A 57,047-nucleotide genomic window follows, 5' to 3' on the forward strand; every position below is an offset into this window, starting at 1 on the left:
TGCCACTAGGCGAATTTGAGGTCTTAGTGGTGGCTAAGTTTAGGGGGTAGATGAAAAAACTCAAAAGAGGTGCCCTGCACTTTGGACACTTAAGGGGTGGATAGCTCATTCTAGCCACTAAAAAACCAGCGCAAAGACACCTTAGTAAATAATCTCCACCCGCATGTGGGTCTGTGAGTCTTGTGGGAATTGCAACTAGCCTTGCAGACTATAAATGGTTTCTAAGAGGGTTTTAGTGCTATGGAGGTAGATGTAAAGATTAGGGTATTTGAGGGAATATAGGCATGATCTGTATAATTGCCCTTGGCATCTAGGGCATAGAAGCTTTAATTGGATGCAACATATTCCAAAGGTTGTTATTGCGCAGGCTCTCAAAGAAAGTTTGCAAAGAAATAGGGTGTTGGCTTTGGGGGTCGTCCCTACTTTGGCGGTAAAAAATTTGGGTGCGTAGTATTGATGCGTCATAATCCAAATTATAACAACTCCCCCTACAGGTAAGCACTTCTTGGCTATATTGGTGCAAATAAAACCAATGATTAACCAGCTTGAAAGTGAAATAATCCCTATAAGCACGATCACCCGGCTTTAAACGACCGCTCACACGGAGAGTAAAAAAAGCCCCTTTAATGAAAAGTTGCATGCCCACATCAAAGCCCTTTCTATCCGTGCAAAACCCGCGCTCTAGGTGTTTAGCATGCAAAATCCCCATGCAGGTGTAATAATGCGAGCTTCCATAGTTAAAAGCCGCAAAGATAAAGGTGTAAGTCTCTTGGTGGTGTGTCATGGTTTGCATGTTGGCTGTGAATTTCTTGGTGTGCTTGCCCTTTAAATAAGTGGCTAACCATTGTTGCACCCTGTCATGGGCTTTTTTAAGCTCTGGCTTGAGCCATCTGCCTCTTTGATCGATCAAATTATCCTGTGCTACCTGCCCCATGAAAGTATCAGAGTAACCATTATCAGTAGGGTCTTCATTGGCTAATGCCTCTTGGTCTTTACTCACAAAAATGAGTTTGTAGTATTTAGAGGCATCAGGGTAGAAAAATTGCGCAAAAATGGGCGTGTATGTCGGGTTGTTGAAAAGTAGGCGTGTGATCTCTTGAAAAGCACGGGTGTAATTCTCCTCCATGCATCTAATCTCTTCAAAAAGGGGCATGGTGTGTGGATTGGTGCCCTCTTTTTCTGCCAAGCTGTATTGCTCATGCATAATAGCACTGCACTCCTTACCCTCCTTATAAATGTATTTTAAAGAGATTTGGCGCACCTTTTGGCGATCCTCTGGGCGCACGCGTGCACGCACATAGTGGTAATAATCTGCATAAAAGCGATGGAGCATGGTTAGGGCAATGTTGCTAAACTCTGTCATGCCTACATCAGAAACATCACAAATCACCTGATCGTGCAGGGCTTGATCTTTAGCTTTATAGCGATCACAAAACCATTCAGGGTAGGCGGTTTCAAAATTAGACCATCTGCCATCACCCAGCCAAGATACCTCTTGCTCAAAACTAAAGGCATGGGCGATTTGCAAACACAATAATAAAATGACAACCCAACGCATAAAACCCCCTTTAATCAGTGCTATCTAAACAATACCCTGCCGTGTATAGATCATTATTGTCGCACACTTTGTGCAAGGCTTTGAGATTAAGATGCTTACATTTTTGACTCCTAAAACACGCGCTTCTTAGTTTATACAAGAGTGCACCCTTGCCAAAAAAATCCGTGTCATCTCCTCCTACATAATCATCTAGCCCCTCCTTGCCCCAAAAATATAAAAAATCTTGCATAGAGATTCTAAATTTGCCCTGTGGATCGTCCCTAGGTTGGCTGTAATAAAGATGGCTACCCAGCAATTTCATCAGATCGCCTCCCAAATAGTAGAGATAAGTTAGACCCGGATCCGGACATCCATGCGCATTATCTGGATCGTGGCAAGAAAAAACTTGTTTGCTATAAGTGCGTAGATAAAAACGCCCCCGCAACATTTCAAAGGCATATTGGTCGGCGGAGTAATGATCATCGAATCCAACCTCTTGGTATTGTTTTGAGATCACCAAGAGATTATTTTTAACCTCAATGTCTAGGGGCGTGTCGGTGCAAAACCCCTTAGATAATTGCCCCTTATGCAAAATGCCCATGCATGTGTGCAAAGCATCATCGGGATGAGCCCCTATAGGTATAATACAACCTTGATAAAAGATCAGGGTGTAGGCTTTAGACTTGTCGGGTTTGCCTTTGGTTAATGTGCGGGCATCTTCTTGATCATAGATCGTTTCGCTCCACTGCTCGCTAGCATCATTGTGGATACATGACTCCCCTTTTAATATCACATCCGCATTCTGCTTCCAATAGTCATCCACCCATTTTTTCACCACCGCTTGCGCCTCTTTGAGTTCTAAGGCGTGCAGGCTGTGCCAAGAAAGGCACAAACTAAGAATTAAAAATAACGCCCTTGTAAAAATTGCTCGTGTATTTTTCATGGGTTCTAGCATAGTTTGGGTTTTTAAGCCCAGAGTAAATTATTGGGGGGTTTTAGGGTGTTTGATGGCAAAATAAGCATTGATGTCCTCTTCAAAAAGGTCGGGGAAAAACTTGATGGGCTTGCCTTGCGCATAGAGCCAATAACCCCATTTATTCTCCATTTTGACTCTTTGTTTGGGTGTAACCAAATAATTATACTCCTCATCCACAACAATACAAGGGATATGATTAGCCTTGGCATAACGCCTAATTTCATACTGGTCATGATTGACATCATCAGCCATCACATAAAAAGCCTCCTCGCCCATTTCTTTTTTGGTTTGGGCAATCTCTGCATCGCTAAGATTAGCCGTGATAATGCATTTTTGGCAGTGAATCACAAAATCTTTAGCTTCCAGACACATAAAAGCGAACAAAATAAGCGCACATCTGACAAACACAACACGCCCTAACACGCTCCTAGCACTACTCCCCAAAAACATGACAGTTCTCCAGAAAACATCCACAAGCAAAGCGTAACCTCCAAAAGTTAATGCGTTCCACTCCAACCCCACGATAACACCTGTCTAAAGTATTATGTCGTATTTCGATTGTTATCTTTAGCCTCCATTGAGTGGATAAAAGCGCGCTGGAGGCAACAAAATCCCTTGACGATCTTAGCACAGATTTAGGCGTGTTGTGCTACAATAGCGCATGCGTATTGACAAATTTTTAAACGCGACCAATATCACAAAAAGACGCGCGATCGCGCTGGACATGCTTAAAGAGGGCGTGGTGTTTTTAAATGGCGTGAAGATCAAGCCCAGTAAAGAGGTCAAGGTGGGCGATGTGTTAGCCATTAGCTATTTAGATCGCACTAAGTCTTACCGCGTGCTAGCGATCCCCACACTCAAAACCATCCCTAAAGCTCAAAGCCACTTGTATGTGGAAGAGTTGCCATAATCCCAACACAAAGGTTTTTTTATGCAAGATTATAAAGATAGTCTGATTCTCCCCCAAACTTCCTTTCCGATGAAAGCCAACGCTATCGCCAACGCCCCCAAGCTCTACGCACGCTGGCGCGAACAAGAAGTCTATACACACATGCTAGCCCAGCGCCAAAGCGCGCCCCAAAGCTTCATCTTACACGATGGTCCCCCCTATGCCAACGGGCATTTGCATATCGGGCACGCACTCAATAAAATCCTAAAAGATGTCATTGTCAAGCACCAATACTTTTTGGGCAAGAAGGTGGATTATGTCCCCGGATGGGATTGCCATGGTCTGCCTATAGAACAACAGGTAGAAAAGGATTTTAAAGCCGCACAACACAAGTTGCCCCCTGAACAACGCCACTCTCTAAATGCCCTAGAATTTCGCGATCGTTGCTACCAACACGCCCAAAAGTTCATTGATGTGCAACGCGAGGAGTTTTTGCGCTTAGGGGTGGTGGGGGATTATGAAAAACCCTATGAAACCTACAGATATGAATTTGAAGCTAGTATTTATGAAATGCTTTGCATCGCTGCCAAAAAGGGTTTGCTCAAACAACGCTTTAAACCCGTCTATTGGAGTTGGGCGTGCCAGAGCGCGCTAGCCGAAGCGGAGGTAGAATACAAAGACAAGCAGTCCGATTCGATCTTTGTGAGTTTTCCCCTCCAGCCCCAAAGCGCACAAAAGCTCGCACAGCAGGCGCATTTTAGCACGCAAGAGAGCCCTAAGGAATTTGCCCTTGTGATCTGGACAACCACCCCTTGGACACTAGCGGCTAATGTGGGCATCGCGCTCAAACCCAAAACCACCTACGCGATCACCTCCAAGGGGCATATTGCCGCGCTGGATTTAGCCCAAAAATTACTCAACCAAGGCATCTTAAGCGGGGAAATCATCGGGAGTTTTGAGAGTGAATTATTAGACAGAACACTGAGCACCAACCCTTTAAACCAGCGCGATTCGGTGGTTTTACTAGGCGATCATGTCAGTTTAGAAGAGGGAAGTGGCGCGGTGCACACCGCCCCCGGGCACGGGGAAGAGGACTATCGTTTGTGCCTGCAATATGGCTTGGAGGTCTTGGTGCCTGTAGATGATTACGGGCGCTACAACGAGGAAATCTTACAAAAAAAACTATTGCCCCAAGAGTTTTTGGGTCAGCATGTGCTTAAAATCCAACCCCAGATCATCGAGCTACTAGGCGATCATGTGTTGCACCACAGCACTATCACGCACTCCTACCCGCATTGTTGGCGCACCCATGAGCCCATCTTATACCGCGCCACCACGCAGTGGTTTATCATGATGGATACGCCCTTTAAGCAAGAGGATGGGAGTGAAAAAACCTTACGCCAAGTGGCTTTAGAAGCCATTGAAGATGTCGCCTTTTACCCCAAACAAGGCAAAAATCGTCTTAAAACCATGCTAGAGCAACGCCCAGATTGGTGTGTTTCTAGGCAGCGCAATTGGGGCGTGCCCATGGCTTTCTTCCTAGATAAGCGCACCCAAGAACCCTTGCTAGAAGAAGAGGTGTTAAAGCACATCTACAACATTTTCAAAGAGAAGGGCTGTAACGCATGGTGGGAGCAAAGCGTGGAGGAGCTCTTGCCACCCGCGTTCAAACACCTAGCCCCTAATTTAGAAAAAAACACCCACATTTTAGATGTGTGGTTTGATAGCGGGAGCACCTTTAAGGCGGTGTGTGAGGAGCGCTTAGGGGTTTACCCCAGCGATTTAGTGTTAGAGGGGAGCGACCAACACCGCGGGTGGTTCCAAAGCTCTTTACTTCTAAGTTGCATCAAGCACTCGCGCGCGCCCTTTAAAGGGGTGCTTACCCATGGCTTTACCGTGGATTCTAAGGGGCATAAGATGAGCAAGTCTAAGGGCAATGTCTTTTCCCTCAATGATGTATTGGGCACTTATGGGAGCGACATTTTGCGCCTATGGGTGGTGATGAACGACTACCAAGACAATTTGAGCGTTTCCCATGAGTTTTTCGCCCAAACAGCGGAAGGCTACAAAAAAGTGCGTAACACCTTGCGCTTTTTGCTGGCTAACACCGCTGGACTAAAAAGCCTCACCCCCTTGCCAGAATTGGGCTTGATCGATTCGTGGATTTTAGCCCTAAGCTCTAAGGTCTTTATGCAGGTGCAAGAGCATTTCAAGCAATTTGATTTTGTGAAGGGTTTGCAAAAATTATTCACCTTCATCGCTAACGACTTAAGCGGCATTTACATGGACATCTGCAAGGACAGCTTGTATTGCGACGATCAAAATAACCCCGCTAGGCGCGCGATCCAAACCACCATGCTTTATCTAGCCCACCATTTGAGCTTTGCGCTTGCCCCCGTTCTCACCTACACCATTGAGGAGGTGCTAGAACACGCTAGCGATCTCTTTAAAGAGGTGGCTTTGGCTGGGGAGGGAGTCTTTGATCTAAAAATGCCCGTTTTATTTGAGGGGGCACAGGGAGTGTTAAACCAGTTTGAGCGTCCCTTGGAATTGCGCGCGCGTTTTAGTGAAGGCTTGGACGCGCTCAAGAAAAGCAAGCAAGTCAAAACCTCTCTAGAGGTGCAAATCCACTTCAAAGATCCCAAGGATATGGAATTTCCCCATTATGCGGAGTGGTTGATGGTCAGTTGCGCTAGCGCATGGGAGGGGAGTGCTAAAGAGGTGCTATTGGACACTCCCGAGTTCGTGTTAACCAAAGCCTCTTTAGAGAAATGTCCGCGCTGTTGGCGTTTTTTAGCCTCCCATGGTAGCCTGTGTGGGCGTTGCCAAGAAGTCTTGCATGCCTAATTCCCTTAGCCACTTGGGGGGTAAGACCAGCTACGCACAACACTACAGCCCCCACCTGCTAGAGGCTTTTGACAACCCCCACCCCGGGCAGGACATTTTTACCTGCCTAGAAAGTCAAGAGTTCACCAGCCTATGCCCCATCACTGCCCAACCCGATTTTGCGCGCGTGCGTATCGCCTATATCGCGCATTTGAAAATGCTAGAGAGCAAATCGCTCAAGCTCTACTTATTTAGTTTCCGCAATGAGGGGATTTTTGGGGAGGATTGTGTGGGTAAAATTCTAAACGATCTAGTCGCGCTTTTAGCCCCTAAATACCTAGAAGTGCAGGCGTATTTTAGCGCGCGCGGAGGGATCACCATCACCCCCTTTGCCAACTACGCCACACAAGATTACCAACACTTCAAGCAAGAACGCTTGTTGCGCGCCTACAGCGCTACATAATCCACTTCTCTGGGGCGTTGGTGTTGCAACACCAAGTTTTTGGATTTAGCCACCCCCTCAGAAGTCCCAATCACCAACAACTTCGCCTCGCTCGCCACGATGGTATCCCCCTCGGGCATGGGGATGTAACGCCCGTCTTTTTGGATAATCCCGATCACAAAGACTTTAGTAATCTCTCTAAAATGCGCTTCTTTGAGTTTGCGTTGCACCAGCCAACTTTCTTTAGGCACGATCACTTCCTCTAAGTCTAGCAAGGTGTCTTTCTTGTAAATGAATCGTTCTAAAATATTTTCCATATCGGGGCGAATCGCCATCGCGCTCACCCGTTGCGCCATCAATTTTGTGGGTGAAACCACACTATCCGCGCCTAGCTTCTTGAGCTTTTCTAAATCCTCATCATTGTGCGCGCTGGAAATGATGTAATAGGGTTTACGCCCTAATTCTTTTTCTAGTAAGCGCACATTGGCGATCAAAGAGATGTTCACGGAAAAGGTTTTAGAAAAGGTAACCACCCCCTTAGCGCTACTTAAATTGGTTTTGAGCATGCTCAAATTGGTGTGTGGGTCGCCCACGATGTGGTAGGGGTATTTGTATTTGATGGCTTCTTCTTCAAATTCAGGGTTATCGTCCACCACCACAAAGGGGATTTGCGCGCTTCTAAATTGCTTGGCAAGTTCTATGGTGTATTCATTGTGGTAGCAGATCACATAGTGGTTTTTCAAACGCGCGATCTTGTAAATCATCTTTTTCTCCCTAATGAGTTTGGCTAAAACCCCCTTATTGATGATCCCAATCAACACGGCGACCGTGAAAGTCATCAAAGCTTCCCCACAAAACATGATCAGCACGCTTAAGAAGATGCTCCATGTCCCAAACTTGCTTTCATCCAAGGCTCCAAACCCGGTCGCCGTGAAAGTGTAGGAAGTTTGAAAGAAAGCCTGCATTAAAGAGTAATTCTCTAAGCCTAAATAGCCCAAAGTGCCTAAGAGAATGAAGAGCTGGATTAGCACCAGCGGTGGGGCAAAGAGCTTAAGATGGGCGTAAAGCTCCGCGTTGATCTGGTGCGCGGGGTCGTCTTTAGGGGATTTCTTCTTGAATAGCGGCTTAAAATTAAACATCGTCCTTACGGACTAGTGGCTTTTACGCATGGTCCTTAAAGTGGAAGCTGCCACACGGATTTTTTGTTTCGTGCCGTCTTCTAAGGTGATGCGAATCGTGCGCAAATTGGGGAGCAAACGCCTTTTGCTCTTGTTGTTTGCATGACTGACATGGTTGCCTACCATGGGTCCCTTAAGGGTTACATCACATCTACGAGCCATAAACTCTCCTTTAGATTAAAAGCGCACATTATAACCTAATGCGCGCGTCTTTGTGCTTAATTAGGATTTTGCCGGGGTGCTTTTAGCTGGAGCGGGAGTGCTCTTAGCTGGTGCTTTTGCCGGGGTGCTTTTAGCTGGCATATCCTTTTCCATGATCCCCTGTGGTTTAGGGGTGCTGTCTGTAATGGTGGGTAGGTGGGGGTAAGTGATAGTGGGTTTTTTACCCGTAAGCGCGCCAAAGAAAGTAGCGATCTTGGCAGCGTCCGCATCGCTGATATGGATTCCTAGTTGCACCGCGCCCATCGCCTTGATCGCGTCTTTAATATCCCAATACTGCCCGTTGTGGAAATAGGGCATGGTTTCTAAGATATTACGCAAGGTGGGCACTTTGATGAGTCCATCTTTATTCCCCTTGAAATCCCCCACATTGGCAAACTCATAAGGGGCAGCCACTTGGAAAGGTTGCATTGTCCCGCCCAAATTGATCCCATTGTGGCATCCTGTGCACCCTTTTTCCAAAAAGAGGGCAAGACCTTCTTGTTCCTTGAGACTCAACGCCTTGACATTGCCCCGCAAGAAGTCATCAAAGCGGTTAGGGGTGTTAAGAGTGGCTTCAAACATGGCAATGGTATCGGCGATGAGGTTGAGATCGATCTTGATATGATTCCCATAAGCGCGCTTAAAAGCCTTGACATACTCAGGCATGGAATTGATCTTAGCCTCCACGACTTTGGGATCGGCGTTCATCTCCACTGGATTGGTGATGGGACCTTTGGCTTGTTCATCTAGATGTGCGGCACGCCCGTCCCAAAACTGCACGGCATTAAAAACGGAATTATAAACCGTAGGAGAATTTAAAAAATGCGGGTTGGGTTTCCACCCCTCACCCACCGCGCGCGAAACCATATCCACCCCAGCCAGCCCCAAATTATGGCATGTGTTGCAGGAGATGAGATAAGAAGTGGAGATTCTAGGGTCTAAAAACAGCATCTTCCCTAATTCCACTTGGGCTTTTGTGAGCACTGCTCCCTTGTAAGAAATCCCCAAGTTATGCACCTTATCCTTGAGGTATTTGTCCAAAGCCTTGCCTGTTGGCATGGGCATCAAATTAGCCTGTAGGGCTTTTTTGATCAAGTCCTGTGGGTTGATGGGCTTGGGCTTGCCAGCTTGCAAGGACGCGCACAAACCCAAGGATAATAAAGAAACTTTTAACAAACGCTCCACAAACACGAATAACCCCTTACTAAAAAAGTCCCTAGAAGTATACGCCAAAAATCCTAATGGTTCAATGTGTGTCGAAGTAATGCTGGATTTGTTGGCGGTTGGCATGTTGGCTCAAGGCTAGCATCAACAATACTCTAGCCTTTTGGGGATTGAGATTGTCTCCACTCACAAAGCCATATTGCGCATCATCAATCTCCCCGGGATTAGTGATAAACCCGCTCCCCACACGAGAGGAGCGCACCACCACCACACCTCTTTTAGCCGCGTCAGCTAACGCGTCTAGCACGGCTGGGTAGAGATTCCCATTGCCTAATCCTGCGCTCACAATCCCCTTAGCCCCGTGTTTTAGCGCATTTTGCACAAAGTCTGCACTATCGTTGGCATGGCTATAGAGAATATCCACGCGGGGCAAATCGTGGATTTCAGCGATGTCAAACGCGCTTTCCAATGTGTGCTTGCGCAAGGGTTGCATGTAAAAGCGCACATGCCCATAGAGGACTTGTCCTAAAGGACCGCTATTGGGCGACTTGAAAGTAGCCACGCTGGTCGTGTTAGTTTTACTCACCTCTCTGGCGGCATGGATATTCTCATCCATAAGCACCAACACCCCCTTACCCCTAGCTTCTTGGCTACAAGCCAGCGCGATGGCGTTGTAGAGATTGAGCGGACCATCAGCACTTAGAGAATCCGCGTTACGCATCGCGCCCACCATCACGATGGGTTTATGGCTCTTGATCACCAAGTCTAAAAAGTAAGCACTCTCCTCCATCGTGTCCGTGCCATGCGTGATCACCACCCCATCTACGCCTTTTTCAGAGAGTAAAGTCTGCACGCGCCTAGCCAGTTTAAGCCAAATGGTGTTATTCATCTCTTGAGAGCCGATATTGCTCACTTGTTCGGCTTTGAGATGGGCTAATTCTTTAGCCTGTGGAATCGCCCCAATGAGGCTATCTACGCCCAACGAGCCTGACTTATAAGCACTACTGAGCGCGCTTGCAGAACTCCCCGCAATCGTGCCCCCTGTGGCTAAAATGTAAATATTGGGCTTGGCACACATCAAGCACCCCCCTAACGATATTAAGATCAAAAATCTACACAAAGAACCTAGCATGGGGCACACTCTAATACAAGAAGACTAACCAAGCACCAATCCCCTAAAAAGAGTGTGAGAAATACCAATGGGCTAGATCAAAACAAGATAAAAACCTTTAAAAACGCACAGATCCCCACTCCACTTTGAGCATATCACAAGCCCCTTTAAAGCCTAGTGTGCAAGCCTTGAGGAAATACTTCTTAGCTTTTTTGCGATCTTTGGACACGCCTTGAGCAGTCCAATAAATCACCCCTAAGCTATGACAAGCATAAGGATCGCCTAGTTTTGCGCCCCGTTTGTAATATTTGATCGCTTGGTGCATGTCTTTGTGCACCCCTAATAAACCCCGCTCATAAATCCAGCCCAAAGTGTGGTAAGCCTGCATATCCCCCATTTTACCCGCTTGTTGGTAGTCCAAGAGGGCTTGCTTAGGGTTAGTGCTCTCTTCTAGTAGCCCACGAGCCAAATAAGCGCGTGCGATCCCCATTTGTGCCATCTTGTTTAAATAAGCCATAATCTTTGGGCGATCATTAGTATAACCGGCTTGGAGCAAGCCTTCTAAATAGGTGGGTGCTTGGCTCTCAGAGGGGCGTGCCACCAGCGCGCAAGCCTGCTTAGAGCCTAACTTGCACGCTTTTCTAAAAGAAACAACGGCTTTTGTGATGTCTTTGGGCGCGCGCTCCCAGTAAAAAAAGCCCAAATTTTCATACGCCCGTGCGCTACCCAACTCCCCAGCCCTTTGGTAGTCTGCAATGGCTTGTTGGAAGTCTTGGGCATAACGCGCTTTGTTAGCACTCTTTAAATACGCCTGCTTAGCGCACCCACCCAATAACAACGCCCCCAACACTAAAACCCACCCCTGCGCGATTAGGGTGCTGGCGAATCGCTTAGGGCTTTGTGGCATAGAGGGTGGCACTCTTCGTCTAAATCGCTAACCGGCATACACCTAATGGCATTGACGAGCGCAACAGCCGGGCGCGCGCTCTCAATGCCTATCCCCTCCCCTTCTAAAATCTGTTTGTAGCTCTGGGTGTGCAGATCGTCAAAGCCATCGCTAAAGTCAATTTCATTGCCCTCTAGCACTAAGGATCGATAAGCGTTGTCGCGGTGCACGCCTAAATGTTCGGGATTGATAGAGAGAAACCACGAAATCTTGGCGTGTTCTAGGCTCAACACCCCGCCCATGCAATCATTTTGGTGCACATGCACCACATTTTCTACCACGCCCCCAAAAATATCTAGCAAAATGTCAAAGAAGTGGATTCCAATATTGGTCGCCAGCCCCCCACTCTTGTTTTCATCGCCTTTCCAAGAGTTGAGATACCATTTCCCGCGCAAGATCAAATAGGTCAAGGACACCTCATAAATCTTGTCCGGGATTTTGAGTAATTCGGCGCGCACATCCTCTTTTAGTTGGATGATATTGGGGTGCAGGCGTAATTGTAAAATATTGAAAACCCGCCTATTGTATTTTTTTTCCAACGCGGCGATCTCATCAATTTCGCTAGGGTCTAGCACAAGGGGTTTTTCGCAGATCACATGCGCGCCATGCGAGAGGGCAAATTCTATGTGCTCAAAATGCAGGTAGTTAGGGCTACAAATTGCCATGTAGTCCAAATATTTCTCTTGCTCCTTGCAATCTTGCAGGTATTGGTGCAAGTCTTCTAGATCGTTGAAAAATTCACAATCTAGCCCATACTGATCCAAAATGCGCACGCTATCATGGACATCCATCGCGCAATCTAATACATGCCCTAATTCTTGAATCGCCTGTAAATGTTTGGGGGCGATAAACCCGCCCACCCCAATGACACCAAAAAGCATACAAACTCCTTAAAAAAATTTGGAGCGCATGGTAACAAAATTCCATTGAGGGGGTTCTTTAGCGGGCGGGTTTCCCCGCATTAAAATTGGTAAGAAACCTCAAAACGGGCGTTAAACCCGGGTTCGGGCAAAGCCATGCGGATATGCCCGGCTGTGGCGATCATATCTTCATGGGGCGCGTCTGCGCTAGCCTGCCACACCGAAGTTTGGTTAACATACTGCTTGTTGAAGATATTATTGAAAACCGCGCTCAAGAGCAAACCCTTCATGCGTCCAGACGGAGGCGACCAGTTGACAAAGATACTACTCACTCCATAGCCGGGCTTGTGGATATTCATCAAACCATAGCCCGGGTAGTAGATACTATAGCCATTGTAAAACATATTTGTAACAAAACGGCTAAGCCATGTGAAGGTGAGTCCGGCTCTAGGGAAAGTGTAATCCCCCTTTAAGATCACCACATTCCCATAGGTGGCCGCTAGCGCGTAGGTGTCTGCTAGCAAGTAATACCCCTTGGGATACCCAGTGGGGTTAGCTGCTGTAGGCCAAGAGCGCGCAAAGGAGAAAGTGCCCGTGAAATTCTTGTATTTGACATTCCCGCTGATCTCATACCCAAAGATGGCGATGGTTTGGGGTAAATTGCCCGTCAAGTTCTTGGCTGTGGCGTTCCCACCCCCATTTTTGGAAGTGTCCTGCCCATAGGAGTTGACAAAGTTGTTAATGACCTGGTAGAAAGCCGCCCCGCGCACATTGAAATAGGGGTTGTTGTAGTCGATGTTAAATTCTACATTCTGCCCTATAGCTGGTTTCAAATTCTTTTGGTAGATCACGGAAGGATCGCGCATCAAAACCCCATCGCCGGGTAACGCGCCCTTAGTTACATAGGCATAACTGAGTTTCAAGCCCAACGCGTCAATGGGGTTATAAAGAATAGTCGCGCTGGGAGAAAACCCAGAAGTCATATGGGGCTGACCATCCTTATCTTGCAAGAGATAGATGTCATAGCGCGTCCCCGCTCCCACGATGAGATTTTTTAAGAAATTGTAGTTAGCCTGCATGTAGCCCCCGATGATATGCCCGATGGCATAGGAGTTTTGGGGCAACCCGCGGTAGATCGCATTGGGCGAGCTCATGTTTTGTTGGTATTCTGTGCCCGGGTCCACATAGTAGTGGCGATAGGGCAGACCCGGACCAGTGGGGTCATTAGGGTTAATATTGCCCTTGTAAAGCCCATTATTGCCCCTTGGCAGACCAGAGAACACGCTGAGATTTTGGTAAATCCCGCCGTATTCAAAGACATTGCCATAATCCTCGCTAATGGGGTGTTGCACCTTAACATTCACCCCAGAGTTGATCAAGAAAATATCGCGTTGCAGAGTGCCCTCTGCATCCGCGTTGCCCAAGGTCCAGCCATTTGTGCCACTGGTGGGGGGTGCCATGTGGTATTCGGGGTATTTGGGCACCATCTGAGTCCCCGTGCTATTATCTGTCATGCGATAACCCCCTGTGGATAGGGGTGTGATACTCCCTTTGGTGCATTCGCTAGGGTTTTGCGCGCACCATGTTTGCACATTGGCGATGTATTCTGGGTTGGTGGGTTCTACAGAGCTGAGTGCAAAGGGGTTATTGACGGGATTGTAATTCCCATTGCGGACACTCAAAAAAGCGGTAGAAGTGATACGGGGTTGATCGAAACTCTCCCCACCCTCATGGTTGAATTTGAAAGAGAGATTATTGTTAGAGTTGATCGTGTGGGCAAGTTCCTTGCCAAAGTCTATCACAAAGGGCGCAGGCTGGGTGCCCGGATCATTGGCTTTACTCATCGCGCTTGTGGTATTAGGGCGCAATAGACGCGTAGAATTGTAACGCGTCATGTTATAGCTCACCGCCAAGCTGTCCCTGTCGTTAAAATAGGTGTTGATCTTAAAGAGGACATTGTTCTCTTCGCTAGGGCTACCAATCACTTTATCGCTCGCAAAGGGGTCGCTAAGGTCGTAGGTGGGGTTAAAGAGATTTTTCATCAGGTTATTCCCATCGCGGTAATAAAAGATGTTTTGGTGGGTGAAATAGCCCAGTATATCCCACTTTTCAGCCCTATAAGCAGCAATGGTGTTAAAGCGCATCCCAAAATTAGTGTAAAAACTCACCGCAGCACTACCCCCATAATTTTGCCCTTTACGCAAGAAGTCATTAGCCCCGATGGTTTCCATCGCCATTTTCCCCGCGATCGCCCCGGGTCCTGCTGAGGCGTTGGCTGCCCCCTTGATGACTTCTATTTCCTTGAGCATGCCCGGGTCGATCACGGTGTTGGCATCATGGTGAAAAATATTCCCATTTTGGGCTGCCCCATCGATGGTAACCCTGAGTAGACGGCTTTCCATGCCCCTGACATAAATCTTTTGTGCCATCAAGCCTCCCCCGGCCACATTGATGTCAGCCCTAGTTCTAAAGAGATCGTTGACTTGGTTGCTCTGGCGCTGCTGGAGTTCTTTGCGCTCGATATACATCTTGTTGTTGTACTCAAAGGTGCGTTCGCCTAAAGTGGTAACCTTGCCTAGGGTATGGGTTTCTTGCTCGGCATAGAGGCTTGCAACTCCCACTAAACTCAAGGTCAGGAGGGCGCGTGCCAAAGAGGGGAGCGTGTTTGGTGTTTGATTCTTTCCTAAAAGCACACTAGGATTTTGATTAACTTGTTTCATTTATGAATCCTAACTTGTTTAGTAATATATTTTGATTGTATATAATAAAAGCTTAACTCTTATTGAATAAATAAATAATATATTACATCTGTGAAAAAAATAATCGCTGGGAGTTAGGGGTAAACCAGCGCGTCCACGCCGTAATGCTCCAAATCGTGCGCGTCAAAGTTTTTGAGAATGAGGAAGCGTTGGGGGGTGAGTTCTAAAAGGGTAGCAAAATCTTGGCTCAAATAAAGCGCGCTCGCCCTAGCCAAGACGCTCGCCTTCAAATCCGCCTTGCAACGCACTTCTATGATGTCTAATAGCCCTAGACGGCTTGCGTAGGCGCACATGTCCTTGAGCTGTGCGCCCAAGAGTTGTGCGTTTAAGAGCACCCCATCGCTCCCATGCACTAGGCTTTCTAAGAGTTGGTAGGGGGTTAAAAAATAATCTTGGTGGATGAGGGGTTTAGAGCTTAGACGGCGCACATAGCCTAGCAGGTCTAAACTCTCTAGGGGGGGTGTGGGGGTGTAAAGGGGGGTGAAATCCAGCAAGAGGGCGTTGGCTACACACTCCAAACGCTCTAGCAAAACTTCCAGTTCTAGACCCGCATTGAGGCGTACAATCTGCTGGGGATGATCTTGGGCGCGCCGTAAATCCTGAGCCTTGAGTCTGGGCACATAGGGGTTATAAGCTAGAGTGCGCCCCAAAACCTCTAGGGGGGTTAAAGCCTGTTTGTTCTCTAGATAGCGCTTTAGGGTGTCTAAATCTAGTGGCATTTGGCGATTGCATCGGCGTGCTCTTTGAGTTCGGGCTGGGCTTTGACTTCTTGAGAGTCGATCTTAGCAAAGACATCTTTAGCCTGCGTGCACTCGCCTAATTTGTAATACCCCCACGCTAGAGAATCCAAATAGAAAATAGAGTCGGGTTCTAACTCTAGGGCGGTTTTGACATAGGCGATGCCTTTTTTGATGTCTAAATTGTAATCGATGAGAGAATAGCCCAAGAAATTGTAAAAAAACGCGTCTTGGGGATTCATATCCCCCTTAGTGCGTTTGAGATTCTGGGTGCGCTCGGCGATGGCGCGTTCTAGTTTTTGGGTGATTTTCACCACTTCGGATTTCTTGGGGGTGTGCAGGGCGTTGAGATGCTCGTAGGTGTAAATAGCCTCTAGGGCTAAAAAGCTAGGGTCTTTTTTCTCATTGTAGATGAGGCTGGCTTGTTTGGCGGCTAGAGCGAATTTCTTTTGCGCGGTGTAGAGGTCTAAAAGCAAGCGGCGATCAAAGGGGAAATTCTCGGCAATCTTCTGGGCTTTGTCAAATTCTTTGAGCGCCACTAACACAGCGATGTAGAGTTGGGCATTTTGCACGATGGGATCTCTCTCATACAGAGCCCCAAAGACATCCTTAGCCCTGTCCAACTCATTGAGTTGCGAAAAAGTGTTGTAGGCGCGTTGGCACAGATCGGGCGAACAGCCATAATTTTTTAGATGCGAACTGAGCAAACTCACCGCCTCTTGGTGGCTATTTTGCATGAAATAGATGGTGATGAGTTTCTCTAGGCTATCTTCGCTATGGGTTTGGTTGTAAAAGCGGTTGAGTAGAGAAAACGCCTTGTCGTAGCGTTTCTGGCTCAAATACAAAGAACCTAGCACATCATCTAACATCAAGGACTTGTCTTCGCGCCGGATATTTTCCAAGAGCGCGATCGCCTTGTCAGTCTGCCCGGTTTGGATATAGCCATCTACTAAAATCTTATTGATAGAGACATCCTTTTTGTCCTTGGTGATTTTCCTATAGAGCATGGCTAGTTTCACGGCGGTGCCAATGTCGCCCAAACTTGCCGCAGAGATCGCCGCTTCTTTGGCATATAAAATGTTGTTTGTTTCCTTGTAGAGATGCAAATAGCCCCGCTTGGCGGTGGCAAAATCGCCCCGATGGAACGCATCGGAAGTGATGAGAATTTGTTGGTCTTCTGTTAAGTTTTGGGCAAAAAGCATGCTAGCAAGCGTCATGGTTAATAGCGCGCCTTTGCGCCTAAAAGAAGTCGTTTTTTTCATGTTGGCTCCTTTAGTAAAATATAGCATAAATCCTCCACATTTGATTTACTCAAGCACCACCCCCGGGCACTCTAACGCGCGCTCTTGAGGGGTTTTGTCATTGTGCCAAAAAGGGTAGGTGCGGCATTGTTTGGGACGCACGGGGTAGATTTGGCATCGTTGGCTTGGGATGTCTAAGAACACGCAGGCTTTTTGGCTATCTGCGCGCTCTAGCAAACTGTAGGCATGCCCTACACGCCTAAGATAGCGCCTCCCAAATTGATCGAGGGACATCTGCAAGAATGCCGCGATCTCTTGTATCTCCATGACACTCAAAAACACATAACCCGCGCCCTTGCAACAACGCGCCCCGCAAGAAGCGCAAGCCTTTGGGTCAAATTTAAAACTCTGTAACTCTGTATTCAATGTGAATCCTAAACTCTAAAGCCAAATCGTGCTTTTGTTTGGTGATACTGATGGGAAGTGCCACTTGGGCATAATTGCTGATATTGAGCATGTTTTTTAAAAAGGTATATAGATCGTCTAAAGAGTGGGCATGGGCTTTGATGTAGAAAATTTCGTGGATAATGTCGGCTTGGGAGTGTTTGTCCTCAGTGCCCGCTTGGATTTGCACTTGGGTGAAGTGTTGTTTGAGAAGCTGGTTGAGTGTGTTAATACTATCTTGGTAACTAGGGTGGGCGAGTTTGGACGCGATGGAGTGTTTGTAGGCTTGGTAGTTTGCAAAGGTTTCAAAAAAGGCTTTTTGCTTGTGCGCCATGATCATGAGTTTTTGCACTTCATCGCCATGTTGGGAGCGAAACTTCTCTAAATTGTCCCATACCAAAAAACGCACAGAGAGGATCGCCAAGAGGAAAAACATCAGAGTGAATAGGGAGTTTCTAACCAGCCTCTCAAAGGCTACGCTCTCGGTAAAGTGGCTTTCCTGTTTGCTCTCTTGGGCTTCTTTGCTCATTTGGGGTCCTTGTCGATGAAGGGTATGACAGAAGAATTATTGGACACAAACCTAAATGACCCATTCCCCATGGGGTAGAAGCTAACTTGGCTATTTTCAAAAATGGAATTGAGGCGCTGCTGTAAGGACAATTGGAACACTTCTTTAGAGGGCACGATCCCTTTAATGGTGAGGCTGGAATAATCAATGGTGATGGATTGGATCGTGATGGAATCTGGAATGATCTCCAAAATGCCCTTGATTGAATCCCTGACATTGAGAATGTAAACTTTCTTGTGATCCACTTCTTGGACTCTTTTTTCCAATTGCTTGTGTTTGCTGCGCACCCGTTGGCTCTCATGCCCATAGATATTGCTCTCCACTTGGGCGATCTCACTTCTGTGGTTGGCTACACGGCTTTCTTGGTTTAAAAAATGCGCCATCCACACGCTTAAACCCACCGCCAACACCATGTAAAATACCCACACCTTCGTGTGTGGGCTAACCATGTGTTTGGCGTGGGGTTTACTATAACTATAGCGCATCATCGTTCTGTTCTCTGCGGGCAAATAGACTCAATTGTTCCACGACAGAAATGGGGATACAAGACACTTCCAACATCAACTCATCTTGCAATTTCTCCAACATGCGCGATCCTACCTGGTAGGTGTTGAGGATATAGGCTTGCTCCACAAAGTCCTCTAGGGGATAAACAGGGTGCTTGTAAGCCTGCTTGAGGCTGTCTTGCAGAAGCCTGACAATTTCTCCAAGGGTGGCTTTTTCTTCTTCTAAGAGTTTGATCTCTTGGGCTGAAGAGGAGGGCGTGTTTTCACCCGGGATTTGCTCGTGCATTTGGGCGGTATCGCCCATGTGAGTCAAATTGGCTTCCATAGAACTCAATAGGGATTTTAAAAAGACTTCCTCTTGGGCATAGTCCTCTTGTTCCTCCTTAGTGTCCACACTCAAATGTTCGGGGATTTTTAGATTGTAGCATTGCGCGTAGCAAATCTTTTTGTGGTGCGTGATGAGCACACAGAGCCTAGAATACTCCAACATAGCATACAAGGTAGCGCATTCTTGTAAATTAGGGCGGATGCAGCCATACATGAGTAAGAAGGGCGAAAAAATATAGTCTGCCTTGAAGAGCGCGCTTTCAAAGAAGGCGATCTCCTCTTTGAGGGATTTCTTAGGGATGAAAAAGTAATGCTGATCTATTTCTAAAAACACCAACTCTTTCTTAGGCACGGGGGCATAGTGCTCCAAATGTTCCTTGGGGCACACCCCTTGATCCAAACTCTTAGCCATGCCACACAGATAAGAAAAGGGGTAGATTCGCGTGAAATTTCTAGCGTCCTTCAGGGCTTTAATGGGGATCACCCCATTTTTGAGCGCGTAGACTTTATTCACCACTTCTAAGGTTTTGCCCCGTTTGAGATGTTCCACCCGCCCCACTAAAATCTCATGATCCACATTGAAACAGATAAAGACATCAGAAAAGAACAATTCTTTAATGGTGTCATAGAACATCCCCTTAATCGCGCGCCACATCAGCCACACTCCTGCATGCGTGTCGCCACTAACGCCTTAGCCTGCTCTAAAGCCATGTCCTTAGGGATAAAGAAAGGTTCTTGCATGTAGTAGCGCACTTCTGAAAAGGGTTTAGGGAGCTGGAAGCGATCCCAAGTGTTAAAGGTGAAGGCGTTAGCAAAGATCACACGGCACACCACTACGCCCACCCCACTTTTTTGCGCTAAAGCCACCACACCATCGGCGATGCTATGATAAGGTCCCCTAGGACCATCTGGGGTTAACCCCACATCTGCTCCCGCCTTTAGGTGTTTGATCCCCTCCACAAGCACTCTCACCCCCCCTTTTTTGCTAGAACCTCGAATCGCATGGAAGCCAAAGCACTCATAGAGCCTTGCAGCTAAAGAGCCATCAAAATGTTGGCTGGCGATCACATAGAGATTGGGAGTTTTTTTAAGCCGTAGGTAAGCAAAGGGCAACATAGCGATCTCCCCATGCCAAAAACTGGCGATAAAAGAGGTGCGTTGCAGACTCTGCGCTAAAAAAAAGCGGTTTTTACAAGTCTTGAATAACAGCCACAACACCCAATACAATAGCACGGGCAAGGCTTTTAGCACCACTCCATTACGCAAGCGTTTTAACACAAATTAAGCCCCTAAGCGTTGGGCTTGCAAACTCCCCTTGTGGTGCGCCACCACTTGCACGGCCACCAAATCCCCCACACTCACCCCCCGGGCTTCAAAACTCAACAAACGCCCTTGATCGCTTTTGCCCTGCGCGCGCCCTTGTTCTATGTGTTCCACTAAGACTTCATAGACCTTGCCTAATTCCCGCTTGGCTTTTTGGGTCAATAGTTCTTGGTGGCATTGTTGCAAAAGGCGCAAGCGATCTTTGGCAATGGGGGTGGGCACCTTGGGTTCTAAATGGGCTGCCGGGGTCAAGGGGCGGGGGGAATAAACAAAACTATAGAGGGTGTCAAATTGCACGCGTTGCACCACATCTAGGGTGTCTTGAAAATCCGCCTCACTCTCTCCGGGGAAACCCACGATAATATCCGTGCCAATCCCCACTTCGGGCACAAGCGTGCGCAATTTTGCTACACGATTTAAATACCACTCCCTGGTATACCCGCGTTTCATCGCCCTTAAAATCGCATTAGAACCGCTTTGCAGAGGGATGTGGATACTCTTACATACTTTGGGGTGGCGCGCAAAGCACTCCAAAAAAGCATCGTCCATATGCAGGGGGTGGGGAGAAGTGAAACGGATTCGCTCCAAACCCTCAATCGCGCACAGAGCGCATAGCAACGCGCTAAAATCCACCTTAGGGTGCGCGCTAGAAAAACGCGCGCCGTAATTATTGACATTTTGCCCTAACAAGATGATCTCTTTAACCCCTCGCTCTACGCAACGCCTAGCCTCCTTCAAGATCAAGTCTAGGGGAATGGAGATCTCTTTGCCGCGTGTGTGGGGCACAATGCAATAGGTGCAATGTTTATCGCATCCAATGGACACATTGATAAAGGCTTTGAGCGCGCTTTGGGTGCTCTCAAAGAGATAATGGCTATCGTCATGATCTAGGGCTACCTCAACAGCCTTGGGCTGGTGGATGATCTGGCTTATCTTGGAAATGTTGCGCGCTCCTAGCACAAAATCCACGCTGGGGGCTTTTTGTAAAATGCTAGCCCCCATGTGGCTAGCGCTACACCCGCATACCCCGATCTTAGCCCCCCCTTTTTTGATCTTAGCAAAATGCCCAATCTCTGAAAACAATTTGCGCTCAGGCTTTTCGCGCACACTGCAGGTATTTAACAAGATCAAATCGGCTTGTTTGGGGTCATCAATTTGGGTGTAGCCCACTTTGGCTAGCTCACCAGCCAAGTGCTGGCTATCCCGCTCATTCATCGCACAACCCATCGTTTCAATATAAAGGGTCTTTTGCAAATACATCTCCTAAATGATATGTAGGGCGTAAATAAAATCTTTGTCGTCCGCGCTGATCTTCACTTCGTTTAAATACGCCTTATAGCCCTGCTTTTCTAAACAAGCAAGCGCGTTTAACATGTCCTTGTGCGTGTTGGTGGGCGCGAAGTAGAAGACATGTTCGTTATGGTGGTGGTATTTGTTTAGCAAGTCCTCTAGGCGCACCTTGAGACTCTTACTGGTGTGTTTTCTGCTCTGTTTGGCTAGGTGTAATTCCATCAAATCCCTTATTCACAATGTTTTCGAGTGTAGCTGAATTTGGCTTAAAACTAGGGAAAAACGCGCCTTCCTTGGATATAGAGAGCGCGGGCTTTTTTAGCCTGTATGAGGCTTAGGGCGATCTCTAGGGGGGTGTGGGCTTTTTGGCATGTGAAAATGGCTAAATCCGCGTCCTTGCCCGCTTCTAAACTCCCATTATTCAAGCCCAAGGCTTGGCTAGCGCGTGCGCTACAGGCTAACAAGAGTTCTAAGGCGTTGTCTTCTAGATTACCCGGTAGGGCAAAGAGGGCATGGCGCAATTCTTCTAAGAGATTCACATCTAAATTAGAACTTTTCCCATCGGTAGCCAACGCGTAAGGCAAATCCAAAGGGCGCAAACGCGTAGGGTCTAGCAGATGCCCGCTTAGAAGGCGGTTAGACCTAGGGCAGGTGATGATGTGGGCTTGGGTGGCGATCTCTTGGGCGTGTTTGAGATGCTCCAAACGGGCAAAGAGGGCATGCACAAGCAATAGGTGTTTGTTGGTAAACAGGTTTAAAAAATCTAGCACTCCCGTGTAAGAAGGCATGGGTTTAGCCACTCCCAAGACTTCTTGAAAAAAGCGCGCAAACCAACCCCCTTGATTCTCTAACCACTCTAATTCAGCCTGCGATTCTAAAAAATGCGCGCAAACAGGGGTGCGCTTATCTATACCCTCCAACACCCGTTGAGCGAGTTGCTTATGCGCCGAATACGGCGCGTGGATGGCAATAGCCGGGATAAAACGCGCGCTTTTGTGCTTGAGGCTTTGGGCATAGCGCGCTTGGAAGTCTTGAAAACTCTGCTCTAGGGGTGCGCTGGCAAGCAACTCATTGAAAAAGACCACTTTTAAAGGCGAATGGGCTAAAATTTCGCGCTCTAAGCCATAGCTACTAATAGCCCCTACACTCCCCACCCCACTTTGCATTTGGGCGCGCAGGGCGTGGCAGATATGCCTTTGGGCGTGGCGGAACACCAAATCTCTGTGTTGGATCACGCTAGTTAACCAATTCTCAAAACTCCCATAAGTAAAGGTGTTTTTATGGCTGGAAAACTCAAAATGGATATGGGCGTTGGTGAGCGCTGGCATCAATAGACCATGTTTGTAAAAAGCCACGCGTGCGCGCGCATACACGCTTTTCAAACGCGCTAGTGATCCTACCTCTATAATCTGTCCCTTAGAGATCGCCACGCCCCCATGTTCTATCACCCTAAAAGAGGCATCGCAAGTAACCACTACACGCGCCCCAATGATCTCTAGCTCTTGCATAAAGACACCACCTCATCGCCTTGCATGATCCACTCTATGCGCGCGTCTAACACTTGGTTATGGTAAATGCTAGCCGGGTTATCCACTTGGCTTTGGGCTGTTAAATCCACTAGCATTAAGCGCGCCTCTTGACCAACCTCGACTCTCCCACAATTGAGCCCTAAAAAGCGTGCCGGATTCGTGGCGATGAGCTCTATTAATCTTGACAAACTAATACAGCCACTTTTAACCAAGTGCGTGTAGGCTAAGGGGAAAAAAGCGTCAATGCTACTGATCCCAAAGGGCGCGTCCTCGAAGATGTGTAAGTGCAGAGGGTGGGTGTAGTGTAAACTGGTCAAGATGTCAATGTCTGTGGCAAGCAAGGCGCGCAAGCGCATTTGGGTGGCTTTAGTTTTTAAAGGGGGGAGAATTTTGGTGCGCGGATCGTAGTGTTGGTAAACGCTCTCATCTAAAACCAAATGGTGTAGGGGGGTTTGCACCCACAGGGGAGCGCCTAGAGTTTTCAAAGCCCTAATGACATTAAAAGCATCGGGTTCCACCACGCTATCTAACAAAATATCCAACCCTGTGTGCAAAGCCATAGCCCCCACTTTACCCACTTCTTTAACTTGGATGAGCGGACTCACACTAGGCAAACCTAGCTCGTAAGCCAAGGAGGTTTGATCCATTATCCCCATGCTAAAACGCCCCTCATAACCCCGCACCCCGCAAATGAGTTTGAGATCGAGCATACGCGCGTAATCTAACACGGGCAGAAGTTTTTGCCCTTCTAGGTTGTAGAGATACAAGCATGCGCGAATAGAGTCAGGGAGCGCGGCGCGCAATAGAGCTAAATCTTGCAGGCGTTGGTTGGTGTCTAGGGGGTGCAAACAGACGATGTCTTTGTGCGCGATAGCCTGCCTAGTTGCGCCATAATCTAGGGGGCTAAAAGCGTTGTCGCTAAACTCTTGCACGAACTCTAGGGGCTCCATATGCGCTTCTTTAAGAGAGTAGAGCGGAGCTAGAGGCACACCCATTAAAGAGCCCACCCCCCCCATGCACGCTTGCGCTTTAAGATGTGTGTAGGTGGACGCGCTTAGGCTGTGTAAAAACACCCCTAAATCTATCGCGCTAGGTAATAAAGTCTTATGCCCGCACTCTAAAAACATTTCTTGGGCTTGGGGGTTTAAATGCGTGCCTATCTGCGCAATGATCCCATCTAACACACGCACACAACAAGAAACCCCATTGACACACGCATTTTTCAATAACACGCCACACCCCTAGCCCAACCACGCGCCCAAGGATTCCATCTTGCCACTCATAATCAGCACACCCATAAGTAACAAAATCGCCCCAGTGCCTATCTCCACAGCGCGCATGTAAGGTTTGACGCTTTTAAGCAAATTCAAAGCCTTATCCAATGCCAAAGCCACCACTAACCAAGGAATCCCAAACCCGGCGATAAACACCCCTAAAAGCGTCAAGCCATAAGCCTGTTCGCTCCCGCTTAAGAGCACAATGCTCGTGAAAATGGGACCAATGCAAGGAGTCCAACCCAGCGCAAAGCCCATACCTAGCACAATAGGTAATAAGTGGCGCAAAAGGGTATTTTGCGCCCCCATGTTGAGGTTAAGCACCCTAGCGCGGTAGAGAAAACTCCAGCGCAACACCCCTAAAAAATGCAAACCAAAGAGCAAGACAACCCCCCCGGCCAGCACACGCACCCACACATTCGAAAAGAAATTATGCAAAATACGCGCCATAGACGCGCCTAAGAGCCAAAAGACGATCCCAAAGCCTAGCACAAATAACCCCGCCTTGAGCAAAACCCCAAAACGATGCACCCGCCCGTTTTTGATCTCTTCTAGGGAACTTTGGCTAATGTAGGAGAGATAGGCAGGAATCAAGGGCAACACGCAGGGGCTCAAAAAAGCCAAGAGCCCGGCTAAAAAAGAGGCGATCAAGGGAGTTTGATCAAAAACAGATAAGAGACCATTTTCTAGCATGGACGATCCTAAGGTTTTTTAGCTATAATAGCGTGAATTTACTTTAGGATTATCCCCATTAAAATCCCAACAAAGGTTGTTTTTATCCATGCCAACAGAACATTCCAGCGCGCCAGAAACTTCTGTGAGTTTTAAAGATTTGGGTTTGCATCCCAAGATTTTGAAGTCCATTGCGGATGTGGGCTTTGTGCAACCTAGCCCTATTCAAGAAAAGGCTATCCCGTTAATTTTGCAGGGCAAAGATGTGATCGCCCAAGCCCAAACGGGCACGGGCAAGACTGCCGCCTTTGCTCTGCCCATTATCCACAATCTCAAGAACGACCAAAGTGTAGAAGCCCTCATCATCACGCCCACTAGAGAATTGGCGATGCAAATTAGCGATGAGATTTTCCGCTTGGGCAAGAGCGCGCGCACGCGCACTATTTGCGTCTATGGTGGGCAGAGTATCCGCAAGCAATGCGAGCTTTTAGAGAGAAAGCCCCAAGTGATGATCGCCACACCCGGGCGACTCTTAGACCACCTCAAACACAAGAGGTTAAAAAATTTTGCGCCTAAGGTAGTCGTATTAGATGAAAGCGATGAGATGCTAGACATGGGCTTTTTAGATGATATTGAAGAAATCTTTGACTACCTGCCCGAGGACGCGCAAATTTTACTCTTTTCAGCCACCATGCCCCCCCCCATCAAAGAATTAGCCACCAAAATTTTACAAGACCCCGCCTTTATCCACATCGCGCCCAGCCATGTTACCAATGCCGACATCTCACAACGCTTTTATGTGATCAACGAACACGAGCGCAATGAGGCGATCATGCGCTTGCTAGATAAAGAAAACCACAACAAGAGCATCATCTTTATGCGCATGAAGCGCGAAGTGGACGAGTTGCACCAATTTTTAGTGGAGAGAGGTTATAAGACCACACCTTTGCATGGGGACATGGAACAGCGCGCGCGTCAAGAATCCATCAAGGCTTTTAAATCTAAGCGCGCCGATGTGCTGGTGGCTACCGATGTAGCCAGTCGGGGGTTAGATATTAGCGATGTAAGCCATGTCTTTAACTACCACTTGCCCCTCAACACTGAGAGTTATATCCATCGCATCGGACGCACGGGGCGCGCGGGCAAAAAGGGGATTGCCATCACTCTAGTAACCCCCCTAGAGTATAAAGAACTCTTGCGCATGCAAAAAGAGATCGGTTCTAGCATTGAACTGTATGAAATCCCCAACATGGATGAAGATCGCTTGGTGCGCGCGCTCTCTAAGGTAGAGGTCGATGAAGAGGTGGTGAGCGTGTATGAGCGACTCATGGAACAATTTGAACCCGCTCAACTCACCTTAAAACTCTTGAGCCTACAATTTAAAAGCCAAAAGATCGCCCTAGACCCACATGCCCTAGATCGCCCCCCCTCCAAAAAACCCTACCAACACTCCAGATCCCACTCTAAGACTCATAAACCCCCACGACAAGGGTATAGACAAAGGTAGTTTATGACAACAGCCATTTTAGCCCGCGCGCGCAAGGACAGCCATGCCCATTGATCTCAACGAGCATCTCAAAAACAAACAATCCAATCCCCGCCCTGAGGATTCGAAAAATTCCAACCAGCCTAAGAACCCTCCTCCTTTTAAACCCACCCTACCTCCTAATTTCTTGCAATCTAAGAAATTCACCAGCTTTGTGGTTTTTGTGATCGTGTTGGTGTTGTTGGTTTTAGCCAAGCCCTTCACCATCATCCAATCTGGTGAAATTGGCATCAAGATCACCGCCGGGAAATACGATCCCCTGCCTTTACAGCCCGGGATTCACTTTTTCATCCCCCTAGTGCAAGATATTTTGGTGATCGATACGCGCGTGCGCACGATTAATTTTTCCCGCACGGAAGATATGGGGATTGTGGGCAAGAATCAAGGCATTTTTAGAAATGACGCGATCAATGTGATGGATTCTAGGGGTTTGACGGTTTCTATTGAGCTCACCGTGCAATATCGCCTCAATGCCCAAACCACACCCCAAACCATCGCCACTTATGGCTTGAGCTGGGAGCAAAAGATCATCAACCCGGTGGTGCGCGATGTGGTGCGCTCCGTGGTGGGGCGCTACCCTGCAGAAGATCTGCCCATCAAGCGCAATGAAATCGCCACGCTGATCAATACCGACATCAATAAAGAGGTTTCCAAATTGCCCAATGCCCCCGTAGAACTTAGTTCAATCCAGCTTCGAGAGATTGTGTTGCCCCAAAAGATCAAGGAACAGATTGAAAAGGTGCAGATTGCTAGGCAGGAATCTGAAAGAGTGAAGTATGAGGTGGAACGCGCCAAGCAAGAGGCACAGAAGTTAGCAGCCTTAGCTAAGGGGGAAGCAGATGCCAATCGGATCAAAGCCCAAGGGGTGGCTGATGCGATCGTGATTGAAGCCAAGGCTAAATCCGCAGCTAATTTGAGTATCGCCCAAAGCCTGACCGATAAGCTCTTAAGCTTACGCCAAATTGAGGTGCAAGGGCAATTTAATGAAGCGCTTAAAGCCAACCAAAACGCCCAGATTTTACTTACCCCCGGGGGGGCTGTGCCCAATATTTGGCTAGACACCAAGAGTAAACCCAAAGCCCTAGCCACACAAGGGGCGCATAAATAGCCATGAACGCCATTTTGCAACACCTTTTGGAGACATTACAAGCCTTTTGGGCGCAGACCAGCCCCTTAGCTCTATGGGTGTTTGGAGGGCATTATTTTCTCTTTTTATGCTTTTTTTCTATGGGGATTGTCTTTAGGGGGGTGATCTCTGCGCTGTGTTTGGGGCTCTCGTTTGTGGCGCTCTTTGGCGCGCCCTTTGGGGTGCGCTATGTTACCCAAGACCAATTCTTGAAAATCCAAACCAGCATCGAACATGCCGCTGCGCTTGTCTACACGAATGCCTTTGTCGCGCAAGTGAAGATCAAAAATGAAGGGAGATTGGATTTCCAGCAATGTAGCCTGCGCCTGGATGTGTTGAATCCTTTCCACAATAAGTTGCAAGAGATTCTCTCCCATTGGCTCTTTGCCAAAACCTATTTGAAAACCTTTAAAACCCCCCTAGCGCGCCAGCAAGAACGCGTTTTTGAGTGGAGTATCGACCCTTATCCTTACCGCCATAACCCCTTTAAACTCTCTGCGCACTGTTATTGAAGTTCTGCCTAAAAATACGCTACAATCCTCTATCAAACCTAAAGGAAAGTTATGTCTAGGCGTATCACCCTAACGCTGGTAGGCGCGCTCATGCTGGGGGCGTGCGCGATGAGCCCCAAGAAACAAGCTTTTTTGCAAAACATGCCCACTTGGATGATCCAAGATCAAAGCATGCACATCACACAAGGGATCGACAGCTCCCATGTCATCAACGGTCAAGTGGAACGCTCAGAGGGAATCGCTAGGGAGCGCGCTAGATTCCGCGTGGCAATCCACATCGCCAACAGGCTTAAAGATGTCTTCAATGTTACGCAAAATTCTAAGCAAAAGCCCTACGACAACGAAGTCTTTAAAGAAGTGATCCAAGCCATTGCGACTAGTTTGGATAAGGAAGTGCAATTGGGCGAATACATCAACCCCAATAATCACGAGGTGTTTATGCTAGTGCGGGTTAATAGCTATAGCCCAGAGCGTTTAGGCAAGGCGTTATCAGAGATCAGTCTCTTAGACCCAGAAACAATCAAGCAGGTTATGTTAGGTGTCAAAAAAATCTTTGAAGAGGTGGCTTTGGAGAGCGATGCGCAAACCCACCATGATTTCACAAAGGAACGCGGGGGACATTAAGGGGGCTTGATATTTTCTTTAAACTTGGCTACAATGGGGGGAGCACTTGATGCTAAATTTCGCTAAAGGATAGTTATGGCAGTTGGGATTTTTTATGGAACGGATAGCGGGAATTCTGAGACTATCAGCAATAAGCTTTCTGAAAAACTAGGCGGGGCTAAGGTTTTTGATGTGGCTAAAGCCTCTAAGGCGGATTTTGATAGCTTTAGCTCTGTGGTGTTGGTGGCTCCCACAGCAGGAGCTGGGGACTTACAAAGCGATTGGGAGGACTTTTTGGGCACTCTAAGTGAAGCCGATTTTGCCAATAAAACCATCGCGCTAGTGGGGTTGGGCGATCAAGACACCTATTCTGAGACCTTTGCAGAGGGAATTTATCATCTGTATGAAAAAGCTAAGGCGGGTAAAGTTGTAGGTTTCACCTCCACAGATGGCTATACCTTTGAGGCTTCTAAATCTGTAGAGGGGGGTAAGTTCGTGGGGCTAGTCTTAGATGAAGACAACCAAGACGATCTCACCGATGGGCGCATTGAGGCGTGGGTCAATGAAGTCAAGGGTGCTTTGGCGTAGGGGTGTGTAGGTCGATGACTTGGAAAATCAGCACCTTAGCACTGGTAGGAGTCTTTGGGCTAGGTGCGTGCGCACCCCAACACCAAAAACAGGTCTTCTTGCAAAACATGCCTATGTGGATGATCCAAGATAGGAGCATGTTTGTAACCCAAGGGATAGACAGCTCCCATGTCATCAACGGGCAGGTGGAGCGATCCGAAAAGATCGCTAGGGAGCGCGCTAGGTTCCGCGTGGCGATCCACATCGCAGATAAAATCAAGGGGGCTTACACTGTAGCCCAGAACGCAGAACAAAAACCCTTTGATAGCGAGATTTTCAAGATGATCACCCAAGCCATCGCAGCGAGCTTAGGCAAGGAAATCCAGCTAGGCGAATACATCAACCCCAATAACCAAGAGGTGTTTATGTTGGTGCGGGTTAATAGCTACAACCCAGCGCGCCTGCAACAACTATTGACCAATATCGAGGTGCTTGACAACAAGACGATCCAGCAGATCATGCGTGGCGTTAGTAAGGTCTTCGATCAAGCGATCGACTATGACGATGTGCAGGTCCCAAAGAGTATGTGAGCACCCCCCCCTTTTAGGCTTTGAGTTTTTCTAAATACTCCCCGGTTTGGGTATTGACCTTGATCACCTCTCCTTCTAGGGCGTGGAAGGGCACTTGCACCACCGCGCCGGTTTCTAGGGTGGCGGGCTTTTTGCTGCCGCTGGAAGTGTCGCCCTTGAAATTGGGGGGGGTTTGCACGATTTTGAGCGCGACCACTTGGGCGACTTCTACAGAGATCGCCTTTTGGTTGTGGAATAGCACTTGCACCTGCGAGCCCTCTAGCATCCATTTGGGAGCTTCGCCCACCTGATCCTCACTCAAAGCGATCTGTTCATAGGTTTCTGTGTCCATGAATTGGTAGCTTGTGCCATCAAAGTAGAGAAATTGCATGGGTTTTTGCACTAAATTAGGCTCTTCACACTTATCCCCGGCATGAAAAGTCTTCTCAATCACCTTGCCATCTAGGAAAGACTTGATCTTGGCGCGCACAAAAGCTGCCCCCTTGCCCGGCTTGACATGCTGGTATTCCACAATACGGTAAGGCACACCAGCAATCTCAATCTTGAGGTTTTTCTTTAGCTCACTCATCCCAATAGCCATCAAATCCTCCTAGATTTTATCAGCGCTACCCAGTAGGTGCATGCGCTCTACAATGACCTCTTTGACCGCCTCAATGCCCGGGGTAAAAAACTTGCGTAAGTCAAATTCGCTAGGGTGTTCGTTGGCGACTTTGCGCACCTGCGCGATGAAAGCGATGCGCAAATCGGTGTCTATATTGACCTTGTTGATCCCCCCCTTGATGGACTCTTGCAAGAACGCGTAGGGAACGCCCTTGCTTCCCTTTAAATCCCCCCCTGTGGCTAGGAAGGATTGGCTAACTTTCTGGGGGATCGCGCTAGCACCATGCAAGACTAGAGGGATATTGGTGCGCTCTTTGACCTCTACAAGCCTTTCAAAATCTAATTTAGGTTCGCCCTTGAATTTAAAGGCTCCATGGCTTGTGCCTATGGCTGGGGCTAAATAATCCACATGGCTGATTTTGACAAACTCTTCAGCCTCGTCCGGATTGACCAAGACCGCGTCTTTTTCATCTACAGAGATATTGTCTTCAATCCCCATCAAACGCCCTAACTCTGCCTCTACACTTACATTTTTAGAGTGAGCGTAATCGACCACCTGCTTAGTGAGCTCTAGGTTTTCTTTGAAAGGGTGGTGGGAGGCATCAATCATCACAGAGGTAAAGCCCGCATCCACGGCTCTTTTACAGCTCTCAAAAGTCGTCCCATGATCCAAATGCAGGGCTACAGGGATGTGAGGATAACGCTTAACCATTGTTTGCACGAGACTTAAAACCATGTCAATGCCCAGATACTTGATCGCTCCCTCACTGGCTTGCACGATTAAGGGGGATTTTGCACTATCTGCTGCCTCAAAAATGGCGCGTAACATTTCCACATTCACGAAGTTAAACGCGCCCACGCCATAGCCCTCTTGGTGGGCTTTGTTGAGAATCTCACTGCCTTTGACTAACATGGGGTGCTCCTAACAGGGGTTTATTTGATGTCGATCTTGACTTGTTTGCGCAATTTGTCTAACTCGCCCTTGACATACTCTTGGAATTGGTGTTCTTTGATGATCCCAATGATGGTTTGTTTGGCTTGCGCGTAGGTAGGGGTTACAGGTTCGTTCTTTTTCATCAAGTAGATGACATGGTAACCAAACTCTGTTTTAATGGGTTTTTTGGTGTAGGTGCCCGGTCTAAGAGAGAAAACCGCGTTAGAAAATTCGGGTGCCATTTGGTTTTTTTGGAATTTACCTAGATCGCCTCCGTTTTTGGTGTTTTTGGTGTTGGGATCAATGGAGTCGCGGTTGGCAATTTTGATAAACTCGTGCTCCAATTTGTTCTTGGGCACTTTATTGAGCTCAGAGATCACGCGCTTGGCATCGGCTTCCGTCTTAACCAAGATATGCCTAGCCTGTGCCTCTTGTTGCACAAATTTTGACTTGTTGGCTTCGTAATACTTTTTGAGCTGCGCTTCTGGAATTTCCTCTTTGCCAATAACCTCTGCCTTGCGCTTAGCCCAAATCTCTACTAAGAGTTGCTTTTTATAGCTCTCCATGCTGTGCTTAAACTCTGGGGTGTCCTCTAAGTTCTCTTTTTTAGCTTCTCGTTCGATTAAGAGATTGTTAATCGCTTGTTCTAGCAAGCTCATTTGTTGATCTTTTTTGAGCTTGTCAAAGTCAAAATTGGGGTTTCTCTGCTTGATTACATCAAAATCGCTCTCTGTGATGTCCACCACTTCGGGTTGGCTAACCTTTTTGGTCTTTTTATTTGCCTTGCCCGTTTGCGCGCTCGGAAAAGTAACGGTCGCTAGGGTGGTTGCCCCCACCATGCCCACGCCAAGCACACCGGCCAAGACCACACTCAACACGCTTTTTTTAACCATAAAATTCTCCAAAGTATTGTAAAATGAGAGCCTGCTACAGCAAGCGCACATAAGCTTGCATTTTAGCATGCTAAACTTAAATAAATAAGAAAGAGGGAGTCATGAAAGGTCCATTGCGCACCATCCAAGAGAGTTGGAAAGACTTTTTGAGTTGGAAAATGTTGCTTTTAAATTTGGGTCCTGTGCTTGTCGGGCTGTTGTTTTGGGGGATTTTGCTCTTTTACTTTGGGGATAATCTGGTGCGCATTATAGAGGGATTTTTACCCACTAGCTGGTATCGTTACGCGCACAGCGGGGGGTTTATGCCCGCGTTTTTCTTGTTGCTGTTTAAAACCTTTGTTTACATCTTACTGGGCTTGTTTGTGCTGATCTTAAGCTTGGTTGGCAATGTGCTAGTGGCGATCTTTTACACCCCCATCGTGGTTTCTTTCGTGCGCAAGAAAGACTACCCAGACCTCTGCCTAGAGGGCTTTGGAGATTTTAACTTTTGCTTACAACACTTCCTCAAACAGCTGGCTTATTTGTGTATGTTTTTGTTGGTGTGTATCCCGCTTTACTTCATCCCCTTTGTTGGAGTCTTCTTCTCTTTAATCCCCCATTACTTCTTTTTTAAGAACACCCTCTGTTTTGACATCGCCACTTCTCTTTTTAATCAAGAACGCTACACACAAGTGCTAAGGGATCACAAAATCCCCCTCCACAAGGTGGCGATTTTAGCCTATCTCTTCTCTTTAATCCCCGTCTTTAACTTCTTTGCTACCTTATTGCAGACCCTTATCTTAACGCGCTATTTCTTAGAGATCAAGGCGCAAGAAAAGCAGGTGGCTAACCCACCAGCTTAGCCAAGCCCCAGCCCAACGCCACGCACCCTAACCCTAAGAGATTTGTGCCTAGCACATAGGCTAGGGCTTCGCTGACAGCCTGCTTTTGCAAGAGTTTTAGGGTATCTAGCCCAAAAGAAGAAAAGGTGGTAAAGCCTCCCAACACCCCCGTGATGAAAAATACCCCCACGCGATCTCCTAACACCCCCCTTGTGGCTAAATGCCCCGCAAAGCCGATCACAAAGCACCCGATCAAATTCACACTGAAAGTGCCTAGGGGGAAACTCTCCCACATTAAAAAGCGTGTTGGGGCGACTTTACCCACCAAATAGCGCAAAGAACTCCCCAAAGCCCCCCCCAAAGCCGCCCAAACCACCATACCCATGCCACTCTCCTTTTTAGACCAATCTAACACAGCTAGCCAATTCTTTGGCTAACGCCACGCTGGCTTGCAAGCTGGGTTCAGGGCTAATGAGAGCGCGCACATGGGATTCAAAAGCCCGGTAGGTGCTCTCCCCTAGGGCGATGGCGCGGTAACTTGTATCCCAGCCAAAATTAAACACAAAGGCTTTGTAAGCGCTCGGGGCACTAAAAATGAGAATGGAGTGGGGTGGGGGCTTGAGATGGGCGGATAGTTTTAGGGGTTTATTGGTGTAGGCGATGAGTTCTTGCACGCTGACATGGGCTTGTAACCACGCCCCTAAATTGAACGCGCTGTGCTGGGCGCGCACATACAACGCGCTTTTGGTTTGCAAGCACGCCTGTAAGTGGGGCAACACTTCTTGAGCGAATAACGCGCCTTGGGCTCTTTGCCCGACAAAGGCAACTTGGAAGCCTAAATCTTGAGCCCAACGCGCGCTTTGGGGAGCTAGCACAAAGCTAGGCAAGCTCTTCAACACCGCCAAAACATGCGTGTTTTGCAGACTATGTTCTAGGGCTAGGGGGGCATTTTTAGAGGTGAATAGCAACGCGCCGATGCCACTCACATCTAGCACCCCTTGGGGTGTGCTTATATTCACACCTTGCGCACCAAGGGGCAGATACTCTAGGGTGTTGCAAACAAGGCTTTGGACCTGCAAATCGTCCTCATACGGTCTAAGCCCTACCACCACGATACTAGGTTGCAATTAGGCGCGCACCATCTCTAAACCATGCGCTTCAAAATCCTCCACACATGCCTTTAGAAAATAGACATTTTCTAGCCCTGCTTCGTGCAATAGGCTAGCATAATGGGCGGCACTGCGCCCTATGTAGCATTGCAAGAGAATTTTGCTCATGGGGCGTTCTAGGGCAAATTGCCTAATAGCCTCTAGGTCATTGAGGTGGATCGCGTCTTTCAAATGCGCCTCTTGGTAAGCCTGTGCATCTCGAATGTCTATAATACACCAATCCTTAGGGTTGAAATCCTGTAAATCCACGCGGTGGTGGGCGTATTCATGCATCACTATCCTTTATTTTTTCCCAAATTCTAGCACATTTATGTTTGGAATGTAAAAACCCCTACGCACAGACAACTAGAAGTGCTAAAATGCCTTATCTCATTTCAAAGGCTCAATCTCATGCAGGCTAACTACACCGCCTTTTACCAAGAAGCCCAGCAGTTTTTAGGCGATCGAATTTACAAGGATTATTTACGCCGCGTGGTCTATGGCATCGATGCTTCATGTTATCGCTATATCCCAAAGCTTGTGATCAAGGCACAGAGTGAGTCGGAGATCATGCGTATTTATGCCCTAGCGCGTCAATACCATACCCCGCTTACTTTTCGCGCGGCAGGTAGTTCACTCTCTGGACAAGCATGTTCTGAGGGAGTCTTGGTGATGGCTAGTTTGGGTTGGCAAGACATCCAAATCAACCCTGAGGATTCAAGTGTGCGCTTGGGTTGTGGTGTGATCGGCGCACAAGCTAACAATGCCCTAAAACCCTACCTGAGAAAAATAGGACCAGACCCAGCGACCATCGCTACAGCAATGCTGGGGGGGATTTTAGCCAATAATGCCAGTGGGATGTGTTGTGGAGTGGCGCAAAATAGTTATCAAACCCTCAAATCTATCCGCCTGATCTTAGCCGATGGCGCGCTTTTGGACACTAGCGATCCTAGAAGTGTAGCCAACTTCAAGCAAAGCCATGCCCCCCTTTTGCAAACTCTTTTAGATTTGCGCCAAGAAATCCTAGAGGACACAGAATTACACGCCCTCATTGCCAAGAAATATAAGATCAAAAACACCACCGGTTATAGTCTAAACGCCCTCATTGATTTTGAAGACCCCATTGAGATTTTAAGCCATCTCTTCATTGGCTCAGAGGGCACGCTAGGTTTTATCTCTAGCTGTGAGCTCCATTGTGTCCCCGATTTGCCTTTTAAAACTTGCTTTTTACTCTTTTATGAAACTCTTAACGCCGCTTTAGAGGCGGTGCGCATTTTAGCCCAAAATGCGGATAAAATCAGTGCCGCCGAATTGATGGACTATGCCTGTTTAGCCAGTGTGCAGGGCGTGGAGGGGATGCCCAGCGTATTAGCTCAAGTCAAACCCGGGTATGCTTGCATTTTAGCCCAGCTAGAGAGCGCAGACCCCAACACCTTAGAGAAAAATAGCGCCTTTGTGCTAGAAAAATTACAAGCTGTGGGCACAATCCTCCCCCTTGCGCAAAGCTCCAAGCCTCAAGAATACAACACTTGGTGGAAGATCCGCAAAGGGCTTTTCCCCATCGTAGCGGGGCGCAGGCGCATGGGGGCAAGCGTGATCACAGAAGATCTATGTTTTGACATGGCGCATTTGCAAGAGGGGATCGCCCACTTACAAGAGTTGCTAGAAAAGCATGGTTTTAAAGAGCACAGCGTGATCTTTGGGCATGCCCTAAGTGGGAATTTGCACTTTTTGATCACTCCCCTACTAGAAAACCCCCAAGAGAGGGCACAATTTAGCGCGCTGATGGAGAATTTAGCCCACATGGTCGCCTCTTTGCAAGGTTCGATCAAAGCCGAGCATGGCACCGGGCGCATGGTTGCCCCCTTTGTCAAGCTAGAGTGGGGGACAAAGGCTTATAACATTTGCCAGCGCATTAAAGCTCTCTTTGATCCGCAAGGCTTGCTTAATCCCGATGTCATTATTTCAGACGATCCCCACATCCACACCAAAAACTTAAAAGAGAGTGTGCCTATCACCCCTGAGCTAGAACCTTGTATGGAGTGTGGCTTTTGTGAGCGCATTTGTCCGAGTCGTTATCTCTCTTTAACGCCCCGCCAACGCATCGTGCTACAAAGAGAGATCGCCCATTTGACAAAGCGCGCTCAAGAAGGACATGTAAGCGATCAAGCCTTGCTAGAGGAGTTATTAGAGGGGTATGCCTATTTGAGCGATGAAACCTGTGCGGCATGTCATATGTGCTCCACTCTTTGCCCTTTGGGCATTGATAGCGCAACCATCGCGCTTAAAAGCCGTGCTCAAGAAAAAGCCCCCCTGCTTGCCAAAGAGATTTTAAAACATTTGGACAACACCATTAGCGCGCTTAAAGTAGGTTTAAGCGTGGCACAAATAGGGCAAGTGGTTTTAGGTCCTAAGAGATTGCAAGAACTCTCCAAGCAAGCCCATGCCAAACTGGGCACACCAGCCATCTCTGCCTACATGCCCCGCTCCAATGCCTATAAATTGCACAGCAAACCCTCAGCTAAAAATGTCCTCTATTTCTCTACTTGCATCAATCGCGCCTTTGCCCCCTCCAAACGCATGCCCGATTCGCGCAGTTTGCAAGAAGTCTTTGAATCGCTGTGCAAAAAAGCGGGCTTTGGGGTGATTTATCCGCATGAATTGCCCAAATTTTGTTGTGGCAAGGCTTTTATCAATTATGAAGACTTGAGCGCACAAAACACGCGCAATAATACCGAGCTTTTAAAACGCCTCTCAGACAATGGACAGATCCCCATTGTGCTCGATCACAGCGCGTGTAGCGCGCATTTGATAGAGAATTTACACGGCACAGGTTTGCCCATTTATGACATGCCTATTTTTATCTATGAAATCTTGCTAAAATCCCTCACAATCAAGCCCTTAGATGAGAGTGTGGCGTTGTATGCTATGTGCGCCTCTAAAAGATTGGGGTTTAGCCAATCTATGCGCGATCTAGCCCAAGCATGCGTGCAGGGGGAGGTGTTAGAGCACAGCGATACGGGTTGTTGTGGCTTTGCAGGCAATAAGGGCTTTTTAACTCCCGAGTTAAACCAACACGCCCTCTTAGATTTAGCGCGCTTTTACAAGGATAAACATTTAAAACGCGGGTTTTGTAGCTCTAGCACATGTGAGGTGGGCTTGAGCCAGCAGACTAAAATCCCCTTCCAACACATCGCCTATTTAGTGGATATTTGCGCGCAATGAATGCCTTAAGACATCTAGCAATTATTATGGATGGCAATGGCAGGTGGGCGAAATTACAGGGCAAACCCCGCACACATGGACACCAACAAGGCATTAACGCCCTGCGCAATATCACCATTTGGTGCGCTCAAAACCACATTGCCTATCTAACCCTCTATGCTTTTTCTACAGAAAATTGGAGTCGCCCTAAAACAGAGGTTGATTTTTTAATGCGCATGCTCAAAAAATACTTGATTCAAGAGCGATCCACCTATTTAGAGAACGAGATTCGTTTTAAAGCCATTGGCAATTTAGAACGCTTTAACCCCGCTTTGCGCCAAACCATCTTAGCCCTCGAGAAGGATACCGCCCACCACAGTGCCCTAACCCAAGTGTTAGCCCTCAATTACGGTGCGCGCGATGAGATCGCTAGGGCTTGCGCGCGCATTTTACACCACAAAAAAGAGGGGACAGATATGCAAGAGCTCATTGGGGCGCATTTGGACACAGCAGGCATGCCCGATGTAGATTTGTTGGTGCGCACGGGTGGGGAGATGCGCCTGTCTAATTTCTTGCTTTGGCAATCTAGCTATGCTGAACTCTTCTTTAGTCCGGTGCTGTGGCCGGATTTTACTCCCGCACATTTGCAAGAGATCATCGCGTTGTTTGAGCGAAGAGAGCGTAAATTTGGGCGGTTAATTTGATTGTGTTAGATTTTCAATCTCAAGGAGTGTTGATGGAATTTAAAGTGGTGGTGTGGGATTTTGACGGAGTGATCTTTGATAGCATGCATTTGAAGTGCATGGGGTATAAGCGTCTTTTTGGGGATATAGACCCCCAAGCATGGCAAGCCTTTGAGGTATACCACTACGCAAGCGGGGGAGTCTCTAGGGGAGAGAAAATCGATCATTTCTACCGCCACATCTTAGGCACGCCCTTAGAGTCCTCCCAAATAGAGGAGTTGGTGTTAGAGTTTGGTCAAATCATCGCCAAAGAACTCTTTTCTAAGAGTCATCTCAATACAGAAGTGATGGGCTTTATCCAAGCGCATTACCAACACTATCCTTTCCATGTCGCCTCTGCGGCTTTGCATACGGAGTTGCAATCACTTTGTAGCTATTTAGGGATCACGCCCTACTTTAAAAGCATTGCAGGGAGTCCCCCGGCTAAGGTCAAGGTGTTAGCACGCTTGATCGAGGCGTATCGCTACACGCCCAAAGAGATGGTGTTGATTGGGGATAGCCAAAATGATTACACCAGCGCGCGCTCTAATGGCATCGCCTTTTTGGGCTATAACAACCCCGCGCTCAAGGCGTTAAAGGGGCTTGGAAGTGGTTATATTGAGAGTTTCCAAGACTTTAACTTGCAGGATTGTGGCAGATATTTTGTAAATCAATAACCACATCACAACGCTCGATCGTGCTTAGGCGGTGCGCGATCACCAAGAGAGTTTTATCTTGGGTGGCTTGGTAGATTTCCTCCATGATCTCACTCTCTGTCAAGGTATCAAGCGCAGAAGTGGCCTCATCTAACACTAAAATTTCGGGATTGTCATACAGCGCGCGCGCAATTCCCACGCGTTGCTTTTGCCCTCCACTAAGCTTCACCCCTCCCTCGCCCACTTGGGTATAAACCCCCTCGTGCTGGGCTAAAAAATCATAAATGCGCGCTATTTGGCACACTTCTACCACTCTTTTCTCATCAAGGGGGCTACCAAAGGCGATGTTCTCTGCAATACTGCCTTCAAAGAGATAAATATGTTGGGGGATATAACCAAATTTCTGCCGCCAGCTTTTGATATTTGCTGGGCTTAAGACTTGGTTGTCCACATAAATTGCGCCCAAACTGGGTGTAAACATGCCCATGAGAATATCCACTAAAGTGGATTTTCCACACCCACTAGGCCCCACGAAAGCCACTTTTTGTCCCTTGTGGATCGTGAGATTGAAGTTTTGCAACACGGGATGGTGGGCTTTGTAGGCAAAGGACACATTTTCCAAACGGACACTGTGTTTGAAGTGCAGGGGGGTATCTCCTTCTTCTAGGATGGGTTTGTGGAACTCCTTAAACACCACATTGATAGCGTGTTGGTGGTAGACAATAGCGTTGTAACTGCTTAAAATACGACTCACAGAGGGCAGCATGCGGTAGAGAGCTAGAGCATACATGGAAATGATGGGTAAGACCATTTGGGCTTCGCCGTATTTGTAAAGCACATAAGCCACCGCCAAGATCAATAAAATAAAACCAATGGTTTCTAAAATTTTATTGGGCATCACCTGCATGGTTTGGTAGGCGACCTTGGCGCGCGCGCTTTTAAGGCTATATTCTGAAAAACGCTCACAGGCTTCTAGGTGGTTATTTTTAAGGCGGGTGAGTTTGAAGTTACCAAAGAATTTGGAGAGCACCTTTAAAGAGTATTCGCCTGAGGTGCTGACAACTTGGCCTTTTTTTTGGATGGACTTGGACATGTGTTTGGTGATAAAATACACCTGCAATAAGAGCAACACGCTCAAGACTAAAGTCATCTTCCAATTTGTCAACAAAAGCAAAATGTATAAAAACACAATGATCATGCTCTCTGAGAGCAAATTCCACAATGCCCCAAACCCTTCCATTGTCTGGTTGCTTTTGGTGGTGATGGTGTTGCGGATGCGATCTAAGTGCAAGTTGGTGTGTTCTAAATAAGAGGCTTGGATATGGCGCAAGAATAATTGCTGGGCGATCTTATGGGCTTTTTGGTTAGCAAAACGGCTATTGAGATAGGTAAAAAGCACACTATAACCCATCCTGAATAAATACAGTCCCACTAGAGCGAGGCTAAAGGCAAACATGAAATGCAGGGGGGTTTTGAAGTGCAGCCATTCATAGAAGGCTTTGCTGTAAGGATGACTCAAAATGAGATTAGGGGTGCTAGCCAAAGTGATGAAGGGCATGATCATGCTAATGGTGAGCACTTCTAGGAGGGATAAGCCTATGGACATCAACACTAAGAAAAACGCGATCTTCTTGTCGCGCCGGTTTAAGAAAGACAAGAGTTGCTTTAGGGAACGCCAAAATAGCTTAACAGAGCGTTGTTTCAAGCCAATCCTTGAAGAAGAGTTGGGCTAGTATAACTAAGGACTCTTGATTATTTAGGCTATTTTGACTATAGTGGCGCGTCTTTTGACAAATAATCACTAGGAGTTTTCATGTTAGTTACCAAATTGGCCCCAGACTTCAAAGCCACCGCCATTATGCCCAATAACCAAGTGGACGATAATTTTGAGCTTTCTAAAAACTTAGGGAGGAATGGCGCGGTGCTATTCTTTTGGCCCAAAGACTTCACTTTTGTGTGCCCCTCTGAGATCATCGCCTTTGATCACCGCATTAAAGATTTTCATGACAGGGGTTTCAATGTAATTGGGGTGTCTATTGATACCGAAGTGGTGCATTACGCGTGGAAAAACACCCCTGTAGAAAATGGGGGGATCGGGCAAGTGAGCTTCCCTATGGTTTCTGATGTCAAAAAGGAGATCGCTAGGAGCTATGAAGTGCTCTTTGACGAGGCGATCGCTCTGCGTGGCTCTTTTTTGATCGACAAACACCAAAAAGTCCGCCATGCCGTCATTAACGACTTTCCTCTAGGGCGCAATGTAGATGAAATGTTGCGCATGGTGGATGCTTTGGTGTTCTTTGAAGAAAATGGCGAGGTGTGCCCTGCTGGTTGGCGCAAAGGCGATGCGGGCATGAAACCCACCCATGAAGGTGTGCAAGAATACCTTAGGGATCACGCCAGCCGCCTCTAGCCCTAGTCTAAAAGTGCCAGGCATGAGAGATGCAGAACACCACACTCCTCTCAAAGGCACTTTTGGGTTCAGGATTTAAAAAGATTTTCATCCCCACCTCTACATCTACGATGTGCCAGGTTACGATGGTGCGAAATTGCACCCCAAAGGTCCCAATCGCCCTAAAATAGGTGGATTGGTAGGGACCAAATACCAACTCTTTAAAAGAATTCCAAGTGTTCAGCACGATGTCGCTAGCCCTTTGATTCACGATCCAAGTGTTAGCCCCAAGCTGTAAACCAAAGAAAAACGCCCAGGAATTGATGGGGTTTTTATTGTAAGCCACCATGAAATCCCCCCCCACCCCATAGGTGAAGAGATTGACTTGGCTTTTAGAATGGGGTTCTAAAAGCACATTCCCATAATCTACAAATACATAGTAGCGTCCATAAGCCCAATCGTGTTTGGGATTGATTTCATAGCCCCAAGAAATGGACGCGCCTTGTAAGAGCTTGGTCGTGCCCCTGTTTTAAAACAACCATACCCCCTTGATACGATGAGGACATGTAGCTTAAATTCTTAGCCCCTAAACTCCCCACCAACGCCCACACCAAGCACCACCACTTCATTGCCATCCTAAAGTTTTTGGCGATCCTAGCATAAATTAGCCACTTAAGCTAGGATATGTTAGAATTCGAGTTTATCTTTTTTAATGAAGGACAATGATGTTAGAGGGTCAGGCGCGCGCAGTGCTATCCAAATCCCAAAGGAAAGCCCTTAGAAAAGAGGGCTATTTGCTAGCTAATCTCTATGGCAATAAGGTAGAAAATGTCTACGCCACCTTTAAGAGCAATGATTTTATCCGGTTTGTCAAAAACAAGCCCCATTTGGATTTTCAAGTCAAGGTAGGCGCGCAAGCTTACCATGTGGTGATTCAAAGCTACCAAAAGGACCCCGTGAGCAACGCCTTGATGCATGTGGATTTGCTGGTTTTAAATCCGGGGGTGCCCTCTAAATTCTATGTGCCCGTGAAAGTGCATGGCATTCCTGTGGGCTTGAAAAACAAGGGGATTTTGATGCTCTCTAAAGAGCGCGTGCATGTGCAGTGCGCCCCAGAACATCTCATTTCTAGTTTCGAGCTAGATGTCGCGCCCCTAGATGTAGGCGATGTGATCTTGGTGCGGGATTTGCAGGTGCCCGATTCTGTCAAACTCTTAGAAAACCCCCATAACGCTGTAGTGGGTGTAATTAAGGCTAAATAACCCTTGAGATTACTTGTGGGCTTGGGAAATCCCACTTTGGTCTACGCGCACACGCGCCATAATGTGGGTTTTGATGTGCTGGATTTGCTAGCCCAACAATTTGGGGCGCGTTTCAAAAGTGCCCCTAATTACCACTACGCCACAATCGCGCCCTATTCTTGTTATCTTTTAAAACCCATGACTTACATGAACCTTAGCGGAGAAGCGTTGAGCGCGTTTTTGCGCACGCATGCCGTGCGCGCGCTCTTGGTCGTGCATGACGATCTAGATCTGCCCCTGGGGGCTTTGCGTTTCAAGGCTAAGGGAAGTTCTGGGGGGCATAATGGGCTCAAATCCCTAGAGGCGCACTACCCACACCCCTTTTACAAGCTCAAAATTGGGATCGGGCGGGGTGAGGATGCGCGCACGCATGTGCTGGAGGGTTTTAACGCCCAAGAAGAACCCCTAAAACAACAAGTCTTCCAACGCGCTTTACAAGCCCTGTGCTTTTATTTAGAACACGATGATTTTGCGCGCATGCAAGCGCGTTTCACGCACAACCCCCACAAATCCTCCCCATGCGACTCTGGCTCTTTGTAGGTTCTTACTATCTGAAGTATTGCGGGATTATTCTGTGCGCCTTAGAGTTTTTCTTTATTGGCATTGACAGCCTGCAGTATGCAGACAAATTCCCCGATGCAGCTAATCTAATTTTATTATTCTTTGTCTACGATGCGCTCTATGCCCTTAACTACACCCTCCCTATCTCTTTGCTCTTAGGTTTGGTGCTCTTTTACATCGCCTTTATCCGTTCCAACCAATATAGTGCCCTGCTGGCTATTGGCTACTCTATCAAACAAGTTCTAAGACCGATGTTGGTCATCAATTTGGTGTTAATCCTCATCTTCATTGGTCTGAATGCCACCCCCTTTGTCTACATGCAAGAGAAAGCCCAAGCCATCATCTACAAGGATGGTCCTACCAATATTTCAGAAAATCTCTTGGTGAAGTATAACGATGACTATGTCTACTTTGGCAAGATTAACCCCCTCTTGCAAAGCGCCCAAAACATCAAAATTTTTACCCTCACCCACAACCAACTCAGCGCAGTCGCCCAAGCTAACCATGCGGTGTTTGAACACAGGTATTGGGTTTTGCATGACGCAAGCACAGCCACACTCCCCACCCCCCTAGTCTTAGGGCAACAGGGCTTGCGCTTAGAAAATAGTGCTTTGCTTAAAACCTTGAAGGGTTTTCACCCCAAAGTGCTAGACACTATCTACCAAAATAAGCCGGCTGTTTCTATCACAGATGCGTTGCGCTCCCTGCGTGTGCTCTATGCCCAACACGGGGACACTAAAAAGGTGCGCGCTTTTTTGTATGTGTCTATCTTCTTGCCCTTTTTTGTGCCCCTGACAGCAATCCTCATTGCGCGTTATACCCCCAATTTAGCGCGCTATGAAAATCTTGCTCTCTTGAGTTTGAAATTCATCATCCTCTCTTTGATTCTTTGGGGCTTATTCTTTGCGCTGGGAAAATTTAGCATCGCTGGTCTATTTTACCCCGAATTAGGGATTGTGCTCCCCTTTGGCTTGTTGTGCGCCATCGCCCTATACCATTACAAACAGCTAGACAAGCGTCTTTAACCTGCTTTGGGCGTGGAGGACGCTCTGTATTTGGCACGCGTTTGATCTTTTGGCTTTGAAAAGTGTGGTGGCATAGCCAAAATATGCTCTAACGATGTGGGTTAAAGCTTGCTAGCGTCTTTGCTGGTTCACAACACATTTGGTACCCAGCAGAGGGCTAGCCAAGATTGGCGATACAAAAGAGCGCACCAAGCAAAATGGGGGGTGCTTGCTAAGAGAATAGGGAGACTCATTTGGTTTTGATCAAAGCTATCGTAACTCTAAAGAGGATAACCCATAGCGGCTTAGCTCTTGTAAATATACTCATGGGTCAAGGGGATGCTATTATCCACGCTGTGGGTGAATAGGAGTTGGTAGAGATCCACACTCCCCACGCGAAAAGCCGAAGCGCAACTATTCAAATACAGCCCCCACATGCGCACAAAACGCGCATCATACATCTTAGTGATTTGATCTTGGTGGGCTAGGAAGTTTTGATACCAGATGTCTAGGGTTTTAGCGTAGTGCAAGCGCAAACTCTCAGCTAAGACTAAATGAAAATCACTCTCTGCACTAATAGAAATCACCTCTCTTAAAGAGGGCAAATACCCCCCCGGGAAAATGTATTTATCAATCCACGCGTTGGTTGTGCCCTCAAAGCAACACAGAATAGAATGCAGTAAAAACACGCCCCCTACTTTTAGCACCTCTTTGACCTTTTTGAAGTAAAAAGGCAGGTTCTCCTTACCCACATGTTCAAACATGCCCACACTCACCACCTTATCAAAGCGCTCGTGCATGCCATCTAAATCTTGATAATTCAAAAGACGGATAGTAACCCGATCTTCTAAACCCATGTCTTTGACCCGTTGGCTAGCCTGCTTGAATTGCTCTTCTGAGATGGTGATCCCCACCACTTCCACGCTGTATTCTTGAGCCGCCCGAATCGAGAGATAACCCCAGCCACAGCCAATATCTAGAAGTTTTTCGCCCTGTTTGAGATCGAGTTTTTTGAGCGTGTGATCGAGTTTTTGTAATTGGGCTTGGTGCAGGGTGTCGTCATGTTTTTTAAAATAGGCGCATGAATAACTCAAGGTTTCATCCAGCCAAAGCTTGTAAAAATCATTGCCTAAATCGTAATGGCTTTGGATATTGGAACTCTCTTTGGTGGGTTGCTGGAAAGGAATGGCTCTGTCATGCTTGTGCAGATGGGCATAATTGGTGTGTAGATACAGCACGCGCGCCACTTCATCCATAGAACCCTCAATGTCGATCACGCGATCCATGTAGGCTTCCGCGATGGTTAGGGACATGTCTTTTTTGACATCACCCATTGTAAGGGGGCGGTTGAATTTGATGGTGAATTTAGGGGTTTTTGTGCCGTTTTGATAAATGTCCTTATCCCAAAAAATCACGCGGTAATCCCCATTTTTAAAGCGTTTAAACATGGATTTTAAAAGCATCTTGGCTAACATAGACATCCTTTTGTGCTATTATATGCTTTTAGACTTAAAGGCAAACGCATGCAAACCCTAATCTCTACCCCTATTTACTATGTCAATGATGTCCCCCATTTAGGGCATGCTTACACCACAATCATCGCTGACATGTTAAAGAGGCACCACGCCCTTAGAGGGCATGAGGTCTTTTTTTTAACCGGCACGGACGAACACGGGCAAAAGATCGCCCTAAGCGCGCAAAAACATGGTCTAAGCCCCCTAGAGTACGCCTCTCAAATCAGCGCGCATTTTAGATCGCAATGGGATTTTTTTAATATGGATTACGATCACTTCATCCGCACCACAGATCACGCCCACACCATAGCCGTGCAACGCGCTTTTGCTACCATGCTAGAACAAGGCGACATTTACAAGGGCACTTACAAGGGTTCTTATTGCGTGAGTTGTGAGAGTTTTGTCGCCAGCCATGCGCGTTGTCCGGATTGCCAGAGAGAAACAAGCGTTTTAGAAGAAGAGAGTTATTTTTTTAGATTGAGCCAATACCAAGAACCCCTGTTAGAATTTTACGCTAAAAACCCTAGAGCCATTTTACCCACCAACCGCATGCCTGAAGTGTTGCGCTTCATTGAGCAGGGCTTACACGATCTCTCCATCACACGCACCAGTTTTGAATGGGGGATCAAGCTCCCCCCCGCATGCAAAGACCCCAAGCATGTCATTTATGTTTGGTTGGACGCGTTGCTCAACTATGTGAGCGCGCTAGGCTACCCTGAGGGGGAGAAAATGGGCTATTTCAACCACGCTATCCATGTGGTCGGTAAGGATATTTTGCGCTTCCATGCCATCTACTGGCCCGCCTTTTTGATGAGTTTGAAATTGCCTCTTTTTAAGCATTTGTGCGTGCACGGGTGGTGGACCATTGAGGGCGTGAAGATGAGCAAGAGTATTGGCAATGTGATCAACGCTCAAGAGGTCGCCCAAGATTATGGCAAGGACACCTTGCGTTATTTTCTCTTGCGTGAAGTGCCCTTAGGGCAAGATGGAGATTTTAGTCTTGAGGCGTTGTTACGCCGCTCCAATGCGGATTTAAGCAACACCTTAGGTAATTTGGTGCAACGCCTAAGCGGAATGGCATGGCGTTATTTTGAAGGGCGCATTGAGAGCGCGCAGGTTTTGCAATACTACACCCAAGATTACACCACTCTAAATGGGTTTTTTGAGCCTTTAGAAGCGAGCATGCAAGAGATGCAACCCCATAAATACCTAGAGGATTTATGGAAAGTCTTCGAGGGGGCTAACGCGCTCATCGCACGCGAGGAGCCATGGAAAATGCACAATCAAGCCCAGATTATGGCGTTGTTGGGGTTAATTGCTACCCTACTAGCCAAAGCCACTTACTACCTTTACCCGGTAATCCCCCAGAGCGCGCGCAAGTTAGCCGATATTTTGGGTTTAGAGTTGGAAGCTAGCGCATTTGTGCGCCTGCAAAAAACCCCTTTTCTAGACTCTTTTGTGATCCAAAAAGCCCAGCCCCTTTTTCCCCGCCTAGAACTCTTAGTAACAAAAGCCCCAAAACCCCGCGCCCCTATTACTCTCAAGGATTTCCAAAAACTCGAGATTCGTGTAGGGCAGGTGTTGAGCGCAGAAAAGCTCCAGCAAAGCGATAAGCTTTTATTGTTGCGTGTGGATTTTGGGGATAGAGTGCGCGTGATTCTCTCTGGAATTGCCAAGCATTACGACCCCAAAGCTCTAGAGGGGCAGCAGGTGTGTGCTTTGCTAAACTTAGAACCGCGTAAGATGTTAGGGGTGCTCAGTGAGGGCATGGTGTTGAGCGCAGGAGATGGAGAAAACTTAAGGTTAATTGCGCCCCTAGCCCCCATGAAAAATGGGAGTGTCATTAGCTAGTGCATGTGGCTGAGGTGGTGGAGATCACGCGGGGGGTGCTTAAAGGCGCGCCTTGCGTGCACGCCTTCAGCCACATCAGCACCGATCCTAAAGACACTAGGGGGGGGCTCTTTGTCGCCCTGCAACCCCATAATATCGCGTGCGCGCTGGAGAATGGGGCTTATGGAGTGCTTTGCGATCAAGACATAGCTATTAGCGACTCTGAGATCGCTTGGATTGTTGTCCCCCAAGTGGTTAAAGCCCTAGAACGCTTGTTGCGCTACCACTTACTGGGGGTGCGCTTGCTTTGCGTTTCCCGTGTCGAATTTGCCATTCTCTCTAAAATTTTGCATGCTAAAAGTGTGGTATTCTTCGAGGGGGAGAGTGTGGCGTTGTTGAATTTATCCCTTTTGGAAATTTCTTGCGTTGTGGCGCACACGAGTGCCTTGCGGGGGTTGTTTGGAGCAGAATTGGAATTAGAGGATTTTGCGCCCTTCCAAATCTTGTCCAAGTCGTTATTTAGTTTGAGTGTTCTCTATCAAGGCGTGCGCTTTGATCTCAAATTGCCTAGCTTTTATGCTCCGCAACTAAAGCGCGCTTTGTGCGCTTGTCAGGCACTAGGAGAGCGCGCCCAACTAGAACACTTAGGCATGTTACCCCTGCGTGTTTTTCATACTAATGACGCGCTAGAACCCTGCGCGCATGGCTCTAAGGTGCTAGTGGGCGGAATTAGCCCCCAAGAAATGCCTGCATGGCTTGCTTACGCGCGCCAATGCGCCCCTTGGCACAGAATGCAGATTTTTACCCCCACTCCCTTAAAAATCGCCCACCAACTCTACAACAATGCAGATCATCTCAGATACTTGTTGCGCGCCCCCTTCACTTTGGGCTTTATCTTAGGGGATGTGGATATAGGCGCGCTGTTAATGGACAAACCCCAACAAGGGAGTTTATTTGGCTAGTTATTGTGTGGATCAGGGCTTGCGTATCTATCTTAATGAGGGGGTGGATTTGGATCAACTCTATGAAAAGGCATGGGCTTTGCGCCCTTGGCGCAAGGGACCTTTCATGCTAGAGGGGCGCGATCGGGGCTTTAAAATCCAAAGCGAATGGCGGAGCGATTTTAAATGGGAACTTCTCAAAGATTGCTTAGAGCTAAGAGGCAAGCATGTTGCTGATGTGGGTTGCAATAATGGTTACCATCTCTTTTGTATGGCTAAACAGGCTTGCGCGAGTTTAACCGGGTTTGATCCTAGCGCGCTTTACAAAGCCCAATTTGCGTATCTAAACGCATTATTGGGGCTTGATATTCTCTATGAGAGTTTGGGAGTGGAGGATTTGCGCGCTTACCCTAGGCGTTTTGATGTGATTTTTTGCTTGGGCGTGCTCTACCATAGAAAAGACCCCCATAGCGCGCTCAAAGCCTTGCACATGGGGTTAAATAAACAGGGTGTGTTGGTTTTAGACACCCTCATTTACGAGAGTCCCCTAGAGGTGGCTCTTTGCCCGCGCACTTACGCCAAGATGCGCAATGTCTATTTTATCCCTAGCCCTAGTGCTTTGCAAAATTGGGCACTTAAAGCGGGTTTTAGCGCATGTGATCTGTTTGCTAGATGCCCCACCACCACCCAAGAACAACACAAGAGCGCGTGGATTGAGGGTTTGAGTTTGGAGCATTTTTTAGACTCTAGTGGCTCTAAGACTCTTGAGGGCTATGATCCCCCCGTGCGGGGTTATTTCATCTTAACAAAAGGCTAGACATGAGTGATACCCCCCCCCTTGAGGAAGGTTTGGTGGTTTGTTCTAGGTTAGAGCAAACCTTGTGCGCGGATTTGATTTCTTTTGGATCGGGGCGGGCTACAGTTTGCCTCGTTCCTAAAGAATTCATGTTATGTGAGGAAGATGTGGTGCATGCGGGCTTTATCGTGGGAGCAGCAAGTTTTGCAGCCCTGTGCGCGCTCAACAAAAAAAATAGCCTCATTAGTTCGATCAAGCTCAGTTTACTTGCCCCCATTGAATTAAAACAAGAGATTTATTTCAACGCCACCATCAACCACACTAGCTCTAAAAAAGTGTCTGTGCGTGTGGAGGGGGAATTTATGGAGATCAAGGTGTTTGAGGGGGATTTTGAGATTTTAGTTTTTGAAAAACGCCCCTTTAAGTTCAACTTTAAGGAGGAGTAGTGGTTGTTGTGCTGGTGGTGGATAGTTTTGAAAACAAGAGCAATGGCACTTCTATGACGGCTTACCGCTTTTATAAAGCCCTGCAAAAACATGGGCATGAGGTGCGCGTGGTCGCGCCTTTCGTGCAAGGAGAGGGATTTTATAGCGTGCCTGAACGCCATATCCCTTTAGTAACCCCAATCGCGCATAAACAACATATCCTCTTTGGCAAACCCCAAAAGGAAGTGTTGCAACGCGCCTTTGAAGGGGCACACATCATCCATCTCTTTTTACCCTTTAAATTAGAAAAGATTGCCATAGAAGTAGCCCGTGCTATGAAAATCCCCTTTGTGGGGGCGTTTCACTTACAGCCAGAACACATCACTTATAATATCAAATTAGAGAGGTTAGCGTGGTTAAACCGGGCGATCTTTTGGTGGTTTAGGCAGAATTATTACCAACACCTCAACCATATCCATTGCCCCTCTGCGCTCATTAAAGCCGAATTAAATAGGCATGCCTATGGGGGGAAAAAATATGTGATTTCCAATGGTTTTGATCCTCTTTACACCCCCCGCACCCATAATACCAAGACAGACGATCTCTACCACATCGTCATGGTGGGGCGTTATTCGCCTGAAAAAAACCAAAAAGTGCTTATTGACGCGGTGCATTTGAGCAAACACCGCTCCCAAATCCAATTACACCTCAAGGGGCAGGGACCTTGTTTGGACGCGTTGCAAAAGCAAGCGCGTAAGTTAGCCCACTCTGTGGATTTTGGCTTTGTAGAACCTAGTGCCTTGGTAGAATTGCTTTACCAATGCGATTTGTATGTGCACAGTGCTGATGTGGAGGGAGAGGCGATCGCCTGTTTGGAAGCGATGAGTTGTGGGATTGTGCCTATCATTTCAGATAGCAAGATCAGCGCGACCAATCAATTTGCCCTAGATGATCGCTCTTTATTTAAAGCCAATGATCCTACAGATTTGGCGCGCCAAATTGACTATTGGTTAGATCACCCCACAGAGCGCGCCCAAATGCAAACAGCCTACGCGCAAAGCACACAAAATTACACTTTAGATCGATCTATCAGGCAGACTCTAGAGATGTATCAAGAGGTCATTGAGGATTTCAAGCGCATTTACTGACGCACCAAATCTACCCCCTTAGGGAGCACAAAGGTGAATACAGAGTCCTCTAAGGGGACATTGGTTTGCACAGCGCTGAAAGTGATTTGGACTTTATTGTCCAGTTTGTCGGCAAACTCCAGCAAGTAGGGCAAGCCATTTTGTAAGGTGAGATAATAGGTGGTGTCTTTGATCTTGGCTTTGTAACGCCCATCTTTTTGGAGTTTGGCTTTTTTAACGATGCTAAAGAAATCTAAAGACTTGTCTAGTTTGGTGAGAGTGGCTTGCATGAGCTGGGGTTCATAGACCACCACACGCTTATCACGCATGTAAATCTCTTTATTGGAGGGCTTGTAATAAACCCATTTGATTGAATCGGGGAGTTTGGCAAAGAGCTCGCCCTCATACACGGGGCTGGGTCCCTCACCCAACACCACCTGTTTAAAATGCGCGCTAAAACTCTGGAATTTTAAATCCAACCCCAAAAGCCCGCCCATGCCCAAGCATAAAAACACGATCCAACGCATTGTCTTTTCTTTTAGGCGCGATTGTATAAAATTTTGTTAGAATCTAGGCTTTAAAACAACATGGATACTCGCATGATTAAAACCCTTGTGAATAAAATTATCGGCACGAAAAACCAGCGCGCCATCAAGGCTTACCAACAACGCGTAGCAAAAATCAATGCGTTAGAGAAAGAGTGTAGCGTGTTTAGCGATGCGCAGTTGCAAGAAGCCTTTGAGGGTTTGAAAGCCCAAGTGCGCCATCAAGAAAGAAGTCTAGATGAGGTCTTATGCCAGAGTTTTGCGATCACGCGGGAGGCTTCTAAGCGCGTGTTGGGTATGCGCCATTTTGATGTGCAACTCATCGGGGGCATGGTTTTGCACGAGGGCAAGATCGCTGAGATGAAAACCGGGGAGGGGAAAACTTTGGTGGCGACTTTGGCAGTGGCTTTGCATGCGATGAGCGGGCAAAGTGTGCATGTGGTGACTGTGAATGACTATTTAGCCCAAAGGGATGCTAGGGAGATGGAGCCTCTTTATAATTTTTTGGGCTATAGTGTGGGCGTGGTGGTGGGGGGAAGTTTTGATGAGGAACGCCTAGAGATTTACGCCAATGATGTTGTTTATGGCACGAATAATGAATTTGGCTTTGATTATTTGCGCGACAACATGAAGTATTCTTTGGATCAAAAGGCGCAAAAAGAACACGCCTTTGCGATCATTGATGAGGTGGATTCGATCTTGATTGATGAAGCCCGCACGCCCCTAATCATCTCAGGACCAGTCAATAAGCGCATGGAGAATTACGAACGCGCGGACATGGTCGCCCAAAACATGCAACTTGACACAGATTTTACCATTGATGAAAAAAACCGCGTGATTCTCATCACCGAAGAGGGCATTAAGAAAGCTGAAAATCTCTTTGGGGTGGATAATCTCTACAGCCTAGATAACGCCATTCTCTCCCACCATTTGGATCAAGCCCTCAAGGCGCATTACTTATTTGCCCGAGATAGGGACTATGTGGTTTCTAATGGAGAGGTGGTGATTGTGGACGAATTTACCGGGCGTTTGAGCGAAGGTAGGCGCTTTAGTGAGGGCTTACACCAAGCCCTAGAGGCAAAAGAAAAAGTGGGAATCAAAGAAGAGAGTCAAACTCTAGCAGACATCACTTTTCAGAACTATTTTAGGCTCTATGACAAGCTAGCGGGCATGACGGGCACTGCCCAAACAGAAGCCACGGAGTTTTTAGAAATCTATAATTTGGAGGTGATCTCTATTCCCACCAATATCCCCATCCAGCGCAAGGATTTAAACGATCTCATCTATAAGAGTGAGAGGGAGAAATTTGAAGCGGTGATCGCCAAGATCAAAGAATTGCACGCCAAGGGGCAACCCGTGCTGGTGGGCACAGCGAGCATCCAAAAAAGCGAGGTTTTACATGCTTTGTTGCAACAAGAGCGCATCCCCCACACCGTTTTAAACGCCAAACAGCACACCAAAGAAGCCGAGATCATCAAGGATGCCGGACTCAAAGGGGCTGTTACTATTGCCACTAACATGGCTGGGCGTGGGGTGGATATTAAGCTCAGTGAGGAGATCAAGCAATTAGGCGGGCTTTACATCATTGGCACAGAACGCCATGAGAGCAGGCGCATTGACAACCAACTTAGAGGGCGTAGCGGACGGCAGGGCGATCCGGGGGTTAGTCAATTTTATTTGAGCCTAGAGGATAGCTTGTTGCGCATTTTTGGGAGCGATCGCATTAAGGGGGTGATGGAGAAATTGGGCTTGAAAGATGGGGAATACATTGAATCCAAGCTAGTAACACGCTCGGTAGAGAACGCCCAAAAGAAAGTGGAAGCCCTGCACTTTGAGAGTCGTAAACACTTGCTAGAATACGATGATGTAGCCAACGAGCAACGCAAAACCGTCTACAAATTCCGCAACGAATTGTTGGATGATAATTACGACATCAGCGCGCGCATCGAGGAGAATCGCCAATACGCGGTGATGAAGATTTTAGAAAGCCAACAAGCCTTTGAGGCGCAGGACTTCAGCGCGCAGGATTTACAGAGTATCGCCCATGTCTTGCAGGAGGAGTTCAACGCCCATATTGATTTTGAGGACTTGGAGGAGGATAGTTTAGCTAGCTTGGAGGCGTTTATTCTTGGCGCGCTAGAAGAGCAATACCAAGCCAAGATGGAGGGGATAGAGGATCGCAACAAGATCGAGCGCATCATCTATCTACAGATTTTGGACAACGCGTGGCGCGAACATCTCTACACGATGGACAATCTCAAGACCGGGATCGGGCTTAGAGGCTATAACCAGAAAGACCCCTTGGTGGAGTATAAAAAAGAAAGCTACAATCTCTTTTTAGAACTCATCGACTCGATCAAGCTAGAGGCGATCAAGACTTTCCATAAGCTAGAGTTGAGCCGTAGCACCCATGAGGACACCCAGAGATTCTTTAGCGACCTAGAGGAAGCCCGCGAGGAGTTGAGTTTTAATAATTCAGAAATTGAGTTGGCTTTGAGTAATTGGGAGATGGAAGAAAAAGAAGTGCCCAAGAGCATTTCTAGGAACGCGCCCTGTCCTTGCGGGAGCGGGAAGAAATACAAGCATTGCCATGCCAAGAGTGGTCCTAAAAAAGGGATTTTTGCCAAACCCAAATGAGTGTGATCGCGCCCTCTTTGGTGCCCTTCTTGGTGCGCCGTTATTTGCGCTTTGATAAAAACCAGCCCTTTATTAGCATCACCGCATTGTTGGCTTTTTTGGGGGTGGGGGTGGGGGTGATGGTGCTCATTGTGGCGATGGCGATCATGAATGGCATGAATAAGGAGTTCGAAGCCAAACTATTTGTGATGAACTACCCTTTAACTTTGTATACAACAAGTTATGCGGGCATTGAACAAAACACTTTAGAAGCCTTAGAACGCAAGTTTCCCCATTTGCTCTTTAGCCCCTACTTGCAAATGCAGGTTGTGGCGCGCTTTAATGGCATGGTGAATGGAGGGCTATTATTTGGGGTGGACATAGACAGGGAATTGCGCATCAACACCATTTTAAAAAAAAGCTTTGATACACAGAGTTTACAACGCTTTAAATCCACGCCCTTCCACCTCATTGTGGGTAAAACCTTAAAAGAATCGCTTTTACTGGGCAACGCCAAGAAATTGGATCTATTTTTCACCAAATTAGAGCCCACTGGCTTTGTGCTCTCCCCCACCATGAAACGCTTTGAGGTAGACGGGGTCTTTGAATCCGGGCTTAGGGCTTATGACAATAGCTATCTTTACACTAATTTAAAAGCCCTGAGCGCAATCAGAAACTTGCCTGCTGGGGTATATGATGGAATCCATGTGTATTCACAACATGCAATGGAGGATATGGACAAAATCAAAGAAGCACTTAAGGAGATTCCCAATCACGGCATAGGTATTGAGGGGTGGTGGCAACAAAATGGGAACTTCTTTTCGGCAATGGCTTTAGAAAAGCGCGCGCTTTTTATCGTGTTGATGCTCATTATTTTAATGGCCTCTTTAAACATCATTAGCTCTTTACTCATGGTGGTGATGCACCGCCGCAAAGAGATCGCTCTATTACTCAGTCTAGGGGCTAGCACTAAGGAGATTCAGCAGAGTTTTTTTGTCTTGGGGAGTGTGATTGGGGGGAGCGGGATTATCTTGGGCGTGATCTTGGCTTTTTTGGCGATGGGCTTGTTGGCGCATTTCCCTATTATTTCTCTGCCTGCTGATGTCTATGGCATGGATAAACTGCCCCTGGATTTGGCGATGGGCGATTTTCTAGGCACACTCATTGGGGCTACTTTGATTGTCGCGCTCTCTTCTTACTACCCCGCGCGCAAGGCAGCCAGCGTAAATGCACTAGCGGTGTTGCGCAATGAATAGGACAATTTAAGCTAGATTGCGCTAGAATGGGCGCGTCTTTTAGCGTCAGCTAAAGAGAAATTTCGCGGAGAGAGCACTTTGAAGAATATTTATGTAGGGAATTTGGTTTATAGCGCTACAGAGCAAGAGGTAGAAGAGCTCTTTAGCCAGTTTGGGGCGGTGAGTTCTGTCAAACTCATTTTAGATCGAGAAACCAAAAGACCTAAGGGATTTGGGTTTGTGGAAATGGAAGACGAAGGCGCGCTCAAAGCGATCAGCACTCTAGACAACACGGATTTTATGGGTAGAACTATCCGCGTTACTGAAGCCAATCCTAGAAGATAGCCCACACTCTAAAAAGCAAAACTGACTTCAGCCGTGCCGATGTTGTGGCTTTCGGGTTGTTCGCGGAAGGTTTTGCTCAAATTGGTGGCGATGATGGCGATTCTAAAGCCCTTGTAAAGCAAGGCGACTCCCCCTTCTAAGGCGTAGAGTGCCACCGGGAGGTGTGTGATACCCTGTGTTTGGGGGCTATTGCCTTGGATAAAAATGTCAATGGGTTGGTAGCTCCCTGACACCCCCGCAAAGATATAAAAAGATAATTTGTTGCTATAGGGGAATCCCCCGCTTAGATTGGAGTTGATCTTGTTGGGTCCAAAATCCACATCTAAATTATAACCCACACGCAATAGAGAGCCTAAGCGTGCGTGCGTGATGGCGTTGCCCAGAGTGATGTCTATGCCCGGGATTAAGTCTATGCTAAGAAAGCGCGTTTGTAGCAGGGGGATTTTACGCAACCATTGGTAGGCGATCTCAAAGGTAAATTCATTGCGGATTTGGTGTTGCCAACCTAAAAAACGCTTGTCGCCCAGTTTGTTATGCACCCAATCTTGAATTTCTTGCGCAAAGGCATGGGGTCCTACGGTGCCAAAGGAAATAAATAAACTCTCTAAGCTGTGCGCGCTACGCTGAAAAACCCCCAAATCTGCCTTAAGCCAGCCGGCATAGAGGTGATCCCCGGGCACTATAGCTTGTTGGCGGTAATGCTCTAGCAAGGGGGTGTAAATGCTTTGACTCACCAAGAGAGCAAAACGCGTCATTTTAGGGGATTTGTAGAGCAGACTGGCGTAACGACTCCATGCCAGCCAAGATTTGGCGTAAGCCGCCCCCCAGAAATTGTATTCTTTACTCACATAACCCACGCGGTTACCCGCCGTGTAGTAGCGATCGATGGGGTGTAAATACGCGTCATTTTCGCTTAGAAGCGTGATAGACTGCTTTTTATAGGGCACTAAAGTGGTAGGGGTTTGCAATAAAGAGCGCGCCTCACCCACGCCACATAGAAGCAACAACAGCCATACAAACACAGCAATCCTTTTAGGGGGGTTAATAGTCCACGCGCGCTAGATAAAGCCCTTGGGGGGGAGCGGGGGTGTTGTGGTGGCGTTGTTGGGTAGCAATTTGATCTTGTAGTTGCGCTAAACTTAGATGTCCCAAGGAGTGTGCCAACGCCGCGCCCACCATCAAGCGCACTTGGGCGCGTAAGAAGCTGGGCGCGCTGATGTAAATCACCCCGCAGGGCACGCCTAAAAACGAACGCGCAACACACTTGGCTTTATAAATCTGCCTTTGGGTGTTGCGCGATTCTTGCTTGCTAAAATATTTGAAATCATGCACGCCTATAAACGCGTTTAAAGCCTGTTGTAGGCGCGTTAAATCCCCATGTTCACAGCAAGCGATGTAACGGCTTAAGAAAGGATTATGCAGTTTTTGAGTGAAGACATAAACATAGGTGCGCTTGAGCGCGCAAAAACGCGGGTGAAACTCTAGAGGCACGATCTGCAGGCATCTGCAAGTGATGTGGGGAGCGAGTTTAGAAGGGAGGTGTCTTTGCAAAGTCTCTAGGGGCAGGCTAGCGCAAAAGGAGATCACTTGGGCTAGAGCATGCACACCTTTATCTGTCCTGCCCGCGCTCAAGCAGGGGCTAGCAATCCCCAAGGCGTGCAAGCTAGCCTCTAAAACCCCCTGCACACTGGGTAGA

58 protein-coding genes and 1 pseudogene (1 of these 59 running past the window's edge) are annotated in these 57,047 nt (G+C 47.5%); 25 read left to right on the top strand and 34 right to left on the bottom strand.

The window, feature by feature from the left end:
* Positions 1-310: 310 nt before the first annotated feature.
* Genes EAO33_RS00005 through EAO33_RS00015 form a run of 3 tightly spaced genes read right to left on the bottom strand, consistent with a single transcriptional unit; the run spans position 311 to position 2,921 of the window.
* Positions 311-1,558, bottom strand: coding sequence for a hypothetical protein (locus tag EAO33_RS00005; protein WP_120943702.1), 1,248 nt, complete (start codon positions 1,556-1,558; stop codon positions 311-313).
* A 10-nt stretch (positions 1,559-1,568) separates the two neighbouring features.
* The gene (locus EAO33_RS00010; RefSeq protein WP_162982143.1) at positions 1,569-2,480 is read right to left on the bottom strand and encodes a hypothetical protein; all 912 of its coding nucleotides are present in this window, start codon (positions 2,478-2,480) and stop codon (positions 1,569-1,571) included.
* Positions 2,481-2,519: 39 nt separating this feature from the next.
* Complete coding sequence (locus EAO33_RS00015; protein WP_235852875.1) at positions 2,520-2,921, bottom strand: hypothetical protein; 402 nt, start codon at positions 2,919-2,921, stop codon at positions 2,520-2,522.
* A gap of 253 nt (positions 2,922-3,174) precedes the next feature.
* Here EAO33_RS00015 and EAO33_RS00020 point away from each other — a divergent pair, with 253 nt between their 5' ends.
* The 3 genes from EAO33_RS00020 to queF are packed head-to-tail and all read left to right on the top strand — an operon-like array spanning position 3,175 to position 6,691.
* On the top strand, positions 3,175-3,423 hold the full coding sequence (locus EAO33_RS00020; protein WP_120943706.1) for an RNA-binding S4 domain-containing protein: 249 nt from the start codon (positions 3,175-3,177) through the stop codon (positions 3,421-3,423).
* A gap of 21 nt (positions 3,424-3,444) precedes the next feature.
* A complete protein-coding gene (gene ileS / locus EAO33_RS00025) occupies positions 3,445-6,249 on the top strand; it encodes an isoleucine--tRNA ligase (RefSeq protein WP_120943708.1) in 2,805 nt (934 codons plus the stop codon).
* Positions 6,242-6,691, top strand: a complete 450-nt coding sequence (gene queF / locus EAO33_RS00030; RefSeq protein ID WP_162982144.1) for a preQ(1) synthase — start codon at positions 6,242-6,244, stop codon at positions 6,689-6,691. The genes ileS and queF overlap by 8 nt, the downstream gene beginning before the upstream one ends.
* On the opposite strand, the gene EAO33_RS00035 is transcribed toward queF, so the two are convergent.
* The 19 genes from EAO33_RS00035 to EAO33_RS00125 form a co-directional block, all read right to left on the bottom strand.
* Complete coding sequence (locus tag EAO33_RS00035) at positions 6,676-7,809, bottom strand: potassium channel family protein (RefSeq protein ID WP_120943711.1); 1,134 nt, start codon at positions 7,807-7,809, stop codon at positions 6,676-6,678. The genes queF and EAO33_RS00035 overlap by 16 nt on opposite strands.
* A 12-nt stretch (positions 7,810-7,821) precedes the next feature.
* Positions 7,822-8,010: a 50S ribosomal protein L28 gene (rpmB, locus tag EAO33_RS00040; RefSeq protein ID WP_120943713.1), complete on the bottom strand. Its 189-nt coding sequence runs from the start codon at positions 8,008-8,010 to the stop codon at positions 7,822-7,824.
* 60 nt (positions 8,011-8,070) lie between these two features.
* Positions 8,071-9,114, bottom strand: coding sequence for a cytochrome-c peroxidase (locus EAO33_RS00045; protein WP_120944107.1), 1,044 nt, complete (start codon positions 9,112-9,114; stop codon positions 8,071-8,073).
* Positions 9,115-9,295: 181 nt separating this feature from the next.
* Positions 9,296-10,291, bottom strand: coding sequence for a type II asparaginase (locus tag EAO33_RS00050; RefSeq protein WP_235852961.1), 996 nt, complete (start codon positions 10,289-10,291; stop codon positions 9,296-9,298).
* 151 nt (positions 10,292-10,442) lie between these two features.
* Positions 10,443-11,231 carry a tetratricopeptide repeat protein gene (locus EAO33_RS00055; protein WP_120943717.1) on the bottom strand — a complete coding sequence of 263 codons (789 nt, stop codon included), beginning with the start codon at positions 11,229-11,231 and terminating at the stop codon, positions 10,443-10,445.
* Positions 11,195-12,151, bottom strand: a complete 957-nt coding sequence (locus EAO33_RS00060) for a Gfo/Idh/MocA family protein (protein ID WP_120943720.1) — start codon at positions 12,149-12,151, stop codon at positions 11,195-11,197. The genes EAO33_RS00055 and EAO33_RS00060 overlap by 37 nt, the downstream gene beginning before the upstream one ends.
* An 80-nt stretch (positions 12,152-12,231) precedes the next feature.
* The gene (locus EAO33_RS00065; protein WP_120943724.1) at positions 12,232-14,850 is read right to left on the bottom strand and encodes a TonB-dependent receptor domain-containing protein; all 2,619 of its coding nucleotides are present in this window, start codon (positions 14,848-14,850) and stop codon (positions 12,232-12,234) included.
* 113 nt (positions 14,851-14,963) lie between these two features.
* Positions 14,964-15,608 (bottom strand): beta/alpha barrel domain-containing protein, encoded by a 645-nt coding sequence (locus EAO33_RS00070; RefSeq protein ID WP_120943727.1) that lies wholly within the window; start codon positions 15,606-15,608, stop codon positions 14,964-14,966.
* The gene (locus EAO33_RS00075) at positions 15,599-16,888 is read right to left on the bottom strand and encodes a tetratricopeptide repeat protein (RefSeq protein ID WP_120943731.1); all 1,290 of its coding nucleotides are present in this window, start codon (positions 16,886-16,888) and stop codon (positions 15,599-15,601) included. Before EAO33_RS00075 ends, EAO33_RS00070 begins: the two co-directional genes overlap by 10 nt.
* Positions 16,889-16,933: 45 nt before the next feature.
* The gene (locus EAO33_RS00080; protein WP_120943734.1) at positions 16,934-17,293 is read right to left on the bottom strand and encodes a YkgJ family cysteine cluster protein; all 360 of its coding nucleotides are present in this window, start codon (positions 17,291-17,293) and stop codon (positions 16,934-16,936) included.
* Entirely contained in the window at positions 17,268-17,840 is a 573-nt protein-coding gene (locus EAO33_RS00085) for a hypothetical protein (RefSeq protein WP_120943737.1), read from the bottom strand. Before EAO33_RS00085 ends, EAO33_RS00080 begins: the two co-directional genes overlap by 26 nt.
* Positions 17,837-18,364, bottom strand: coding sequence for a hypothetical protein (locus tag EAO33_RS00090; protein WP_120944111.1), 528 nt, complete (start codon positions 18,362-18,364; stop codon positions 17,837-17,839). The genes EAO33_RS00085 and EAO33_RS00090 overlap by 4 nt, the downstream gene beginning before the upstream one ends.
* Positions 18,354-19,367, bottom strand: coding sequence for a hypothetical protein (locus EAO33_RS00095; protein WP_120943740.1), 1,014 nt, complete (start codon positions 19,365-19,367; stop codon positions 18,354-18,356). The genes EAO33_RS00090 and EAO33_RS00095 overlap by 11 nt, the downstream gene beginning before the upstream one ends.
* Positions 19,367-19,990: a lysophospholipid acyltransferase family protein gene (locus EAO33_RS00100; protein WP_120943743.1), complete on the bottom strand. Its 624-nt coding sequence runs from the start codon at positions 19,988-19,990 to the stop codon at positions 19,367-19,369. Before EAO33_RS00100 ends, EAO33_RS00095 begins: the two co-directional genes overlap by 1 nt.
* A 3-nt stretch (positions 19,991-19,993) precedes the next feature.
* A complete protein-coding gene (gene miaB, locus EAO33_RS00105) occupies positions 19,994-21,289 on the bottom strand; it encodes a tRNA (N6-isopentenyl adenosine(37)-C2)-methylthiotransferase MiaB (RefSeq protein ID WP_407920450.1) in 1,296 nt (431 codons plus the stop codon).
* Positions 21,290-21,298: 9 nt separating this feature from the next.
* A complete protein-coding gene (locus tag EAO33_RS00110; RefSeq protein WP_120943749.1) occupies positions 21,299-21,547 on the bottom strand; it encodes an HP0268 family nuclease in 249 nt (82 codons plus the stop codon).
* Between the two features lie 50 nt (positions 21,548-21,597).
* Complete coding sequence (gene mqnF / locus EAO33_RS00115) at positions 21,598-22,833, bottom strand: aminofutalosine deaminase family hydrolase (protein ID WP_120943752.1); 1,236 nt, start codon at positions 22,831-22,833, stop codon at positions 21,598-21,600.
* Complete coding sequence (locus EAO33_RS00120; RefSeq protein ID WP_120943755.1) at positions 22,821-24,086, bottom strand: amidohydrolase family protein; 1,266 nt, start codon at positions 24,084-24,086, stop codon at positions 22,821-22,823. Before EAO33_RS00120 ends, mqnF begins: the two co-directional genes overlap by 13 nt.
* A 9-nt stretch (positions 24,087-24,095) precedes the next feature.
* Positions 24,096-24,821, bottom strand: coding sequence for a cytochrome c biogenesis protein CcdA (locus tag EAO33_RS00125; protein WP_120943758.1), 726 nt, complete (start codon positions 24,819-24,821; stop codon positions 24,096-24,098).
* Positions 24,822-24,909: 88 nt separating this feature from the next.
* On the opposite strand from EAO33_RS00125, the gene EAO33_RS00130 reads away from it, so the two are divergent.
* The 6 genes from EAO33_RS00130 (at position 24,910) to EAO33_RS00155 (ending at position 29,744) form a co-directional block, all read left to right on the top strand.
* A complete protein-coding gene (locus EAO33_RS00130; protein ID WP_120943761.1) occupies positions 24,910-26,307 on the top strand; it encodes a DEAD/DEAH box helicase in 1,398 nt (465 codons plus the stop codon).
* A gap of 43 nt (positions 26,308-26,350) precedes the next feature.
* A complete protein-coding gene (locus tag EAO33_RS00135; RefSeq protein ID WP_120943764.1) occupies positions 26,351-27,454 on the top strand; it encodes an SPFH domain-containing protein in 1,104 nt (367 codons plus the stop codon).
* 2 nt (positions 27,455-27,456) lie between these two features.
* A complete protein-coding gene (locus tag EAO33_RS00140) occupies positions 27,457-27,984 on the top strand; it encodes a DUF2393 family protein (protein WP_120943767.1) in 528 nt (175 codons plus the stop codon).
* 51 nt (positions 27,985-28,035) lie between these two features.
* On the top strand, positions 28,036-28,608 hold the full coding sequence (locus EAO33_RS00145; RefSeq protein WP_120943769.1) for a hypothetical protein: 573 nt from the start codon (positions 28,036-28,038) through the stop codon (positions 28,606-28,608).
* A gap of 75 nt (positions 28,609-28,683) precedes the next feature.
* A complete protein-coding gene (locus tag EAO33_RS00150; RefSeq protein ID WP_120943772.1) occupies positions 28,684-29,175 on the top strand; it encodes a flavodoxin in 492 nt (163 codons plus the stop codon).
* Positions 29,176-29,189: 14 nt separating this feature from the next.
* The gene (locus tag EAO33_RS00155; protein ID WP_120943775.1) at positions 29,190-29,744 is read left to right on the top strand and encodes a hypothetical protein; all 555 of its coding nucleotides are present in this window, start codon (positions 29,190-29,192) and stop codon (positions 29,742-29,744) included.
* A gap of 13 nt (positions 29,745-29,757) precedes the next feature.
* Here the strand turns inward: EAO33_RS00155 and efp are convergent, their stop codons facing one another.
* The 3 genes from efp to EAO33_RS00170 are packed head-to-tail and all read right to left on the bottom strand — an operon-like array spanning position 29,758 to position 32,171.
* Positions 29,758-30,324, bottom strand: coding sequence for an elongation factor P (gene efp, locus EAO33_RS00160; RefSeq protein ID WP_120943778.1), 567 nt, complete (start codon positions 30,322-30,324; stop codon positions 29,758-29,760).
* Positions 30,325-30,333: 9 nt separating this feature from the next.
* The gene (locus EAO33_RS00165) at positions 30,334-31,257 is read right to left on the bottom strand and encodes a class II fructose-bisphosphate aldolase (RefSeq protein WP_120943781.1); all 924 of its coding nucleotides are present in this window, start codon (positions 31,255-31,257) and stop codon (positions 30,334-30,336) included.
* 20 nt (positions 31,258-31,277) lie between these two features.
* Positions 31,278-32,171, bottom strand: coding sequence for a peptidylprolyl isomerase (locus EAO33_RS00170; protein ID WP_120943784.1), 894 nt, complete (start codon positions 32,169-32,171; stop codon positions 31,278-31,280).
* Positions 32,172-32,272: 101 nt separating this feature from the next.
* Here EAO33_RS00170 and EAO33_RS00175 point away from each other — a divergent pair, with 101 nt between their 5' ends.
* Complete coding sequence (locus EAO33_RS00175; RefSeq protein WP_120943787.1) at positions 32,273-33,013, top strand: EI24 domain-containing protein; 741 nt, start codon at positions 32,273-32,275, stop codon at positions 33,011-33,013.
* Here the strand turns inward: EAO33_RS00175 and crcB are convergent.
* The 3 genes from crcB to EAO33_RS00190 are packed head-to-tail and all read right to left on the bottom strand — an operon-like array spanning position 32,997 to position 34,434.
* Positions 32,997-33,377: a fluoride efflux transporter CrcB gene (gene crcB / locus EAO33_RS00180; RefSeq protein ID WP_120943790.1), complete on the bottom strand. Its 381-nt coding sequence runs from the start codon at positions 33,375-33,377 to the stop codon at positions 32,997-32,999. The genes EAO33_RS00175 and crcB overlap by 17 nt on opposite strands.
* A 13-nt stretch (positions 33,378-33,390) precedes the next feature.
* On the bottom strand, positions 33,391-34,119 hold the full coding sequence (locus EAO33_RS00185) for a uroporphyrinogen-III synthase (protein ID WP_120943792.1): 729 nt from the start codon (positions 34,117-34,119) through the stop codon (positions 33,391-33,393).
* Positions 34,120-34,434, bottom strand: coding sequence for a rhodanese-like domain-containing protein (locus EAO33_RS00190; RefSeq protein ID WP_162982146.1), 315 nt, complete (start codon positions 34,432-34,434; stop codon positions 34,120-34,122). It lies immediately after the preceding gene.
* 117 nt (positions 34,435-34,551) lie between these two features.
* On the opposite strand from EAO33_RS00190, the gene EAO33_RS00195 reads away from it, so the two are divergent.
* Genes EAO33_RS00195 through EAO33_RS00205 form a run of 3 tightly spaced genes read left to right on the top strand, consistent with a single transcriptional unit; the run spans position 34,552 to position 38,743 of the window.
* Positions 34,552-37,365 (top strand): FAD-binding and (Fe-S)-binding domain-containing protein, encoded by a 2,814-nt coding sequence (locus tag EAO33_RS00195; protein WP_120943795.1) that lies wholly within the window; start codon positions 34,552-34,554, stop codon positions 37,363-37,365.
* Positions 37,362-38,048 carry a di-trans,poly-cis-decaprenylcistransferase gene (locus EAO33_RS00200; RefSeq protein ID WP_120943798.1) on the top strand — a complete coding sequence of 229 codons (687 nt, stop codon included), beginning with the start codon at positions 37,362-37,364 and terminating at the stop codon, positions 38,046-38,048. Before EAO33_RS00195 ends, EAO33_RS00200 begins: the two co-directional genes overlap by 4 nt.
* A gap of 32 nt (positions 38,049-38,080) precedes the next feature.
* Positions 38,081-38,743: an HAD family hydrolase gene (locus tag EAO33_RS00205; RefSeq protein WP_120943801.1), complete on the top strand. Its 663-nt coding sequence runs from the start codon at positions 38,081-38,083 to the stop codon at positions 38,741-38,743.
* Here EAO33_RS00205 and EAO33_RS00210 read toward each other — a convergent pair.
* Entirely contained in the window at positions 38,703-40,280 is a 1,578-nt protein-coding gene (locus tag EAO33_RS00210; protein WP_235852964.1) for an ABC transporter ATP-binding protein, read from the bottom strand. The genes EAO33_RS00205 and EAO33_RS00210 overlap by 41 nt on opposite strands.
* 255 nt (positions 40,281-40,535) lie before the next feature.
* On the opposite strand from EAO33_RS00210, the gene EAO33_RS00215 reads away from it, so the two are divergent.
* Positions 40,536-41,132, top strand: coding sequence for a peroxiredoxin (locus tag EAO33_RS00215; protein ID WP_120943806.1), 597 nt, complete (start codon positions 40,536-40,538; stop codon positions 41,130-41,132).
* A gap of 7 nt (positions 41,133-41,139) precedes the next feature.
* On the opposite strand, the pseudogene EAO33_RS00220 reads toward EAO33_RS00215, so the two are convergent.
* Positions 41,140-41,746 (bottom strand): annotated as a pseudogene (locus EAO33_RS00220) (outer membrane protein).
* 90 nt (positions 41,747-41,836) lie between these two features.
* On the opposite strand from EAO33_RS00220, the gene EAO33_RS00225 reads away from it, so the two are divergent.
* From EAO33_RS00225 to EAO33_RS00235, 3 genes are read left to right on the top strand one after another with little or no spacing between them, the layout of a single operon-like run.
* Positions 41,837-42,373 carry a 50S ribosomal protein L25/general stress protein Ctc gene (locus EAO33_RS00225; protein ID WP_120943809.1) on the top strand — a complete coding sequence of 179 codons (537 nt, stop codon included), beginning with the start codon at positions 41,837-41,839 and terminating at the stop codon, positions 42,371-42,373.
* Between the two features lie 3 nt (positions 42,374-42,376).
* Complete coding sequence (pth, locus tag EAO33_RS00230; protein ID WP_120943812.1) at positions 42,377-42,952, top strand: aminoacyl-tRNA hydrolase; 576 nt, start codon at positions 42,377-42,379, stop codon at positions 42,950-42,952.
* On the top strand, positions 42,931-43,998 hold the full coding sequence (locus EAO33_RS00235; protein ID WP_120943814.1) for an LptF/LptG family permease: 1,068 nt from the start codon (positions 42,931-42,933) through the stop codon (positions 43,996-43,998). The genes pth and EAO33_RS00235 overlap by 22 nt, the downstream gene beginning before the upstream one ends.
* A 284-nt stretch (positions 43,999-44,282) precedes the next feature.
* Here EAO33_RS00235 and EAO33_RS00240 read toward each other — a convergent pair whose 3' ends face one another.
* Positions 44,283-45,452, bottom strand: a complete 1,170-nt coding sequence (locus EAO33_RS00240) for a class I SAM-dependent methyltransferase (protein ID WP_120943817.1) — start codon at positions 45,450-45,452, stop codon at positions 44,283-44,285.
* Positions 45,453-45,500: 48 nt separating this feature from the next.
* Between EAO33_RS00240 and metG the strand changes: the two genes are divergently transcribed.
* Genes metG through EAO33_RS00265 form a run of 5 tightly spaced genes read left to right on the top strand, consistent with a single transcriptional unit; the run spans position 45,501 to position 50,631 of the window.
* Positions 45,501-47,342, top strand: coding sequence for a methionine--tRNA ligase (gene metG, locus EAO33_RS00245; RefSeq protein WP_120943819.1), 1,842 nt, complete (start codon positions 45,501-45,503; stop codon positions 47,340-47,342).
* On the top strand, positions 47,342-48,283 hold the full coding sequence (locus EAO33_RS00250) for a hypothetical protein (RefSeq protein ID WP_120943822.1): 942 nt from the start codon (positions 47,342-47,344) through the stop codon (positions 48,281-48,283). The genes metG and EAO33_RS00250 overlap by 1 nt, the downstream gene beginning before the upstream one ends.
* Entirely contained in the window at positions 48,276-49,079 is an 804-nt protein-coding gene (gene cmoB, locus EAO33_RS00255; protein ID WP_120943825.1) for a tRNA 5-methoxyuridine(34)/uridine 5-oxyacetic acid(34) synthase CmoB, read from the top strand. Before EAO33_RS00250 ends, cmoB begins: the two co-directional genes overlap by 8 nt.
* Positions 49,080-49,081: 2 nt before the next feature.
* Positions 49,082-49,504, top strand: coding sequence for a PaaI family thioesterase (locus EAO33_RS00260; protein WP_120943828.1), 423 nt, complete (start codon positions 49,082-49,084; stop codon positions 49,502-49,504).
* Positions 49,504-50,631, top strand: a complete 1,128-nt coding sequence (locus tag EAO33_RS00265; RefSeq protein WP_120943831.1) for a glycosyltransferase — start codon at positions 49,504-49,506, stop codon at positions 50,629-50,631. Before EAO33_RS00260 ends, EAO33_RS00265 begins: the two co-directional genes overlap by 1 nt.
* Here EAO33_RS00265 and lolA read toward each other — a convergent pair.
* Positions 50,625-51,137, bottom strand: coding sequence for a LolA-like outer membrane lipoprotein chaperone (gene lolA / locus EAO33_RS00270; protein WP_120943835.1), 513 nt, complete (start codon positions 51,135-51,137; stop codon positions 50,625-50,627). The two genes, EAO33_RS00265 and lolA, sit on opposite strands and share 7 nt — an antisense overlap.
* Positions 51,138-51,209: 72 nt before the next feature.
* Here lolA and secA point away from each other — a divergent pair, with 72 nt between their 5' ends.
* The 3 genes from secA to EAO33_RS00285 all read left to right on the top strand — a co-directional run bounded on the left by secA (position 51,210) and on the right by EAO33_RS00285 (position 55,351).
* Complete coding sequence (secA, locus tag EAO33_RS00275; RefSeq protein WP_120943838.1) at positions 51,210-53,792, top strand: preprotein translocase subunit SecA; 2,583 nt, start codon at positions 51,210-51,212, stop codon at positions 53,790-53,792.
* Positions 53,789-55,027, top strand: a complete 1,239-nt coding sequence (locus EAO33_RS00280) for an ABC transporter permease (RefSeq protein WP_120943841.1) — start codon at positions 53,789-53,791, stop codon at positions 55,025-55,027. The genes secA and EAO33_RS00280 overlap by 4 nt, the downstream gene beginning before the upstream one ends.
* A gap of 78 nt (positions 55,028-55,105) precedes the next feature.
* Entirely contained in the window at positions 55,106-55,351 is a 246-nt protein-coding gene (locus tag EAO33_RS00285; protein ID WP_120943844.1) for an RNA recognition motif domain-containing protein, read from the top strand.
* A gap of 8 nt (positions 55,352-55,359) precedes the next feature.
* On the opposite strand, the gene EAO33_RS00290 is transcribed toward EAO33_RS00285, so the two are convergent.
* Together EAO33_RS00290 and truA are read right to left on the bottom strand one after the other, a co-directional pair.
* Positions 55,360-56,373 carry a lipid A deacylase LpxR family protein gene (locus EAO33_RS00290; protein WP_120943847.1) on the bottom strand — a complete coding sequence of 338 codons (1,014 nt, stop codon included), beginning with the start codon at positions 56,371-56,373 and terminating at the stop codon, positions 55,360-55,362.
* Positions 56,374-56,392: 19 nt separating this feature from the next.
* Positions 56,393-57,047 carry the 3' portion of a tRNA pseudouridine(38-40) synthase TruA gene (gene truA / locus EAO33_RS00295; RefSeq protein WP_120943851.1) on the bottom strand. The gene runs 68 nt beyond the window's last position, so the window shows 655 of its 723 coding nt (coding positions 69-723); the start codon falls outside the window, past its right edge; the stop codon is at positions 56,393-56,395.

It is taken from the genome of Helicobacter labacensis, assembly GCF_003660285.1.
In the GTDB taxonomy this organism is placed as follows: domain Bacteria; phylum Campylobacterota; class Campylobacteria; order Campylobacterales; family Helicobacteraceae; genus Helicobacter; species Helicobacter labacensis.

Coding starts and splice junctions, on each gene's coding strand:
- EAO33_RS00005 (WP_120943702.1), bottom strand. CDS start 1,558: ATGCGTTGGGTTGTCATTTTATTATTGTGTTTGCAAATCGCCCATGCC.
- EAO33_RS00010 (WP_162982143.1), bottom strand. CDS start 2,480: ATGAAAAATACACGAGCAATTTTTACAAGGGCGTTATTTTTAATTCTT.
- EAO33_RS00020 (WP_120943706.1), top strand. CDS start 3,175: ATGCGTATTGACAAATTTTTAAACGCGACCAATATCACAAAAAGACGC.
- ileS (WP_120943708.1), top strand. CDS start 3,445: ATGCAAGATTATAAAGATAGTCTGATTCTCCCCCAAACTTCCTTTCCG.
- queF (WP_162982144.1), top strand. CDS start 6,242: ATGCCTAATTCCCTTAGCCACTTGGGGGGTAAGACCAGCTACGCACAA.
- EAO33_RS00035 (WP_120943711.1), bottom strand. CDS start 7,809: ATGTTTAATTTTAAGCCGCTATTCAAGAAGAAATCCCCTAAAGACGAC.
- rpmB (WP_120943713.1), bottom strand. CDS start 8,010: ATGGCTCGTAGATGTGATGTAACCCTTAAGGGACCCATGGTAGGCAAC.
- EAO33_RS00045 (WP_120944107.1), bottom strand. CDS start 9,114: ATGCCCATGCCAACAGGCAAGGCTTTGGACAAATACCTCAAGGATAAG.
- EAO33_RS00050 (WP_235852961.1), bottom strand. CDS start 10,291: ATGTGTGCCAAGCCCAATATTTACATTTTAGCCACAGGGGGCACGATT.
- EAO33_RS00055 (WP_120943717.1), bottom strand. CDS start 11,231: ATGCCACAAAGCCCTAAGCGATTCGCCAGCACCCTAATCGCGCAGGGG.
- EAO33_RS00060 (WP_120943720.1), bottom strand. CDS start 12,151: ATGCTTTTTGGTGTCATTGGGGTGGGCGGGTTTATCGCCCCCAAACAT.
- EAO33_RS00065 (WP_120943724.1), bottom strand. CDS start 14,850: ATGAAACAAGTTAATCAAAATCCTAGTGTGCTTTTAGGAAAGAATCAA.
- EAO33_RS00070 (WP_120943727.1), bottom strand. CDS start 15,608: ATGCCACTAGATTTAGACACCCTAAAGCGCTATCTAGAGAACAAACAG.
- EAO33_RS00075 (WP_120943731.1), bottom strand. CDS start 16,888: ATGAAAAAAACGACTTCTTTTAGGCGCAAAGGCGCGCTATTAACCATG.
- EAO33_RS00085 (WP_120943737.1), bottom strand. CDS start 17,840: ATGAGCAAAGAAGCCCAAGAGAGCAAACAGGAAAGCCACTTTACCGAG.
- EAO33_RS00090 (WP_120944111.1), bottom strand. CDS start 18,364: ATGCGCTATAGTTATAGTAAACCCCACGCCAAACACATGGTTAGCCCA.
- EAO33_RS00095 (WP_120943740.1), bottom strand. CDS start 19,367: ATGTGGCGCGCGATTAAGGGGATGTTCTATGACACCATTAAAGAATTG.
- EAO33_RS00110 (WP_120943749.1), bottom strand. CDS start 21,547: ATGGAATTACACCTAGCCAAACAGAGCAGAAAACACACCAGTAAGAGT.
- mqnF (WP_120943752.1), bottom strand. CDS start 22,833: ATGCAAGAGCTAGAGATCATTGGGGCGCGTGTAGTGGTTACTTGCGAT.
- EAO33_RS00125 (WP_120943758.1), bottom strand. CDS start 24,821: ATGCTAGAAAATGGTCTCTTATCTGTTTTTGATCAAACTCCCTTGATC.
- EAO33_RS00130 (WP_120943761.1), top strand. CDS start 24,910: ATGCCAACAGAACATTCCAGCGCGCCAGAAACTTCTGTGAGTTTTAAA.
- EAO33_RS00135 (WP_120943764.1), top strand. CDS start 26,351: ATGCCCATTGATCTCAACGAGCATCTCAAAAACAAACAATCCAATCCC.
- EAO33_RS00140 (WP_120943767.1), top strand. CDS start 27,457: ATGAACGCCATTTTGCAACACCTTTTGGAGACATTACAAGCCTTTTGG.
- EAO33_RS00145 (WP_120943769.1), top strand. CDS start 28,036: ATGTCTAGGCGTATCACCCTAACGCTGGTAGGCGCGCTCATGCTGGGG.
- EAO33_RS00150 (WP_120943772.1), top strand. CDS start 28,684: ATGGCAGTTGGGATTTTTTATGGAACGGATAGCGGGAATTCTGAGACT.
- EAO33_RS00155 (WP_120943775.1), top strand. CDS start 29,190: ATGACTTGGAAAATCAGCACCTTAGCACTGGTAGGAGTCTTTGGGCTA.
- efp (WP_120943778.1), bottom strand. CDS start 30,324: ATGGCTATTGGGATGAGTGAGCTAAAGAAAAACCTCAAGATTGAGATT.
- EAO33_RS00165 (WP_120943781.1), bottom strand. CDS start 31,257: ATGTTAGTCAAAGGCAGTGAGATTCTCAACAAAGCCCACCAAGAGGGC.
- EAO33_RS00170 (WP_120943784.1), bottom strand. CDS start 32,171: ATGGTTAAAAAAAGCGTGTTGAGTGTGGTCTTGGCCGGTGTGCTTGGC.
- EAO33_RS00175 (WP_120943787.1), top strand. CDS start 32,273: ATGAAAGGTCCATTGCGCACCATCCAAGAGAGTTGGAAAGACTTTTTG.
- crcB (WP_120943790.1), bottom strand. CDS start 33,377: ATGGGTATGGTGGTTTGGGCGGCTTTGGGGGGGGCTTTGGGGAGTTCT.
- EAO33_RS00190 (WP_162982146.1), bottom strand. CDS start 34,434: ATGCATGAATACGCCCACCACCGCGTGGATTTACAGGATTTCAACCCT.
- EAO33_RS00195 (WP_120943795.1), top strand. CDS start 34,552: ATGCAGGCTAACTACACCGCCTTTTACCAAGAAGCCCAGCAGTTTTTA.
- EAO33_RS00200 (WP_120943798.1), top strand. CDS start 37,362: ATGAATGCCTTAAGACATCTAGCAATTATTATGGATGGCAATGGCAGG.
- EAO33_RS00205 (WP_120943801.1), top strand. CDS start 38,081: ATGGAATTTAAAGTGGTGGTGTGGGATTTTGACGGAGTGATCTTTGAT.
- EAO33_RS00210 (WP_235852964.1), bottom strand. CDS start 40,280: ATGCCCTTCATCACTTTGGCTAGCACCCCTAATCTCATTTTGAGTCAT.
- EAO33_RS00215 (WP_120943806.1), top strand. CDS start 40,536: ATGTTAGTTACCAAATTGGCCCCAGACTTCAAAGCCACCGCCATTATG.
- EAO33_RS00225 (WP_120943809.1), top strand. CDS start 41,837: ATGTTAGAGGGTCAGGCGCGCGCAGTGCTATCCAAATCCCAAAGGAAA.
- EAO33_RS00235 (WP_120943814.1), top strand. CDS start 42,931: ATGCGACTCTGGCTCTTTGTAGGTTCTTACTATCTGAAGTATTGCGGG.
- EAO33_RS00240 (WP_120943817.1), bottom strand. CDS start 45,452: ATGTTAGCCAAGATGCTTTTAAAATCCATGTTTAAACGCTTTAAAAAT.
- metG (WP_120943819.1), top strand. CDS start 45,501: ATGCAAACCCTAATCTCTACCCCTATTTACTATGTCAATGATGTCCCC.
- EAO33_RS00260 (WP_120943828.1), top strand. CDS start 49,082: ATGAGTGATACCCCCCCCCTTGAGGAAGGTTTGGTGGTTTGTTCTAGG.
- lolA (WP_120943835.1), bottom strand. CDS start 51,137: ATGCGTTGGATCGTGTTTTTATGCTTGGGCATGGGCGGGCTTTTGGGG.
- secA (WP_120943838.1), top strand. CDS start 51,210: ATGATTAAAACCCTTGTGAATAAAATTATCGGCACGAAAAACCAGCGC.
- EAO33_RS00280 (WP_120943841.1), top strand. CDS start 53,789: ATGAGTGTGATCGCGCCCTCTTTGGTGCCCTTCTTGGTGCGCCGTTAT.